The organism is Haloarcula sp. Atlit-47R, assembly GCF_003665985.1.
GTDB classification, from domain to species: domain Archaea; phylum Halobacteriota; class Halobacteria; order Halobacteriales; family Haloarculaceae; genus Haloarcula; species Haloarcula taiwanensis.
This window is the reverse complement of sequence record NZ_QPLQ01000003.1, coordinates 1-57,671: the sequence shown is the minus strand read 5'-3', so window position 1 is coordinate 57,671 and position 57,671 is coordinate 1. Positions and strand designations below refer to the sequence as shown.

The following is a 57,671-nucleotide window of genomic DNA, read 5'->3' as shown; positions in this document are numbered from 1 at the left end:
CCGGGTTTCGTGTATATATGTCGCTCTCGCGGCCTGAACATAAACCAATGCAGCAAGAGAGGTCATGAGTGCACCGATGGCAGAAGAAGAACAAGAGCTCTCGCGCGACCAAATGTTCGATATCCTCAGCAGTTCTAGGCGTCGATACACACTTTATTATCTGCGCCAACAGATGGAACCAGTACAGCTGACCGATTTAGCTGAGGAATTGGCCGCGTGGGAAAACGATACAACCGTTGAAGAACTCTCCTCGCAGGCCCGAAAGCGGGTGTACGTTTCGCTGTATCAGACCCATGCTCCGAAGCTGCAAGAGGCAGGGCTAATAACTTATGACGCCGATACGGGTGAGATAGCTCTTCGAGAGGATGCGCCGGAAGTTGAACCGTTCATCAGCAATGGCGATGACGAGTCAAAGTGGTATCAGTACTATGGCGCTGTAGCTTTCTTGAATGCCGTTTTGGTTATAGCAGCGATCGTCGGTGTGCCTCTGCTCAGTGCCGTTAATCCGTTAGTCATCGGACTAGTCGTCATCAGTTCATTTCTCGTGCTTTCTATTGCTCACGCGGTCTCCATGCGCCGAAGAAAAAACAATAAAACCTTCGACATCGGTGAGCCGTGAACGGAACTGTAGGCTGATCAAAAAGACACCCCCCAAGGGTGTGTTATTCTTCGTCGTCGGCCGCACTGTCCGGCAGTAACTGATCAGGCGACCGTTTGTACATCGGAGTGCTCGCGAATTCCGAGATCCGTTCCATTTCGCTGTCGGAGATATGTTCCGGCATACACCGCTACCTGTAACTGTTACAGTTTAGTAATTGAGTTCATATTTGAGGTAGTCAGCTTCTTCTAGACGGTTGTCAGTTGTCGATGTCCAGAGCATATTTGCATCGGGCTTTCGGGATTTCGTTATAAGTGTCTGAATTTTGTGATACTGTGAGCGCTTGTCCAGACGTTGGCTGGGGGAGTGGTCATACATATATTAGTAAGGCTGTAATATCTGTTCGTCAGTTACGATTTCGGGTGTCAGCCGCGCCTGGTCTGGTAGATATCAGTGACTTTCTCATGACTTGATTTTAATTTGAAGAGGACGGTAGTGACTCAACAATTCTTCGTGGGGTCGGCGAAGCCATAGCAAAGTGTCTGACGCCAGTAGGCATAGCTAAGGAGCTAAGACCGGAGTGAGCCGGAAAGGCGGTGTGAACGAAGCCGCTCCAGCTCACTGTCAAAGTGGAGAGAGCGATCCGAGTCGACAGCGACTATACAGGGCACGAGCGTCCCTGAGGGGGGTGGTAAGGATTGGGCCGGTGTTGTGGGTGTCGGGTAGCTGCCCTCTCCGTTAGACTCTTACACGCAAGGATGTATTGTTATAGTTGTGTTATTCTGGCATAGCTGAGCTTACCACCACGACGTACTAGAGCGACAGTAGCTGCTCAGATTGATTAAGTGCCAAAGCCAACGAAGGCACCCACTGACAGTATTTGAGAGGACGTTGTTGGTTTGGAGATTCAGGCGTAACGATTACAGTTAAAATAGCCCGCATGAGATTGTCAATTAGGACCCGTAGATACAGAACTATTGGTATGGATGTACAGAGAAGTTTGAGTGATCCTGTGGCTAAGTTCAGTATCCACATACGTCACAGAACAGTGTCATCCACAGTCCAAACCTAGCGAATAGCGAAGTAATTTGATCTTACTTCCTGGGATTATGAGTTTTGTTGAGTGCGAAGTCGCAGGATAGGCTGGTAAGTAACTGGGTTGTAATTTACATAAGAATGCTGTGTATATAGACACAATCTTTAATATAGTAATTACACCTTTCCGAGATATGCTCGATGTCAGCGCGGTAGAGAGAGAGTATAAATATCGTCTTAATATGAGATCAGGACTACTGGACCGGAGTCAGGATTCGCGGTTGACACACAAGTGTTTGAGTTTGTCAATATCGGGACATTTGAATGGAGTAGCGACTGAATGATGACCTCAGAGGAGTGGGAGGACGTAGCAACAGACCCGGACTGGGAATCGGACCTAGGTTACGAGATGGAAGAACTCACTGTTGTCAAATCTTCCACAGATTCACAGTTGATATTTTTGCCAGAGCACGAGTCACAACTTGGTGAAGAAGAGTTCATTGTTATTCATTCGGACTCACTTCGAGATCTACGCCGATAGCTGAACGGCGCTGGTGACCGAAAGGATGTGCGGTTTGCTTACATGTGATAAGCCCTGATTAGTAGCAGCATTACAATGTGGCACCTGGGAAAGCGTGTGAGTGATGAAAGCAGTAGTCCTCGCAGCTGGGAGGGGAACACGACTCCAGCCACTGACTGATAACCTTCCAAAAGCGTTAGTCAAGGTAAACGGAGAGCCGCTTTTGACACACTGTCTTGACGAACTCGTTTCACTTGATGCGGACGAGTTTGTTATCGTCGTCGGATATCGCCAAGAGCAGATTATCGACTACTACGGGAACTCGTACGATGGTGTCCCGATAACGTATGTTCATCAGGAGGAGCCTGCTGGGCTAGCACACGCTTTATTACAGGCCGAACAGGAAATTGAGAAGGATTTTATGCTGATGCTGGGAGACAATGTGTTTCGAGGAAACCTCGACACAGTCGTGCAACGACAACGGGAGCAACGCGTCGACTGCGCATTTCTGGTGGAAGAGGTCCCGGAGAACGAGGCGTCTCGGTATGGCGTTTGCGTGACGAATAAATACGGTGAGATAACCGATGTGGTAGAAAAGCCGGACGACCCTCCATCTAATCTGGTCATGACCGGCTTTTACACGTTTTCTCCAGCAATATTCAAAGCATGTCGCCTGGTTCAGCCCTCTGATCGGGGCGAGTACGAGCTCAGCGATGCCATTGATTTGCTGATGGACAGCGGAAGAACCATCGACGCCGTTCGTCTTAACGGATGGCGTATCGACGTTGGATATCCTGAAGACAGAGATGCTGCAGAACAGCGTCTTTCAAAGGAAGCAGCCGCGCCGCCCACTAGCGGCGGGAATATCCAACAATAGTCCGCCTCTAAAGCGCTCCCAAATCACCGTTGTGTTGGTCCCGGTGAGCCGATGGCGAATTGTATGTGATTCGACTCATTGTTTTCGGGCGCCAAATTCAATGATCCAATTTCTGTGGCTTCTCAGTAGTGCCCAAGCTAGAACATCGTACACCACAGCTATTCATACGGGAACTGCTACTGGAAGCACCGTTCAGATTATCGGCCAACAGCACGCGCTAGCAGTAGTATAACAAAACAGGAGGGGTATATTAGCGTAGCTATGTGCGCTAGCTGGGTCCGACAGTTTGTGGGTGTGTTCGTCGTCTGGCTATCGACGACGCTGGGAGGTATGATGTTTATTGGTCGGTGGAACCCGTTATTGTATTACTTGCTCAGCTATGCGGGGTTTCTCTTTGCAGTTGAGCTCAGTAAACCAGACGGCCCTAGGCCGAAGAATCACAGGCGACTGCGCTGGGTTTCCATGAGTGGGTTTGTGGTGTTTGTTTACGGGGTTGTATCGTGGGTACAGGCAGTTATTGCAACCATGCCGGCGTAGGCCAAACTCACGAATGTTGTGCCTAATAGTGACAGGTAGGCTATACTAATATATTGAAGGCGATATCAACTTCATAGAAGGATTACATGGTATCGGTCAGCGTTGTCATCGCGACACTGAAGCCGCGGGATGAGATTGAAGCAATTCAGTGCCTCGAGCAACAGGCATTCGACGACTTCGAGGTTATCGTCTGCGATGAGAGCCCAGTAACCAGAGCACGGAATGAAGGGATCAGACGTGCCTCAAGCGACAAAATCGTGTTTCTCGATGATGATTCACGAGTTCGACCGGGATATCTTCGAAAAGCCAACGAAGTCCTCGAAACAGAGGCGGCCTACGCCGGTCGAACCGTTCACCCAGCAGATGACGTATTTGCCCGACATTTCACCGGTCATTACGATTGGGGAGACGATGCGTGCTACGTCAGACACTTCTGGGGGTGTAACATGGGCGTTCACAGGGACGTATTCAGGACCGTCGGTGGATGGGACGAGCAGATGGGGTGGGGTCACGAAGAAAAAGAACTTGCCAGGCGAGTCAGCAGCAAGTTTGATATTCTCTACGATCCCGAACTCATTGTCGATCATCCGTACGCGTCTTCTATTACCGAATACTGGCGGAAGCAGTATAAACTCGAAACGAAGAGTCCATACTACTGGTCAAAGTGTAACATCTCGCGAGCTGATCAACTAAAGAACATTTCCTGTGAAGCATTTGACCCACTGAATTACATCAGAATAACGCCAACAGCTACCGTGGTAGAGGCGGGGAGTACCGTTGCGAAGACAGCCGGGCGTCTTCGAGGGTTCCTTAGTCACCCCCAGCAAGAAGCGGATAGGGGCGAGGTACCAGAGATTGATCGGCCTTCCCAGTCCGCAGACCCGTCAGAATAATCTTAGACTGATTCCGTCAGTGCTGGATTGGGGCAACCTGACAGCTACTGCAGCGATTCTATCCGTGGACAAAGTCGGAGGAGATTCTGTGTTAGTCACTCGCCGAAGCCATGTTCACCATATCCATCCTCACCGTATCCACGATAGAATAGCTCTCGCTTCACAAGCACTGCAGCGATAAACGAGAGACCAGTCGCGACGAGGGCAAGAACGGTCCGCCGGGTGGCCTGCTCCGACTCCATGGTCTTGGTCTCATCATCTGAAGGCATCAGTACCGTGGAATAGTCCTTCTTGCTCCTGTAGCTACGCTATGTCGGCGGCTATTTTGATCCATCGCTATCAGGAATCCAATGACGGGGCGCGTTTTAGTAAACAGGCCATACTGTCAGTCATGCTGTAGCATATCCTGCTGTTGATCGCCATGTGGTTTGGACATGGGCCTAGCTACCACGTATATAGAGGGCACAGAAAGTAAACGCCGACTTGTGGCTGTCGTCGTATGTGTACTCGAGAAGGGAGAATCAAGTCACGACCGAACATCTACGTAGTTGCTGATATGAGTGTTCTGATTGGGAGTCCGACAAGTCCGAGTTAGTAGTCATATAACCACACCGTGCGTGTTCCAAAACCCCATGAGATGGGTGCGTACTGATACAGAGTTTCAGATATGGACCCAGTCGTATTAAGAGAGCGGCCGGTTGTTGCAGACTGCCAGAGTTAGCAGTACGAGGTTACTACTATTGGGGCTACTGTCCCACTCTCAACCGATGACGTACACTGTCGCAGTCATTGGGACTGGCGCAGATCCGGACGACCCGGATACCGACGGGTTCGCAATGGCATACAGACATGCAGGCGCGTACAGGCGGCTAGGTTCGTGTGAAATTACCGCATGTGCCGACGTCGTCCCGGAAAATGCCAAGAACTTCGGTGAACGATGGAATCTCCCAGACGGAAACATCTACACAGATACTGAAAAGATGCTCGCTGCTGTCGAACCCGACATCGTCAGTGTCTGTGTTCCGCCCCATATCCATGCACCTGTCGTGATGACGTGTGCTGATAGCGGGGTAATGGACGCGATCCACTGCGAAAAGCCGATGGCAACGAGATGGGAGGACTGTCAGACAATGGTGTCGGCCTGTAAGCGGGCCGGCATCCAACTCACGTTCAATCATCAACGGCGATTCGGGAAGCCCTTCCGGAAGGCCAAGTCGCTGCTTGAAAACGGAAAGATAGGCTCATTAGAGCGAATTGAACTTGGTGGAAAAAATCTGTTCGACTACGGGTCACACCTGTTTGACCTCTGTGGGTATTTCACTGATCAAGCAATGTCGAAGTGGGTGATGGCTGGGATCGAATACAGCGAGGAAAACGTACAGTTCGGGGCCCACAACGAGAATCAGGCCATCGCGCAATGGCGGTATACAAACGGTGTCAACGGGCTTGCATCGACAGGGGACGGTGGCATTGTCGACTGTCATATGCGACTGCTTGGTACAGACGGAGTAATAGAAATCGGCGGCGAGGTTCCCCTACGGCTCCGGACCGGGAAAAGCTGGGCAACAATCGACACTGATGGAGAGGATGTGCATGGGCCCAACGAAACAATATTCGACGCTGCAAAACAGAAGCTCAGCGCTCGAATACCGGGAGTCACTGTAGAGAACACAAGACCCGAAACCTATATCGACCGTGCCATTGCGGACACCGTCGACGCACTTGCCACAGGCCGTGAACCCGAGCTTTCAGCAGACAATGCACTGCAGGCAACAGAGCTGATATTCGGGTGCTGGGAATCCGCTCGCCGGTGTGGGCGAGTCGATTTCCCGCTGGAAATCGACGATAACCCGCTGGAGTCGATGGTTGAAAGTGGACAAGTCCTCACCGCTGACAATCAGTAAACCCCAGTACACTCGACCAGTTGCAACCAAGAGGGGGTCGTCAGGAGACGCCCTGATAGTTCAGCGGTGTCGCAGTTATCCCGTTCATAACAAACAGAGGGTATCCAAAGTGTGTAGCAACGGAGAGTCTATGCAGGCACAGCAATATAGAGTATTACGTCGGCAGAACACATTTCAGTTTAGCAGAGTGGCTCGACACAGACGTGACGAGGAGTTTGGACGACGATGCTAGATAAACTAAAACGGCTGATAAAGCGACTGCTCCCTGCCAGTGACGATGTCATGGAACAGGCTGTCAAAAGTGGCGTTTGGGTCGGCGTCATGAACGTCACTGAACGGGGGTTAGAGTTGCTGTTGCTAGTCATCGTCGCTTCACTGTTGTCCCCACGTGCATTCGGGTTGATGGGAATCGCGCTGTTGACGCTATCCTCACTCAAGAAATTCTCGGAGTTGGGCATCAAGTCTGCTCTGATACAGGCCGAGGAGGACAATGTCGACGACGAACTCAACACGGCTTGGACAATTGAGACAGCGAGAGGGACGGTAATTGGCGTAATCCTGTTCCTTGGGGCACCGTTTATAGCTTCGTTATTTAACCAACCTGCGGCGACCGACCTATTTCGGGTCATCGCCCTTTCGCCGTTTATTGTTGGGTTACAAAACCCTGCTGTCGTCTATTTTCAGAAGAGTCTAGATTTCCACAAAGAGTTCGTCTACAGAGTCAGCGGTGCGGTGGCATACTTCGTCGTCACCGTGGGTATAGCTCTGTATGATCCAACCGTCTATGCACTGGCAATCGGATTCATCGCCGGCGATGCCGCCCGGTTTCTCGTCTCGTATATCGCAGACGGATACCGGCCATGGCCGTCGTTTGACCTCGGTGTTGCGAAAAAGCGGTACAGTTTCGGGAAGTGGGTTACAGCCAACTCGATCCTCTATTTCCTGTACAGTAGAGGGGATGATGCATTTGTCGGCTGGGCGCTCATGGCGAGTGCACTAGGGTTTTATCAGCTTGCCTACCGGCTCTCGAACGCACCGGCGACCGAAATCACACAGACAATTTCCAGTGTGACGTTTTCGGCATATTCGAAGGTCCAGAACGATGTCGATAAGCTCCGATCCGGATATCTCCAGACGCTCAGGATGACCACTCTGGCCTCGTTCCCAGCAGCTATGGGTATCGCGGCGGTCGCACCCGCATTCGTCGAAGCATTCTTCACTCCAGAGTGGCGGCCGATGGTCCCCGTAATGCAGTTGCTAGCTATCTATGGGCTACTGCGTTCGATGGGTGCGACGATGGGGCCAGTCTGGAAAGCGGTCGGACGGCCAGACTATATTGCTAAACTCTCCGCTGTACGTGTGACTCTCATTGCGATATTCATCTATCCAGCCACGATGATGTACGGAATCGAGGGGACCGCGGCCCTCATTACGGGCATCTACATCTTCCCGATGATGCCGATAGACACCTATCTTATTTCCCGGACAGTTGAGGCGTCTCCGGTTCGAGTGCTCAGGGAGGTCTCGTATCCACTGGCAGCAAGTCTCGGGATGGCAGCTGCGGTGACCTACGTCTATCAGACAGTGACTCTCAACGCGCCGGTATTGGAGTTTATTCTGATGGTTCTGGTCGGTATCGGAGTCTATGTGGCCCTGGCTCTGGCTCTCATGTTTAGTTTCAATTGGGAAGTCAAGCAGAACCTCGAATCCATATTCGATACGTTGGCGTGATCAAAATGAAACAGGTAATCCAGATCAATTGGCTCGGCGAACGGAAAGGTAAAGCGCGATGAAGCGTCGAACAGTACTTGCTGGTGTCCTCCCGTTCTTACAGGGTGGGCGCTGGTTAGATCAGCTGTTGCTCGTTAATCAAGGTGAGATCGTTCAAAAGCGGTTCGTCGGCATTGCAGAGGGGGAGACGACTGAAATCGCCTCCATTGACAATGACGAGACAACCGTTTCGTCAAAGCACGAGGGCCAACTTGGGCAATCACCCGGGGAGATCTCGACAGCGGTCGCAACTTCGCTGCGGGAAACATACGACTCTGTACAATTCCAAGTCACAGTCGACCACGCTGACGGTACTATCAACATGTTCAGCCGGACCGGATCGGTAGAGTACCGGGCGTCAAGAACGCTGTACAACGGAGTTACAGTGGGCGACCACATTTCGTTTCAAACATCTCTCCTGAACAGAGACACCATCATCTCGTTGTCGTGTCTGGCAAAGGAAGAAGAGTCGCTACAGCGTCGGTGCCGGGTTGACATCGAAGACCCGACCGGGTAATCACAGGAGCGTTCGGCGTCACCCCCGGGTCGTGGACACTGCACAGCGAGGACGAGTCGGGGGCGGCCTATCGCATTCGGATTGGGAGCGGGCCCGGGATTACAGTAGCAAAGTGGGCCGGTTTTAGACGGTATAACAATACGTCCGACAGCGGTCCCACCAGTCAGGGATGTACACGCTGGAGTCTTTGAAACATGGCCTCGATGAACCACACAAGATTTTCCAGGAGGTCAACCGCCTCTACTATCGCCGACTCCGGACGTGGCCGTACAACCGCGACGGCATCGACATCTTTGCTAGGGACTGGGACCACCTCCTCATTCTGGATGCGTGTCGCTACGACATGTTCAAGGAGCAGAGCTCGCTTCCCGGGACACTGGAGTCAGTAGAATCGAGGGCCTCCGACACAAAGGAATTCCTCAAAGCGAACTTTCACGGGCGCAAGTTCCTCGATACGGTGTACGTAACGGGAAGCCCGATGTTGCACAGGCATCGAGACAGGGTAGAGACGCGGTTTCACGACATCGTCGACGTGTGGAGGGAAGACGGCTGGGACGAGGAGTACCGGACGGTCCTCCCAGAAACGATGACCGAAGCCGCGATACAGGCGAAAGAGCGGTACCCCAACAAGCGACTGCTGGTCCACTACCTCCAGCCACACTACCCGTTCCTCGGGCCGACTGGACAGGAAAATTTCGACCTAGACAGGCTTAATTTCGAGTGGTACAAGCTCCTCAGCGGGGAAATAGACGTCTCCGACGAGGTCGTCGAGCGTGCGTTCAGGGAGAACCTCGACGTGGTGTTGCCCGAGGTCGAGCGGCTCTTCGACGAGTTTTCGGGGAAGACGGTCGTCACCGCGGACCACGGGCAGGTCATCGGTGAGCGGAGTTTTCCGGTGCCGATAAGGGAGTATGGACACCCGGGTGGGGTGTACGCCGACGGGCTGGTCACGGTCCCGTGGCTGACATACGAGCGCGGCGATCGCCCAGAAATCACTTCTGAGAATCTCGCCGGTTCCGACACGTCCGAACAGGACGAAGAGACCGCCCGCGAGCGACTCGGGCATCTCGGCTACGTGAACTGACTCGAGACCCAGGTCGCGTCGTCGCCGGACCGGAACCACGCGACTGAGGCCCGGTAAGCGAGTCGGGAACTGAGGTCGCCAGCGTTACACTCTGCCGCATCTTGCTGTTAATACCCTCTTACTTCTGGTCCTGCTCGGCAATATCGGCTGGCGTTCGATAGTTTTACTGTCATTTTCGTTTGTAATTTTCTTTTAATAATGATATGCAAGATAGATTGCATGGGTGGCAAGTACTTCAAAAGCCACCTAACCCGCAACAACGAATAAAATAGTAAATAGGGATTACCGGAGTGTGACCAACGAAGAACAGAATCGCTCGCACGACAGTGAGGAGGTGTCGCGGGAGGACAGGAGTCCGACAGACGCGACCGTCGTAGACCGCCGCACGTGCCTGAAATTAGCAGGTGTTGCCACCGCGGCCCTGGCGGGATGTACCGGTAAAGGTGGTCCTACCACGGGCAGTTCGGCGGCACAGTTCGGCTACGGCGGCGAGCCCGCAGTGACGTCCCAGCTCGCCGCGGTCGACGTTTCGGAGGTGGCCGGGGACGCCAGCGTGGCGAAGTCGGTCAGCAGCCTCGACGTGGGTTCTCGGCTCTCGACGACGCTGTCTCCGGGCTCGTCCGATCTCTTCGCGTTTCGGCCCGACACCGAGGACGTGACTGTCACGTTCACGCCCGGCCCCGACACGGGGCCCGCGGCCCTCGGGGTGTTCAACCCCGATGGTGAACTGGTGTCACAGGCGTACGCGAGTTCGGCGGCCCCGGTGTATCTCCCGGAATCACTCTCTACCAGCGCGACACATTATCTGCAAGTCATGGACGTCGGTCGGGGCGGTGGCGATTACTCGCTGGCCCTCTCGACCGGCACCACGACGCAGTCCCAGTCCCCGTACGAGGGGACGGTCCGGTCGATTCCGGGCCGTATCCAGGCCCAGAACTTCGACATCGGCGGCGAAGGCGAGGCGTATCACGACACGTCCGCCGGGAACATCTACGGGTCCGCCAGCCGGGACACCGACGTGGACATCCGACCGACCGGGGACGAGTCCGGGACGTACAACGTCGGCTACTTCCAGGCCGGGGAGTGGCTCGAATACACGACCGACGTCTCGCCGGGGACGTACGACATCAGCCTGCGAGTGGCGTCGGCGCTCTCGGACGGCCAACTCGAACTGTCCCTCGGCGACCGGACCCTCGCGACCGTCACCGTGCCCAACACGGGCGACTGGACCTCGTGGGAGACCGTCACGGTCGAGGACGTCGGGATAACGGCCGAACAGCAATCGACGCTGCGGGTCGAGGCGCTGGATTCCGGCGTGGAGTTCAACTGGGTCGAATTCGAGAAAGTCGACGTACAAGACCCGTACAACGGGACGGCCGCGACGATTCCCGGCCGTATCCAGGCCCAGAACTACGACACGGGCGGCGAGGGTGTGGCGTACCACGACACCACCGCCGGGAGCGAGTACGACACCGGGTACCGCGACACCGACGTCGACATCCGGGAGACCCAGGACAGCACCGGTGAGTACAACGTCGGCTACTTCGAGGACGGCGAGTGGCTCGAATACTCCGCCGACGTCTCGCCGGGCCAGTACGACATCAGGGTCCGCGTGGCGACGACCCGGGACGACAGACAGCTCCGGTTCACGCTCGGCGAGCGGACGCTCGGAACAGTCGACGTCCCCAACACGGGCGACTGGACGGCGTGGACGACCGCGACCCTGGAGGACGTGACCATCGACGCCGACGGACAGCAGGTCCTCCGGGTCGAGGCCGTCGGCTCCGGCATCGACTTCAACTGGGCCGAGTTCGTCGTCGCCGGCAACCAGCCGTACGACGGCGTCCCGGTTCTGCCGGGCCGAGTGCAGGCCCAGAACTACGACCTCGGCGGCGAGGGCGTGGCGTACCACGACACCACCGCCGGGAGCGAGTACGACCTCGACTACCGCGACTCCGACGTGGACATCCGGCAGACACAGGACGTCTCCGGCGAGTACAACGTCGGCTACTTCGAGGACGGCGAGTGGCTCGAATACACCGTGGAGGTGCCGGCCGGAACCTACGACGTCGACGTCCGCGTGGCGACGACCCGCGACGACAGGCAACTGCGGGTGTCGCTCGACGGCGAACGGGTTGGCACGGTGGCCGTCCCGAACACGGGCGACTGGACCGCCTGGGAGACGGCGACGCTGCCGGACGTGACGGTCGATTCCGGTGGCGAACACGTCATCCAGGTCAAGGCGGTCGGGTCCGGTATCGACTTCAACTGGTTCGAGTTCCGGGAGGCGACCGAAACGGAGACCGAGACCGCGACGCCGACGGAGACCGAGACGGCCACACCGACTGAAACGGCCACGCCGACAGAGACGGAAACGGCGACGCCGACACCGACGGAGACCGAAACCGCGACCGACGACTTCGGCAGCGAAGGCTACGGGATGGGTGGGTACGGGGGTACCCAATAAGACAATGGCAGAACGATACAACACGCCCGCGGAGGGCACGCTAGATTGGCACGTACCGCTCAACGAGAACTTCAAGAAGCTCGACAACCACGTCGAACTCCGGGACGCCGAATCCAACATGGACCAGTATTCGCCCAGCGCCGGTGCGAAGTTCCTGGCGACGGATACGGGGACAGTGTATCTCGGAGACGGCGACACGTGGAACCCCATCGGGGACATCACACCCTCGTCTACGGGGTCGAAGACCGCCGACGACGGGACGATAATTGCCCCGCCCGGCGACCTCCAGTCCGCAATCGACGACGCGTCGAACGGCGCCGAATGGGGCAAGCGGCCGACCCAGACCGTCCGGTTGGTCTCGGGCGAGAACTACACCGTGTCGGACACGATTAAGCTCCGGCGCGGCGTCCGACTGGAGTGCAACGGCGCCAGAATCGTCCCCTCCGGCGACTTCGACGTCATCGAGATGTACCGGGAGAGCCAGCTCATAGAGCCACATATCGACTCCCGGAACCAGGGCTGGAGTTCGACCCAAATCGTCGTCGGTGCCGACGACGCTGCGAAACTCGAAGCCGCGAACCGGGCCTGGGTCCGGGACGCCTACCTCATGGGCGACAAGGGAGAAGGAACGGGTCTCCAGTTCCGCGGCGGAAGCGGTGGCCCCTGCTCGATGCAGTGGGCGACCGGGACTATCAACGGGTTCAAGCGTGCGATAGACCTGTATGCGGCGGGTGGCGACACCAGTGGTCAGGGCGACTGGTCGAACGGCAACCACTTCGAGGGGCTCATCCGGAACTACGAAATCGGGGTCTCGATGCGGTCGGAAGGTGCAGCCGTCACAGGCAACTCCTTCCGCCTGCAGGCCCAGCCGAACCCGCGAGTCAGTAAATGGCTCTGGTACATGGAAGACGACCCCCGCTCCAGCTCTCAGCGCGGCGACTCCTCCTACGTGAAGAAGGGCAACGCCATGCTGGTGAAGTCCTGGGACAACATCAATTACGAAAAGAACCCGTACTACGACAGCAGTGACCGCAAGCCCCCGGTGTGGTACATCGGGAAGGGCAAGCAGTACGCGAACTCGCTGTACGACTTCGGTGGCCTGATGGGCAACCAGTACATCGTCAACAACGCCGACACCCCCGACAGAAACGGTATTCTCACCGGTCACGGCGGGCACGTAACGGGGACGACGGAGTGGAGCCAGCCGCCGAACTACCAGCGCAACGACAGCCGGAACTGGCACCACGAGTCACGGAACGCGTAACGCGTAACTCGTAATTCGTACCGACCGCTGTCCAGAAGCCCCCGGTTTCAGCTGTTCTCGGACTCCGGGTGCCATCTGCGACTATCGTTTCGGTCGTATGCGGGGTTGAACCGGAGCTGTGTCGTTCCAGTGACCTCGCCGCCGTGTGCGGTGAAGATTCCGTTTCGGTCGGGATTGTCGGAGTTGTTCACGATGAACTCGTTTCCCAGCAGACCGCTGAAATCGTAGATGGAGTTCCCGTAGCGGGTCCCTCGACCGAGATACCATATCGGCGCCCGTCGGTCCGCATCAGAGCTATAGGGGTTATTCGCGTTGTAGTTGTTCACGTCCCACGGGTACACGAAGAGGGTGTTGCCCTTCATCAGGTAGTTCTCGCTGTCTCGGTCGCTTCGGGGGTCGTCAGCCATCCACAGGAGCCATTCGCTCCGCTTGCTGTTTGCCTGTACTTGCGCCCTGACCGTGTTCCCGCTGACCGCCGCACCGTCCGACCGCATGCTAATCGCGACACGGTAGTTCCGAATAGTGCCCTCGAAATGGTTGCCGTTCGACCAGTCGCCCTGACCGCTGGTGTCGCCGCCCGCCGCGTAGAACTCCAGTGCGGTGTCGAATCCGTTGAGTATCCCGCTGGCTGCCTGCATCGAACACGGTCCGTCCTGTCCGCGAAACTGCAAGCCGGTGCCCCGTCCCGGCTCACCGAGCAGATAGGCGTCCTGTACCCAGGCTCGGTTCGACGGTTCTAGCTTGTCGGACTCCCTGGTTCCGACAAGGACTTGAATCGACTGCCAGTCCATGTTCCGCGTGTCGATGTGGGGACGGACTAGCTGTGTCTCACGGTGGAGTTCGAAAACGTTGAAATCGCCGGAGGGGACGATTCTGGCGCCGTTGCAATCCAGCCGGACACCGGATTTGAGGGTGATTGTATCGGATATTTCGTACGTTCGCCCGGAAACGAGACTGATAGTCTGTGTGGGTTGCTGACCGAAGTTGGAGTTCGTCGCGGTCGCATCTATTGCCGCCTGAAGCTCGCCCGGCGGAGCAATCACCGTTCCGTCGGCCGTCCGAGTGAAACCGTTCCGAACGACGTTGACCGATGCGCGTCGCTGCCACTCGTTCCCGTCGCCGATGTACACCTGTCCGGTGTCCGTCGCGAGGTACTTCGCACCGGTCTTCGGCGTGTACTGACTGCGGTTCTCCTCTGTGTCCCGGATTTCGACATCGCCGTCTATCCGCGAAAAGTTCTCGTTGAGCAGTACGTCCCAATCCTGTGCACCCCGGGGCGGTCGGTTGTACGCGTGGTTCGCTGTGTTATCGGCCACAATATCTGTGTGCAGGACTCCCCGGGTGAAAATTATAATACGGCTACCGAAACGCTGTCCCCGCTATAGATATCCCATCTCTTCGAGATGCTCCGCAGTGGCTGCATCTATGTCGTGTTCGCTGCCGGCTGTCTCGCCCTCGAGAATCGAGTCGATTTTCGACCGGGCCTCGGACGTGTCGAATCCGGGGAGCCCGTACGACGCGTGTCCGGGCGTGAACATCTTGTACGATTCGAAGACACGATTGCCGTGTCGGACCTGTTTCCCGAACGGCTTCTGTAGCAACAGGACGAGGTAGATGAGCGAGGCAGTGACCTGTGACCCCTCCACGAATACGTGACCACCGTTCGCATCCCAGAGACTCTGGATGGTCCGCTCAAATCCGCCGGTCAGCTGGAGCAGCCGTTCGAGCGGGTCGGCAAGGGTCCCGTACCGGATGTGCCGGAGGTGATTGTATCCAGTTTCGCGGTCAGCGCCATCGATAACCCCGTCCGTCTGTCCGATGTCGACGGGGCGTGCCATCGCGTCGGCGACGGTCGGCACCAAGTCGACGTGGTGGAAGAGCCCATCGGCCCGTCCGGGTTCGAGGTCGGGATGGATGAACGTCGTCGGGACGTAGACGACTTCGGGCGTGGCAGCGTGTGTGTGGCCGAAGAACCCGTACTCGCCGAGGAGTTCACCGTGATCGCTCGTGTAGACCACTAACGTGTCGTCGGCGAGCCCGCGCTCTTTCAGGACACCGAGGACACGCTGGAATTCCTCGAACGAGCGTTCCACGCCCTGCTCGTAATCGATTCGTGCCTGTTCGGGTTGATTCGAAATCCTGTCGAAGTATTCGGCGGCAGTCTCGTCCGCGTACTCGTACTGGTCCCACTCGAACCCGTTGTACGGCGCATGTCCGCCGGGACGGCGGACGACGTGGACGAACGGCGGCTTCGCTTCCTCGATAGTCGTCCGCGCCGGAGAGCCGAAGATATCTGCGATGCCGTCGTTCATCCCTCCCTCGGACCCCATCGACGTCTCGTGTGTCTCGATGTCGAAGACGGACCGTACGTCAGGGGGTACTGTGTGTTTGAAACTGTGGATTCCGCTCCGCGGCGGTAACAATCCGGTCAGTAGGCTCCCGAACGACGTCGGGGTATGAGTCGACGCTGCGATGGTCTTGTGCGTCGGCCCGAAATCAGACAGCGTGTCCGCAATCGAATCGTATCTAACAGCGTCGTCGACGTAAATGAGGACGTTTTCGACATCCAAGTGCATTCTATCTGTCCCCAAGACTATCGGGAGCAAAGTAAGAGAGGTGTTAATCAACTGTACGGACGGCGCGCGCGAGGGTTCGAGTTCAAGCCACGATTGCAACTGTAGCGAGCCGACCGGCAGTATTACTAGTCAGTTCCTACTTGTGGATGGTATCCGTCCTGACCCGGTGGAGCAGACTGGCTAGCGTGTGTGCCGCCCTGTAGGTGTACTTCCCGCCGTATGCGACGAGAGCGTACACGAGCCGCGATCTATCAAGTGGATGGTATCGGAGCGCTTTGAGGAGGTATTTTTTTGCATCAGCGTAGTAGCCGTTTTTCAGCGCCTCCTGCCCGAGTGATTCGGTCGTCGCGGCCATGAACGCCCGCTCACATCGCCACCCGTACTCCGCGGCGAGGTCCCTATGTTTTTCAATGAACAGCGGGTACGAGATGTCGCGTTTCTCCTCGAAGTTGTCGCTGATGCTGTCTTCTCCGGTCTTGCGGCGCCGAGTGGTGAGCGCCTCGGGGACGGTTTTGAACTCGCAGTGACGGGACAGGCGCAGCAGCCAGTCGCGGTCCTGCCAGCTCGGGAAGTCTGTATCGGGGAGCCCAGCGGCCCGAACGACATCCCGACGTACCATTAGGGTGGTAAATTCACCGAGGGAGCGACCGCGGAGCATCGCTTCGGTGACGTCCCCTTCCAGCGAGAAGGTGACGGTGCGCACGTAATCGTCGTACACGTACTCGGACCCCGTATAGACGACACCGACCTCCGGGCCGGCCTCGCGGAACGCCGCCACTTGCTTTTCGATTTTTGACGGGGCCCAGTCGTCATCGTCGTCGAGGAAAGCGATGTACTCGCCCGTCGATTCGCGTATCCCCGTGTTTCGGGCCTCGTTTGCACCTCTGTTTTCCTCGTGTCTGATTATCTCGACGGTCAGTTCGTCGAACGAGAGCGGACTGAGCGTGTCCGCCGCCGGGGTCGGTGAGTGGTCGTCGACAACGACGAGTTCGATGTGGCTGTACGTCTGCTCCTGAACGCTCTGGACGGCGTTGCGAAGGTTTTCTGGACGGTCGTACGTCGGGAGGACAACACTGACGAGCGGGTCGTTCATACCTGTTGGACGTGTTCTGCTGTGTCAGGAGACTCGGTCGAGTGTGCCGTCCGGTGCCACGTCGTGGGCCGGCGTCGCTGTGGTTCTCGTAGTATCTTGACGGTGCAGTGGGCGAGTGTCACTGTAGGTACCCTAGGTCTTCGAGGCGCTCTTTCTTGGTCGCGCTGATGGTGGTTTCGTCCGACGTGCCGCGAGCGAGGCGACCGAGTTCGTCTCGGAGGTCTGTCCCGAGGCGCTCACAGATGTCCGGGTGCATCGACGCGATGTCAATCCGTTCGGTAGGGTCCTCATCGCGGTCGTACAGTTCGGTGTCGCCCGGTGCCTCGATGAATTTCCAGTCAGTGGTTTTAATCGCTCGAAGCGGGCGGTCGAACCGCGTCGCGGTCTCATCGAACGACTCCACGGCCTCCCGGAGCGCATCCATCGACGGCTGCGGGACGAGATACTCGGCGATTGCGCTGTCCCGTACGGGGACGGTTCCGTCTCGGGGAACCAAACTGTGCGTCGAAACGTCCGTATCGGCCGGCGGCTCAGCGCCCGCGAGGTCTGTAACGGTTGGATACAGGTCCCGGAGTTCGACGGGTCCCGAAACTTCTCTATCGTTGAATAGTTCCGGGTATCGGATGATGAGCGGGACGTGAATCAGCGTCTCGTAGAGGCAGTACTGGTGGTCCATCAGCCCGTGTTCGCCGATGTTCTCCCCGTGGTCCCCGACCAGAATGATGGCGGTCTCGTCGAGAATACCCTGTTCGGCGAGTGTATCGTACAGCCGTCCGAGTTGCGTGTCAAGATACGCCAGTTCTGCCTCGTACAGGCTTTTGAATAGTTCTATATCCGCGTCAGTTAGCTCCCGGTCGCCGGCGACGTACTGCCAGGGGTCCTGGTCGAGGTTCGAGACGCGTGACGGGTCGGCACCGTCAGGCAGGTACTCGTCGAGAAAGGGTTCGGGCGGCTCGTAAGGAAGGTGGGGTTCGACGTAGTTCAGGAAGTAGAAGAACGGGTCGTCCGCCGTGCCGTTCTGCTCCAGCCATTTGACCGTCCGTGAGGTAGTGTGGCGTGCCCCATCGTCGTTGCGCTCCGCGAGGAACTTCGCGTAGCCGGTAGTAAGCGCGCCTTTGAGGAGGTCGACCGGGCCTTGCCCCCGAAACACGTCCAGAATGGTGTCGCCGGTCGCCGTCGTGTTCCGGTTGCTGATAACGCTCGAAAGCTCGGGGGCGTCCCAGAACAGGTCCCACTTCATCGAGAACTCGTCGAAGCCGGCATCGAAGCCGAACTCCGGACTTATCCAGACGTTGCCCGAGATGCCCGCCGTTCGGTAGCCTGCGTCGGAGAGTCGGGACGCGAGCGGCGCGGAGTCCGGGTCGAAGATGTGGTTCCCGGCGTGGACGCCGTGTGATGACGCGTACTTTCCAGTGAACATCCCGGCATGGGAAGGGAGCGTCCACGGTGCAGTGGCCGTCGCGTCAGTGAACGTCGTTCCGTCATTCGCAATACGCGACAGCGTCGGCATCAGTCCGGATTCGAGACCCGGAAGCACCGTGCGCGCACGTGCTGTATCGAGAACTATCAACAGCACGTTCGGCCGTTGCTTCGGTGACATTGGCACCCAGTTTTTCACCGACGGGTATAGTTATACGAGGTAAAACCGACCAATCTCCTGCTACTTCGCGTACAGTGTTTCAGCGACCGATAGAGTCTGCCGGCCACCGGCGGGAGAATCGCTGGACTTCACAGACGTGCGATGCACAGTCGGTGTACGTAGTCATTAACAATCAGCCAACGCCGAATCTAACGCAGTAATGAGCGAGTCAACTGCTCCGCCTAATATCATCTGGATTACTCTCGACAGTATTCGCTACGACCGCACCACGTTGGACGGGCACACGCGAGCGACGACGCCGAACATGGAGCGTATCGCCAATCAGCCGGACGGAGTCAGTTTCAGTAGTTGCATTGCCGCCGCGAACTGGTCGCTGCCGTCGGCAGCATCGATACTCACCGGAACCTTTCCCGAACACCACCGGACGGGCTACGGTACGAACAAGCTTCCAGAGGGCGTCAGCACCGTCGCCGAGCGACTTCGGGAGGTCGGGTATCAGACGGTCGGTGTCTCTGCGAACCATTACTTCAGCGAATCGACCGGCCTTTGCCGTGGGTTCGAGACGTTCAAACACATCAATCCGAGCGACCTGTTCAGAGAGGTCAGCCCGCTTACGCTGCTCCGGTTCCTCGGCAACGTGCGGTCCCATTCGGGCGGTCTCAGTACGGAGAAGACGAAACACCGACCCGACTTCTTCGTCAACGAAGTCGTAAAGAAGCAGGTCTCGTCCCGAGCCGGGACGGATGACCCGTTCTTCATATCCGCACACTACCACGGCGCACACCTCCCGTACTATCCGCCGCCGGCGTGGCAGGACCAGTTCGCGTCGGACCTCATCGAATCGCCACGAGCAGCGAGCGAGCGGGCCTTCGAACACACCGCCGACCTGCACCGAGGAATCGCCAACGTCAGCGAGTTCGGCGACGCGGACTGGAGCGCTTTGAACGTGATGTACGACACACTCGTCGCGTACTCTGATTCGCTGATTGGAGAGCTCTTCGACCATCTGAAGGCGCTTGACTTCGAAAACACCGTGTTCGTCGTGACCGCCGACCACGGTGACCTCCTCGGGGAGTGTGGCCTGCTCGGTCACAAATTCGTCCTTCACGACGGGTTGGTTCACGTCCCGGCCGTCGTACACGGGCTCGATTCAGTGGCCGGTAAACAGGACGAACTCGTCCAGCATGTCGACATCGTCCGAACGCTCGTCGAGTGTGCTGGCGGCGATACGACCGGTTTCGATGGCATCGACCTCCGGAACGAACGACGGACAGCGGCACTCAGCCAGCGGGCCGCCGACATCCAGGGCCCACTCTCGGCGATACAGGAGCACGACCCGTCGTTCGATACCGAGTACTTCCACGACGCGGCGCTCAGTTCGCTCCGGACCCACGAGTTCAAATATCAGCAGAGTTCGGAAGGTGACGTGCTGTTCGAACTCCCCGATGAACAGTCAGACGTCTCTATGTCGTACCCCGACCGCAGGGACGAACTCAAGGCGGACCTCCAGCGGCGACTGAGCGAAATCGACAGTCAGAAAGTCGACGGGGAAGCGGCCGAGTTCAGCGACGACATCAGAGACCAACTGTCCGACCTGGGATACTTAGTCGAGTAAGACCGCTCCGAGAGCAGCGTGCCGAGCCGGATTATTCGGCGGTCCCCTCATCTACTTGTGGCGATACTCTCCAAGCTGTGTACCCGCCGTTCACGTATATTTTGTTCGCCGTCGAGTCCCGTTTTAACTCATTCAGATGGGACTCGCCATACCGGAAGAGGAACTCCTGCTGTTCCGGGGTGTAGTGGGAAGCAGTGTGTCGTTTGCGGTCGTACGTCTTCGTCACGAGATACGCACTGCCGTACGTATCCGCCGCCCTCACATCCGGTCCGGTGTATCCCAACGCATCCGGAACGTCGTTTTCCGTAGTGATGCCTCTCGGCCACAGGCGGTCGTGATTGCTCGACAGCACGAACTCCTTCATTTTGTGTGACGTATCCATCGAGTATACGGGCTCTCCGAGGTCGTAGTTCGTCGACAGATACTGCGTCCCGTCGTACTCAGCGTGGGTGAGATGCCGGTTCGGCTCGTATGCCGCCTGGGCACCTAATCCAGCCGCAAGAAGCACGACGAGTGCGGACAAGACTATCAGAGATGACCGCTGTCGCTCGAAGAGATGGAGAATGAACATCCCGATAGCCACTGCGGCAAAGAGGATGGCGTAGCGTGACAGACGGATGTGGCCCTTGACGACGAGGTCACGGAGCAAGAAGAGCACTGCCAGCGTTACACCGGCCATGAAATGGGTCGCGCCGAGGCCCCAGTCGTAGCGGTTGTTTCTGCGGAGGAAGGCCACGAGAACGAGTAGGAGAAAGAGGCCCGCGATCAGGAAGTAGAGGAACACGCTGCCGTAGAGGTCGACGAACTTCCAAGCTAACTGCACCGGAGTGAACGAAACCGACGTGGCTTTCGCCAGTTCCTGGGCCGCCGGGCTCGGACCTTTGTCCGGTCCGAACATGTTGTACATGGACACCTTCGTTTGTCGGAAGCCCTGTAACCAGATGAACTGAAGCGGCAGGAAGAGGGCACCCAGACGGAGACTGAGCGTCTCGATTGAGCTATCGAAGAGGCCTCGGTACAGAATTGAATACGCCGCCGTCACCGTAATCATCCCAATCATGAACAGCGTCGTCATCGGGTGCATGTAGATGACCGCGAGACCCAGCGTAACGAGAAGTATGAGGTACGTCTTCTCGTTCGTCTGGCGGTACCGTTCGAGTACGAACAAAACGACCGGGAGTAGCATGAAGGACAAGATGGCAGGATGTGCCGAGAGGTGGAACGTGGTGTACAGGAGCGGCGCACCGACTGCTAGTCCGACTGCGATGCTCTCCCGCCGCTGACTGAACAGACGGATGACAGCCCCGATAGCCACGATATGTAGTAGAGTAAACGCGAAATTGATGCCGTACTGGGTGCTCGTCAGCGGAAGGCCCAGCATGTTTAGTTCCGCCATCAGAACGTGTTCGCCGGGATACCAGATGCCGGGGAGGCTCCCGGTTTCGACGATACCCTGGACGTCCCCGAGATGCCGAAGTTTGTCAGCCTCACCGCGTCCATAGAGCTTGTACCCTCGGGCAACTGGCAGGAACGTGTATATGAGGTAATTCGCCAGCAAGAGGGCCAGTCCGTGTCGCCAGAACGTGGTGCCAGTCGTAGCGGCGACAAACAGCAGTACGATGCTGCCGGCTAGTATCGCATAGAAGAGGAGCCAGTACGCCGACGGGAGCGACTCGACAATTGACGTTTCGTATCCCGTCGCCAGTTGGGTGCGAAGAAACAGCGCACCCTCTGCGAGGAGGAGGCCCGAGAGAACGACGGCGAGAGTCGCTTGCAGATGGCTATCGGTAAACCCGACCCAGTTGTCGAGACGGCGTTCGAGATTATTTACGATACTCATCGCTGGTGGAGAGAGATGAAGTCACTACCAGTGACACGGTTCACGTCCGCTTGTTCGGGTTTGTAACAATAAGTAAACGCAGCATAACGGGCCGTCGGCGCGGGTCGGCCAGGGTCGGCAGTGCCGCGGACGACAGTGTCGTGCATATCGGTGTCAGGCATCGTTTTCGTATTCTCCGGCGTTGTTCTCCCGTCCCTGTTGGCCGTCGAGAGAGCGATACAGCCGAGTGTAGCGGGAGACCATCTGTTCGACGGTGAACACGTTTCGGACACGGTCGCACCCCTGCTCCCCGTAGCGCTCCCGGGTCGCGTGGTCCGCGAGCTCTCGCATCGCCGCTGCCATCTGTGTTGGCTCATCAGGAGGAACCAACCGTCCGGTCTCACCGTCGAGGACGACTTCCCTCACGCCGTCGATGTCCGTGGCGACCACTGGGCACTCCGCGGTCATGGCTTCGAGGATAGTCACCGGCAGTCCCTCGAAGGCCGATGCAGAGACGAAGGCATCGGCAGCCGCGTAATACCCGTGAATCTCCGGGACGCGTCCGGTGACCGTCACAGCCTCGGACAAGCCCGCGCTCTGGACCTTCTCTCGGAGCGATGCTTCGAGCGACCCCCACCCGACGATGAGAAGGTGTGCCGACGGCACGCTGTCGATGACCTCCCCCATCGCCTCGATGAGCGTCGGCTGTCGCTTCTGGGGTTCGTATCGGGCCACGTTGAGATAGAGCGGGTCAGAGTCCGAAAGGCCCCACTCTTGGCGGACGGCACGTCCGTCAGCGGCGTCCACGGAGCCGGCGAAGGCGTCCACGTCAATCCCGTTGGGAATCGTGCTCCACTGCCGACCAGTATCGTGGTGAAAGACCTCGCTCTCACCGGTGAAGGCCGTCTGAACGCCCTCCGAGACGGCAACGGTCCGGGAGTCGAGCGGTCGGGTGAGACGTTCCGCCACCCGCTCGATTGGATGGTAGTTCGCCGGGACGTTGTGCTGTGTGCTCACGATGTGGTCGACGTCGGCCACGGAGCCGACGAGTCGTCCGAGCGATTGTGAGTACGGCAAGTGGCAGTGGAGGATATCGAACGATGTCCGGCGGAAGAACCGGAGCATACGCGGGAGCGAGCGTGGGTCGAACTGCGGGAACTCCCCGACCGCTCCGAAGTCGACCACGCGCGCGCCTGCGTCTTCGAAGTCCGTCCGGAGCGTGTCGTCACCGCCGAAGAAACAGACCGTGAAATCGAACGGTTGGTCTCGCGCTTGCTCGACGAGGTTCAGGACGATAGTCGGTGCGCCGTCAGGCGCGAGTTTGTTGATGAGAAAGCAGACGCGAACAGTCTCGTCCGGGGATTGGTGGGAGGCGTCGTCGTAGCTGTCGGTGCCCGCGGTGGGAGCTTCGTGTGTCGTGTCCGAGCGGCTCATTGCTCGTGCTCCGTGTTCGAGCCGGCGGGTATCACCTGCTCTTCGGCCTGGTCGCTGTCGACCTGCTGTTGGAAGGGCGTCGACGTGGAAATAGTACCGAGGGCCTGTGTCGTCTGCTCGACCGTTTCGGACCAGTCGTATTCTCGCATCACAATCTCCCTGCCGGCCTGGCCGAGCTTTCGTAGCGCATCTCTATCGTCGAGCATCGAAGACATGGCCTCGGCTAGTGCCGTCGTGTCCCCAACCGGTACCGTCTGGCCAGCCTGCTCGATTACCTGTTCCGTCTGTTCCAGTCGGGTGCTGAGAACGGGCGTGGCACACGCCATAGATTCCATGACGCTTCGCGGGAATCCTTCTGTTCTACTGGCAAGTACAAACAGATCCGCGGCGCGGTAGACCGCCGGCATCTCCTGATACGGAACCCGCTCCAGAAACCGTATCGACTCGCGCATATTCTCTCGCTCGACAATCTGTTCTAGCTTGTCCCGAAGCGGTCCGTCACCGCACAAAAACAGTTTGGCCTCGGGGATGTTGTCTTGGACTATCTGAAACGCTTTCAGAACGTCCCGAGGCCGTTTCCCTTCGACCAGACGACCGACGAAAACGACTGCCGGACCAGTCGCATCGGTTATCCGGTCGTACGTTTTGCCGACTGGCGTGAATCGGTCGACGTCAATCCCGTTGTGGATGACGCGGATATCGGACGAGACACCGAGGTCCCGGAGGCGCTCGCGTTCGAGTGCAGTGTAAGAGAAGAGTACGTCCGCCGCGTTGTATGTGAACCGTCCGACAGTGTTGAGGTGGAACCGCGAAAACCATTCGGGGACTCGTTGCGACATGAGTCCGTGACACGTGACGGCGAGCGGGATGTCGGTCACCCGGCTGTAAGCCGCCGTGAGGTTGCTCGAAGAAAACAGGTGTGAGTGAGCGTGTACCACGTCGTACTCCCGAGCGTTGCGGAGGTACTTCACCGTCCCGGCGAACAGCGCGTTACCGAACAGTTCGATACGCGGCGACAGACGGACGAGGGTGTACCCGGCTCTCTGTTCGGTCTGTGGCAGAGACTGGTCGTTCGAGACGGTCAGGACCGTCACATCGTGGCCCATCTCGGCCTGGTCGCGGCTTAGAGCGTGTATGTGATAAGGTGCTCCCCCAACTTTGTCCGGAAAGATATCTTGGGCGACACGTAGGATGCGCATTCTGTGCAGGACGCTTGCTGTCCGATACTTATTGTTAAGCCTGTGCTTTCCAGGGTATCACAGTCCTAACCGCGTAACTGCTCCGGAGCGGAATTCGCGCGTTGACGAGTTTGTCGCCAAATTCCGTCGTAGTCTCCCGACCAGTTTGCGGACCATCCCACAGCGTGCGGTACGGCAAAGATACGAGAGATGCCTCGGGGTAGGAAGATAGTAAAAAAGCCTACTGACCGAGACGATGTCGATATGACAGGGCAGAGGCCGCTGGCGTTCTACGTTCCGTCCCTGACGGTTGGGGGGGCTGAACGGGTGACGGTGACAATCGCAAACGGGTTGGCCGAGCAAGGGTACGACGTCGATCTCCTCGTCTCGTTTTGTGAAGGCGAGTTCAAGAAAGAAGTGCGAAGCGACGTTCGCCTCATCGACCTAGAGACTCCGTCTATCTCGGGAATCGGTATCGGTGCCGCTGTCCCGGCGCTCCGAAGGTATCTCAGGACCGAAACGCCGAGCATGATTTTCTCGCAGATGACATACGCCAACGATGTCTGTCTCGTCGCACACGGATTGGCCGGCTCCGATGCGGTCGCGGTTCCGACGGTCCACAATACCCTCGGCGTGCAGGACTCGCCGAAAGAGAAGTTCGTCGAGTGGCTCGCGGGCCGACTTGCCGACCGAGCGGACCAGTTCGTCGCCGTTTCCGAAGGTGCCGCCGAAAGCATCGTCGAACACGTGGGGGTCAGTCGTGAGGACGTGACCGTACTGCACAACCCGATTCCCGTCGAGGAGGTCCGCATGCGGTCCCGGGACCCGGCCGACCACGAATGGGTCGGCGTTCCGGAGTACGAGGTCGTACTCGGCGTCGGCCGCCTCGAGCCACAGAAGAACTTCGGCTCATTCCTCAAAGCGTTCAAACGGGTACACAAAGCGCGCCCACAAACGCGAGCAATCATCGTCGGTCGAGGGTCTGAGCGTGGCGAACTCGGGCAGTTGGCCCGGGATCTCGGAATCAGCGAGAAAGTCTCGTTTCCGGGCTACGTCGACAACCCCTACGGCTACATGGCCGGTGCATCCGTGCTAGCTATGTCGTCGGTACACGAGGGGCTCCCGACAGTGCTCATCGAAGCGCTAGCGTGTGGCTGCCCGGTCGTCTCGACTGACTGTCCTAGCGGTCCCTACGAAATTTTAGAAGGTGGCGAAATCGGACCACTAGTCCCGGTCGGGGACGATAGCGCCCTCGCAGATGGGATACGTACCACTCTGGCCGACCCACCGGACAAAGAGAGATTAGTCCAGCGGGCGCGCGATTTCGCCCCCGAGGCCGTGCTTCGGGATTACGAGGCGTTCATTCGAGCGCACCTGCCTACCGCAGCCCCGGCTCACAGAACGGCCTGACTCAAGCGGTATAGCGCCTCACCAGAGCTTCGTTACGACACGTCGAGCCAGACGTGGAGTTCCCGGTAGCTGTTCTGGGCCGTGGGCTGTTCGGGGACAGGCCCGTCGTAAAGCAGATACGTCAGTCGTAACCGCTCACCGCTCAGCAGGGGTTCGACCGTGTGTTCCTGCCGCCACGTCTCTTCGGCAGCGACTTCGTTTCTGAACGAATCCAGTTGCGCACGCTGGATTGCCTCTCCGTCCTCGTTCGTAGCGACGAGCGTAATCACGACGGTGTACTGTTTGGGTTGCATCTCACGGTTCGTGACCGTGAAATACAGTGTCTCCTGGTCGCCAACCGACATCTCGGACGGATAGTTGTCAGCGACGAGCGTCCCGTTGTCCGCCTCGGTGAGGAGCCCGAACTCCGTGTACCGCTCACCGCGGGGCGGGTCCAGTGCGACAGCACCGACGCTGAGTACCGCGACGAGCACAGCGACGGCAACAACGACTGAGCTGAGCTGTATCGAGTCGCCGATATTCGGGGTCTTGGCCCGGTACGAGGAGCCACCAAACGTAGTAGGGGAGGTCTCGTTGAGAGTCGATAGTCGGCGATACATCCCGATACTGGCCGCCAAAAGCGCTATCGACGACAGGGCGACCATCACTGGGGCCGCGGCGATATCCCAGACCGTGTACTCGAGATTCACCCCGACGATAATCGCGAGGGCGATGCTGGTAGCGATTCCCAGCAGAAGCGCCTCGGAGCCGAATAACTGCTCGCCGTCGAGTGACGAGCGCCGGTGTGGGAACATCGCCACCACCACCGAGTACCCCGGTGCGAAGAACAGAAACGGTATCGTCACCACGGTTCGGAGCAGTGACTCTGACAGGAAAGTTGCCGCGAGCGCCAGCACGGTAAGCAGAATGACGGCCACCAGATCAGCCACTCGCAACAGAGATGCGGACCACCTAGCCATGCGATACTGTCACCACTGGTCCGATATAAGTAGGAACTACATAACCGGGCGACGTATCATCTGAAGAACTTCTTACCGATTCGCCAGAAGAATCCTCGCAGGAGCAGCATAGACAGCTTCGGAACGAACGAACTGTATCTGATCCCACTTGATTCGTCGCCGTAAAACGCCTCCATCGGTACGTCCCGTACAGTCAGTCCATTGGCGTCTAACTGAATGAGCATATCGTTCAGGAACCCGTAGTCGTCAAACAAATCGTTCAGCGAGAGTTGTTCGAGCGCCGTTGCGGAAATCGCAGTGTATCCGTTCTGTGGGTCGCGCATCTTCCAGTGTCCGCTCGCGACCTTTGTCAATATCGTGAGGAGTGCGTTTCCGAAAAACCGCCAGTTGGACATCTGGGCACAGTGGCGTCGTGATATCAAGCGGTTGCCCTTCGCATAATCCGCTTCTCCTTCAACGACTGGGTCGAGAATCTCATCGAGGATGTTCGGATCCATTTGACCGTCGCCATCGAGGACTGCAATCGCATCCATGCCGCTCATAAGCGCGAGCTCGTAGCCAGTTTGTATAGCGGCTCCGCGACCGCCGTTTGTCTGATGACGGACCGGGACGATCCGCTTGTCGAGAAACGTCTGGCTTTCAGATATCGTTGTTCCTGCCCCGTCGGCAACAACTATTTGTTCGGCAGAATCACCGGTCACACCTGCCTGTGTCACTTCGGTATCCACGTATTCCTTGATCTCGGTCCACGTGCCATCTGTCGAGCAGTCGTCGATAACGAACACTTGGTCAACGTACTCCGGAAGTGAGTCGATGACATCACTAATAAATCCCTCCTCATTGTATGCGGGAACAACAACACCGATTGTCGAACCGTTATACACGCTATGTCCCCCCCGAGAATGAGCCGTGTCGCTTCGCTTCTGTCAGTTGCACAGCACAGTCGCATTGCTGGAGGGACTCCGCTACGGTTGACACAGAGTTATCGACAGGTGAACTACTCATCTGGGGTCGGCGTGCATGCCAGACCCACGCGCCAACAGCAACCTCTGGTTCAGTGGTAATCATGGTAGGTCGTAGGGCCGGTCACCGGCCACCAATGGGGCCCTCTCTGACGCCATGTTGGAGAAATCGATCTATTGTTATTCCTTACTTTCCAGGGTTAGCAGTCATATACAGTGACGCATCAAATCGATAAATATCTCATTAGGTCAATCCAAAAAGTGCCTGTGTACGTCGATTACTCGGTAACAGCGAGAGGGAGTTATTCGAATTGATCCTGATACGTCGTTCTGATGTCCGCCTGGCGACTAGCGGTCAGGTTCTCGTACGACGCTCCGTAGGTGTCGTTTGCCAGTTCGTCCCACGACTCGATTCGGTCACCGGAATCAGTCTGGAACTGTGAATCGAAGTCCGCTTCGACCCTCTGTTGTGTTTCAATATCTAATCCAGTGAAATTAAACTTATCGCCAGCTTTCACATCAGCTCCATACTCTTGCCGGGCGATCTCCTCACGCGTCCGCACCTCTGCAGCCGCAAGACCGTCCGCGAACGGCTGCCGTTCATGAATCTCTTCGATCTGGCGCTTCGTTTCGCCGCTAACCTCGTTATAGTAGAGTCCGTACTTATCCTGGGTTATTTCGTCAAGCGAGGCGCGATCGCCCTCAGAGACACTGGTACTGCTGCCGGAACTGCTGGACCCGCTACCGTCCTTTGCCCACGACGGTTTGACCGACATGGCAGTTGACGCACGCGCGTCCTCTGAGTAGATACCATAAACGTACGTCTGCAGACTTAATGGTTCTACTGGATAATCTGTCGAGTCAGTTACTGTGTATTCAATCTCGAAGCGAACACGGGTCGACTCACCAGGTGCAAGCGTAACGTTTCTATTGACTCCATAGGTCTCTGGTCGGTCGTCGTCATCGCTGTCGATGCGATGCTGGATCGATTGGGTCGCAGTTACGTTGCCAGTGTTCGTTACGCTCGCGGAGAACACAGCCGTATCACCGACGTACAGGACGTTCGGTCCGTCCAGATCCGACACCTCGAAATGGCTGTCCTCCACCGTCATCGAAACGGTCTCCTTGTCAGCAGCAGTCCCGAGCGAATGGTTGTGTATCCCGCGGCTCAAATTCGCCGTGTGCACCCCAATAGACACCGACGCCGACTCATTAGCAGCGAGTGAAACGGAGCGTGAGTAGGTGGTGTTCGTGGAATCACTGCGGAGCGTGACGTTGTCGGTACCACCCACATCGCCGACGTTCTCGACGACTACAGAGACATTGGCAGTTTCACCTTTCGTTACGTTAGCCGGTGCGGTCATGTTCTGTAGCCGGAACGTCGCCGGTTGCTGAACACTGAGGGTCCCGGTCGTTGTTGCGTTCTCCGTGGCGATCTTGTATTGATACTCATCTGGGGCCAAATCAGCAGTGTTGACCGTGGCAGTGCTCACCTGACTCTGGCCGCCCGCAAGCGAGTGTACGCTCTCGTTCAAGATTTCGGTATCGGAGTATTGGCCGTTTCGGTCAGTATCGACAGCGAATCGGACGGTCTGGACGCCGCGATATGCACCGACATTGGTCAGGTTTGCCCGGATAGAGGCGTTCGTGCCACGGACGATAGTAGCGTTTGCAGTGGTGTCGGCGAGTACAAATGTGGGGGGAGTGAGTACAACCACATTTCCAGTTGTCTCCGGGGACGACGAGTCACCGACAGCAACGGCGTACGTGTACTCTCCGGAACTGAGTTGCTCAGGCTCGACAGCCAGGGTCACTTCTGTCGGTTCAGCTGCCGAAAGCTCGACTTGTTTTGTTGTTACTGTTTCGGGAGACTGTTGCTCCCCGTCGCCGCTCAGCCGTAGCGCTACCTGTTTCGTTGTCGTTTCCGACCCTGCGTTCGTAATTCGAAGGCGTACACGCAACGGCTCGTCCGGCCGAATCTCGGCTGAAGACTGCACAGCGGTGATCTCCAGTTCGTCCTCGCCGGCAGTGGTCTCCGGATCTGCGGGCATATCAGCGAAGCCACCGATTCCGAGCCCTAACGTAGCACCTCCAAGGACCACCAGTCCAGCAACGCATCCAATCAGTAATTTTCCATAGCCTATTGACAACATGCGTACACAGGTATGTTACAAATCATTATTGTTACGGCTGTTATACCCGCTGGTAGACACTCTTTGTATTCAACATCGAAGAGCGGATTCCCGCAGTATAGACCTCAGAACAGGTAGCGTTCGTTTACCACCAGACACGTCCGTCAAAGTGACAGCGTCCAGCATAGTCGTAGTGAGTTGATACCGATCGTTGCTGTCTCAATTAAACGACTGCCGCATCTGGCTCCGCGGAAAACACACCACTCGTGATACAATCCCAGATCTAGTGTAACAAAGTATCACATACGCAAGAGCGTTATATTTGTTGTACATTCCTTCGATGGAAGAGAAGCACGGAGAAAGTTCTAAGCTGATGCGCTCGCACATCCTTGCTGACGCAAGTCCAAGACGTGACGGTTATGCCATGTTCTTCCGTTCGATTGTTTCCCAAATATCGACACCTTTCTCCGTGATATCGTACACGCGCCCTTTTTTTCGATCTTCCGAGACTAGTAAATCAACAAGTTCCGACTCACGGAGCTCTTGTAACGCACGTGAGACATGTGCAATACTCATGTCTCGATCGTCCGCGATCAACGACGGTGTCGCGGGGCCTTCTGACAATCGACGGAGAGTCTCGACTCGATACCGTGAACTGATCACGTAGCTCACTTCATCCCACTGATCAAAGTCTGCCATCGTATCTATTCGTATGCACGAGTGTCCCAGCTACCGTCTTTGGATACAGACTCGTGTACAGGGATATTCCATGTGCCTGTGGTTAATTGTTTCGCTCGTGTCGCTTGGTGTCGCTTCGTAACCATACACCATTCCGGTTGATTACCCTGCATACTGAGTATATGGTGAGTAATACCGTTCTTCAATCTAATTTGCGGATGGTGCGTTTCAACCATTCATTCGACCGTCGGAAGGTTCCTGATCAAATATGGTTACTTCAAAACCGGTAAGGTTGCAATTCCTGAGGACTTTCCATAGAAGGAGTTCGCCAGAGGCTTCGTATATCGAGGAGGATTTCAGCGATATACCTCGCCGCTCAATTGGGGGTCATAAGATTCCGTTACTTGTACAGCCCACAGGAACACTAGATATACGCTACGATTTATCTCAGACAATGTGAGGAAGAGAATTGCGGATAACCGCGATGTTATCGCGTTTCAGCGATTGTTACGGTCGTCCTGTTTATTCATCACATCTCACCGCCCACCGAAGCTCTAGCTTACCGAGGATCGTCAAAAATTGACTCAGAGAGCACCGTTACCCCTAGGATACCAATGCAACTACTGACTACCCTTATCGGTAACCAGCAAAAAATTATCTAATATATTACATAACAAAGTATTAAGTGGCAAGGTGATGTTGATTTGAAATGCTGGCTGACAGCGTAACGATCCGTCGATACAGCCGGGGGGCTGTGTGAGCGCGATTCCAGACGGGTGGACGATGTCGCAGCACACAGGAAGTGGGTAAATATGGGAGTCAAAGACACCGCACAAACGGAAGCAGAACCGGAGAGTAAACTAAGCGACGAGTCCGTCCCAGCGCCGAAGGGGAAGGAAAGCAGTGCCGACCAAGCGGCGACGCAGGAGCAGGACGATCCCGATATATCTCTGGATGTCATCTTTGAAATACTGAAAAACAGTCGGCGCAGAGAGGTCCTCCACTTTCTTCGGGAACGAGACGAACAGGTCTCTCTTGGGGAGCTTGCAGAACACGTCGCGGCTATCGAGAACGAGACCACGACTGATGCGTTGACGTCAAGTGAGCGCAAGCGCGTGTATGTCGGTCTTTACCAGTGCCATCTCCCAAAAATGGACGATATCGGCGTCGTTGATTTTAACCAAGACCGTGGGCATATCACCCTTACGCAAAAGGCCGACGACTTCGAAACGTACCTCGACCGCTCTGAGGATGGCGAGAGCGATCGACAGTGGCATCAGTATTACGCAGCCGTTTCGATGCTGGGCGCAATGGTCCTGGCTGCCTCTGTCGCCTTCTCACTCCCCGGGAACATGGTATTGGGACTGTTCTCCATAGTCGTAGGTGTTGCAGGCGCGTGTTCCGTGTATCACTGGTCCGTAGAGCGGGAAATGCCGGAAAGCGAGTAGCCGGATCAGAAGCGTTTGGTTCCGCGGCGAATTTTTACGCAGTACGCGTGGTGAGTCGGCTATGCAGAACGGTACACCTCATCGCCGGCAACATACGTTCGTACTATGGATGGTTCCGGGTTAGGATCAACAATAATAATATCTGCTCTTGCCCCACACTCCAGCCGCCCACGGTCGTATAACCCGGCAGCAGCAGCTGGTGCAGTAGAAACACGTAACATCCGGTCTATCAGAGAGTCATTGTTTTCAATGAAAACAGAGCTAAGCAATGATTGCGGCCGAAAGTCGCTGCAAAGGATGTCTACGACGCCGTCTTTGATTGCCTGAGACGCGTCGGGTCCGTCCCACAGACTCCCACCGCGAACCACATTCGGCGCGCCCATCGCCACGGTCAGGTTTAGCTTGGTCGCACGCTGTGCAACACGGTGAGAGAGCGGATACTCGCTGATGTCCACCCCGATGGCAGCAGCGTTATTTACACTCGCAACAGTTTCATCGTCGTGTGAGGCAACCGGTATATTTCTACTGCTCGCTAAATCTGTGATCTCTCGTGCGCGCGCCACTATTTCTGTGTCTGAAACATTGCTGCGGCGTGTCTCGAGGGTCTGAATGCCTGCCTCAAATTCCTTATCGGGGCAGTCATAGCGTTGTGCGATTGTATTTTCGCCAGCGAACTGACCCTGTCCGGGGATGTGTGAGACAAGAGAGACGAGGTCCCCCCCTGATCGGATTCCCTGCGAGACAGCGTCGACTGCCGCTTCATTTGTTAGCTCACACCGCAAATGTAGCCTGTTGTCGACACGAGCACCGGTTTTGCGGTCAAAATCCCGTATCTGTTCGGCGAGGCGACGGGCTAATTCGATACTCCGGTTATCATCTGGAACATCTTCGAACGAGATAGCATGATATTTTGTCGTAATACCTGCACTAGCGTTGGCAATATCACAGCGATCCAGAGCGATAGTCGTGTCGACACGCTCCCCGGCTCTCGGAAAGAGATGCCGTTCAATGTCATCACCGTGAAGGTCAATCAGTCCAGGCAGGACATAGTTACCCGTCGCATCAATATCGGGGGTGTCGTGAGGTTCTGCGTCCACTGAGACAATTTTACCGTCAGAAAACGTCACCGTCCCGTTCTCTATTTTCGCCGTAGGCGTAACAACAGTTCCTCCTGATATCAATGTCTGATTTGCATTATTACTCATGTTCTATGACTCCCTGTATGATAATCAATGTGGTAACACTTCACTGTCTAAAAGCATGAATATATGCTCACTACGGCTACGCTCTGGCCAGATATAGAGTCTATATTTATATAGAATAGGTCGCTGTAGCTGTAGTTTTACCAGATGGGATACTCGGAGACAAGCCAGTCAGTTGCACTCTTGAATCGTAAAAACGAGGCAGACCACTCCAGCAATCGATCATGACTTGAGTTGAGACCCCGCCCGCAAGATTCGAGACCAAATGGTATTCTGGACAGTTGCCCACATGTCAAGAGTTTATAGTTTGCAAGTCAGATTTATATAATATCATAATAGAGTTCACAAAATGCACGTAATTCTGTCGAATTCATATCCATTAGGTTACACCTACTCGCATAATACCGTATTAACTGGCCGGAAAAGAGCATTTGACCGGTGATTTCTCACTATTTTTCCGATGATAGGAGAGAGTATAATAACACCTATGTAAAGAACAAGGTCGGTTGTACCAATATCGCGGTTCCACAATGACCGATTCCGGCGATCCACCCACTCGCCACGATATCAGACGCTATCAAGCAACGTCGTCGAGGACTCATCGAAGTTATTGTGAGGTCCCCTGTGTTGCTACCACTGACATGGCGGTTGCATGTTCAGAACCCGAAGGTTTTAGCGAACAGCGTTTGGAATAAGTTCCTATGAAAGACTGGATTGATACATACAACGAGCGTGACTGGCAAACCACCACAGATGGGACCATTCGGTATGCACTACTCGGCCTCGGCTGGTGGACAATCGACTTGGCGCTCCCCGCGATTCAGGACTCTGAGTTAGGTGAGGCCACAACATTCGTCAGTAGCTCGGCGGAAAAAGCTGAACGGCTCGCCGATGAGAACGGCGTCAACCACGGGATTAGTTACGAAGAGTTCCACAACGGGGCAGCTGCCAACGCATTTGATGCGGTCTACATTGGAACACCGAACGCCCTACATCTGGAATACGCCGAGACAGCCGCAGAGTTAGACAAAGCGATCCTGTGTGAGAAACCAATGGAAGCGACGGTCGGACGGGCAGAGGAAATGGTCGAGGTCTGTGAAGACGCCGCTGTGCCGCTGATGATTGCCTATCGGATGCAGACTGACCCCGCTGTCAGGCGCGCAAAGGAGCTCATCGAAGACGGATTTATCGGGGAACCAGTATCCGTATACGGAAACAACAGCCAGCCACTGCTTGAGATGAATCCGGACAAAGACCAGTGGCGTCTCGATCCGGATCTGTCAGGATATGGCACCTCAGTGATGGACTTGGGGATTTACTCGATTAACACGACTCGGTTCTTGCTTGACCGGGAACCACTGGCGGTGCAATCGCAGATGGATTCGTATGAGGAGGCGTTTGAAGACGTGCCCGATGAACGCTCTGGGGCCTTGCTTGCGCTGGAGGACGGTGTCAAGATGGTCACGACCGACAGCCAGAACGCCCACAGTGATACACAGCTGAAAATAACTGGCACCGACGGACAAATCGACATCCGTCCAGCGTTCCACGGGAAGGCAAAACTCCATCTGTCTCGAAACGAGACCACAATAACTGTCGAACACGAGAGTTTTGACGCGGAGGACGAAATGCGTGAAGAGTTCGATTACTTCGCTGACCGCGTTCTGACCGAAGCCGACATTGGTCCGGACGGCCGCCATGGTCTCCAAGATATGCGAGTCATCCGGGCAATTCACGAAGCTGCAGAGAGCGGTGACGTTGTCGAGTTGTAACTAAGTCGTTCGAGTTTTCTACTCCTACCGCTTGTTCATTGGCTCGTGACCCGTTCCCGTGTCAATAACGGCTCGTCTAATTCCAGTCCGGAGTAGATATAGCGCTATCGCAGTATGGTATTTCGAATAAACTTCCGGCTGAAAGGTTTTATATTACCCACTGATCCGGAATTGAATATCAATTTTTGGAGACCCAGTCAACTGAGAGCTGTAGCGAAGGTTGACAAGATATCGGACTCCCCGTCGGGTAAAAAGCTATCACCTAGTGATGGGATAATAATATAATAACATCTGTACAGGCGTTATATTTCGCCAGCGACCCGACACGCTATCGGCGGATAGTGGTCTGGGGAAGTTTTGCTCTTGGTGATAGCCTACTGAATGGACAGGGCAGCTTCTATACAGATTTAAAATTGGTTATATTTTCAGCTGCAGATATCTCGTTTGAATCTGATAATATATGGAAGTATAAGCACGATATTTCATCATTGAAACCGAATCTACAGATTAAACTGGGCCGATTTACCCCACATTCTCCAGATACATATATGAACAACGTGTTTGTAATTTTAACACAGGGAATATTGACTTATACTCATTGCAGTGATGGCACGATCAGTCGCTTGCACTGCAAGCAAGTCAGAAGCCATTCTTGGTTAGGCCATTACCTTTCGTGAACTAACTGGCACTGACAGTCCGAACTGACTGTCCGGGAGTCATTGGGAACTTCTCTGGTGGGACCGTTCAGTGACTAACTGCGTTATTGAGAGGAGTTGCTCAGAGGACTGCTGTGACAAGCACTAATCAAGAGTTGCAATCGGATCTGCTATTACATCTCCGCCATAGACAGCTATGTAATGCGAAAGTCATATAGGGAGTATTAGGCCAACCTAAATCATGGGCAAAACAGGAGATACTGGGAGCTTCACCCGGCGCCACTACCTCTCCGGCAGTGGGTTGCTCCTCGGCACTTCGATCGTTGCTGGCTGTTCCGGCAACGGTGCTGAATCAGCGAGGACAGCTACATCAAGCAATACCGGCACGGACGGAGCAGCGCCATCAGATAGCGGCTCATACACTGCGTCGGTTTCCCCTGTCGGAGAAGTCGAGTTCGACTCCGTTCCGGAGAATGTCTTCACGATGTACAATCAGTACGCAGACATGCTAGTGGCACTTGATTGCGATGACGCGATCAATTCGATGTTCGTTCCAGATATGGCCGGTCCATCGATGAACCACTACTACGAGCGACTTTCGGGTGTCTCTTTTGACTGGGAAGACCTTCCAGATCCTTACGATAATTTCAGTAAGGAGTTTTTTTACAGCCTCGATAGCGACATTCACTTCCTTGACCCCGCATGGGCGATTACCCAGGAGAACTGGGATATGGGCGATATCGAAGAGGTTATCCACAACATCGGACCCCTTTTCGGAAATTTCTATAGCGGAACACACGGTGATCCGCAGGAACCATACAGTGAGGACTACCAGTATTACACGCTGTGGGAGATCTTCGGTCGTGTCGCCACCGTGTTTCGAGAGCGAGAGCGTTACGAACAGCTCAGATCCGTTCACGAAGGACTCATACAAACCATCCAGACGAACCTTCCACCGCAGGAAGAACGGCCGACAGCAGTTCGGGTTACACTTGGCGACGGCCAGTTTTGGACGTATCACCTCAACCGTCCGGGATTCTGGCTCGCCGACACGCGTCCGCTCGCAGCCAACGACGCTTTCGAGGATGAGACGTGGGACGGTCTCTGGGGTTCGGTTGGCTACGAAACGATGCTGGAGGCAGACCCTGACGTAATCCTCCATCTCTGGGGAATGACACCGCGCTACGACATGGACGACGTCCGGAGGAGACTTGCCACACACAGCGTTGGCAAAGATCTCACGGCAGTCAAAGACAACCGCGTGTACGCGCACGGGATGAGATACCAGGGTCCGATCATGAATCTCTTCCAGATCGAAATGACTGCCAAACAACTGTATCCGGATGTCTTTGGCGAGTGGCCTACCTACGAAAATGAGGACCACTATCCGGAGATTCCACCGGATGAACAGCTTTTCAGCCGCGACCGCGTTGCTATGATCATTACAGACGAATAATGAAGTCGAGGCGCCTCTGAAAGCTATGGCGCATTCCAATCGTATCGCATGACGAGGTCGTCCTCGTCGATTTCGCTGGCGAGTTTGTCCACGAGCTCGTCCTGTTCGAGATCGCCGAACTGCTCCAGTTCGTATGGCTTGACCGTCACTGGCGAGGACTCACCCTCGGCGATGCGCTCCTGTAGCTTGGCGACGCCGTAGATGAGTGCCTCGGGGCGTGGTGGGCAGCCCGGGACATGGATATCGACCGGAATGACTTGCTCTGCACCCTTGATCACGTTGTATCCCTCCTGGAACGGGCCACCGGATATGGTACACGACCCCATCGAGACGACGAACTTCGGTTCGGGCATCTGGTCATAGACGCGCTTCATCCGCGGTGCGAACTTCGAAACGATGGTCCCCGGGACGATAATCAGGTCTGCCTGTCTCGGCGATGCCCGGGGGACTCCAGCAGCAAATCGGTCGAGGTCGTGTTTTGTAGCGAGAGTGCCCATCATTTCGATGGTGCAACAGGCAATTCCGAACTGCAGCACAAACATCGAAGAGCCTCGAACCCAGTTCATGAACGCGTCGAATTTCGTGAGAATGAACGGAGACGAGCCAAGGACCTCCCGAAGTGTAGAATTAAATCGGTTCTTCGTGGTTCTGCCGCGGGATATTCGCTGGTCAGACTGTGCGTCGTCCATATTTCGCCGATCACTGCTCATGAACAGAGAGAAATAGCCACTGAGAATGAATACGCAAACTGTCGTATGCACTAGTGTGTTTATACGGGAGCCGTCTCAGAACTCGCCTATGAGATATCTCCGCTTGGAGATCAAGTATGCATCGGAGTATCAGCGTCCGATGCACCGTTTCATGACTGAAAGCGAGGCAATCAAGCGCGAATGGCTCGTTACATGGAAAGTGGGCGTCGAGGACAAGATCGCCTATACATTGTTCTATGTCGTTGGGGACCAGGAGGCCTACGAATCGGCGCTTTCTACGGTTGAAACCATGGAAAGCTACGATATTACACCCGTTCGGGACGAGGCGTTCTACGCGTTCGTCCGTGGCAGAGAGACTGACCAATCACGGCAGTTCTACACGGCGTTCGAGCAACCGACGCTAATGGTCGTTCCACCGGTTGCCTACCGACCGAACGGGACTGTGTTGTTTGATGTCGTTGGGGAACCTGCTGTTCTCGAAGACGTCAGGAGCGAACTCCCCAACGGAATTACCGTAAATGTCCGAAAAGTCGGTGAATACGATGCCAGTCCCGGAACATTCGAAACCGACCTTACTGCACGCCAGCGCGAGGCTCTCGCTACAGCACGGGAAGCCGGTTACTACGATGTCCCACGAAATGGGAGCGTTGAGGACGTCGCCGAGGAGCTCGGTTGTGCGCCCAGTACCGCGTCGAACCATCTCAGGAAAGCGGAGGCACAGCTTGTCGAACGTGTGTTCCGATGACAACTGTAACAGAGACAGGAAGATATCGGTACTCCAACTTGTAACTGAATTGTTCGACTGTGGAGGCAGCAGAATCCATCAGTTGGGTATCGTGATGACGGGCAAACAGTCTATTACCGAACGGTAAAGCAAGGTAGTATTCAGTGACGATTTGGGTCCAGTAGTGGGCAGGGTGGATGTTCGAGAGCGCTGCACCGGCCACTACGAGTTGCCAAGCAAACAGCAGGACACAGAGTACACCACAGTGTCTGCAGTAATGCTGTGTTAGAAGTTCTATACCGCCACATTACTGCGGACATTGTGGTGTAATTCCGGTGTAGCCACACCACGATGTCCGCTGTTCTGGCGGCCGGACGGGAGAACAGCGGACACAATGGTGTGTCCCAGAACTACGTTACCGCTATGAGGTGTGCAGAGAGGGGCTAACAAGTATGAATTCGACAAATGGCCGGAGCGAAGACTCCCACCCCACTTTGTCCGCTGTTCTTCGAAAAGAACGGGGAGGGGGAAGCAGAGACGGCAATTTTTGAGTTGGAATGTAGTTTGTCTAGTCTAGACAGCCTACCACATAACACTGTAGTGGTTTGTAATACGACTGTAAAATTGCAGTACGGTCTAGCTCTACGCAAGAGGATATAAACTTTTCCTCTAGTAATGGTCAGGTTCTACCCCCTCTCCCCTTCTCTCCTAGTTACTGCGGACATAGTGGGGTGGGAGGGTACCCCGGATTACTTATAAAGAAAAGAACAGCGGACACTCCGGACACTCCGGACAGGGGTGGTTTTATATGACTTCCTTACAATACATCAAGCAACGACTATGGGGATGTTCGAACGCGACACCGAAATTTACCTAGATCGGGATGCCCTTCGAGAGGACTATCAGCCTGAGAACCTTGTTGGGCGTGACACTGAACTAAACCGGTATCGAGCGGCTCTCCAGCCCGTAATCAACGGTGAACAGCCAAACAACATCTTTTTGTACGGTAAAACGGGGGTTGGAAAGACCGCTGGCACGCGGTATCTAATCGACCATCTCGAAGAGGACGCGGCGAAATACGAGGATATCGACCTCACGGTGAAGATGCTAAACTGTGATGGCCTTTCCAGCAGCTATCAGATCGCTACCCGACTCGTCAACGAATTCAGGGACGAAACGAGTCAGATCAGTACGACTGGATATCCTCGTGCGACGGTGTATGATATGCTGTGGACCGAACTCGACTCCTGTGGCGGTACTATCTACATCGTTCTCGACGAAGTCGATCACATTGAAGATGATAGTATTCTCTATCAACTCCCGCGTGCGCGAGCGAATGATAATCTAAGCTCTGCGAAGATCGGTATCATCGGTATCTCGAACGACTTTTCTTTTCGCGATGATCTCTCCCCAAAAGTCAAGAGTTCGCTCTGTGAAGAGGAGATCCAGTTTCCCGCATACGACGCAAAGGAGTTGATCCAGATCCTGCGACAACGCGCTGACGTAGCGTTTCACGATGGCGTTCTCGAAGATGGTGTCATCGAACTGTGTGCTGCATACGGCGCGAAAGATGCGGGTGACGCGCGACAGTCACTCGACTTGTTGATGAAAACGGGTGATCTGGCCCGCGACAAAGCCACCGACACGATCTCGGAAGACCTTGTTCGAGAGGCACGCGACGTTCTGGAACGCGGTCGGATCCAGGAAGGGATCTCGGGACTGACCCAACACGGTCATCTGGTCGTGTACGCAATGGTTACGCTCGACCAGGAGGGGAAGACGCCGGCCCGGACACGGGACATCAGACCTCGATACACGAACTTCGCCGAAAAGGCGGGAATCGACCCACTCGTTCCACGCCGAATGCGTGACCATCTCGGTGAACTGTCGATGTTAGGCATTATCTCAGCAATCGAGCGAAACGAGGGACGACGTGGGGGAACGTATCGCGAGTACTCTCTCGAGATGGACCCGGAAATGATCCTCGCAGCACTTGAGAAGACCGTCGACGACGTTGGAATTCACAAATCCGTCACTAACCTCGTCGACAGTGAAGCGACGCTCTCGGATTTCCAGTCCACTTAGGAACGGCGGACATTGTGGTGTCGAACCCAACCGATACGGGGCCATTTTCAGGATATAGAACAGCGGACAGAGTGGTGTTGTCACCGACGACCGGGAGTTTCTATACTTTAACATATAAGTCGTAGAACTCCGGACACGGTGGTGTCTATTAGCGACACCACTGCTTTTGCTGCGATAACTCCTCATGTGTAGCCTATCGGTACTACATTTGAGAATTACACGTGAGTAATATGTATAACCAAACTATCTTTCACTATGGACTGGCCGAACGTTGTTTTCGCGTCAAATGATTGTTTATTTGAAGAAACTAGAGATAATTTCGTCTATCTCTTGGCTCGTCACTCACACCTGCCAGGGGCTTTTGACACACCCCAACTCATACGTCTTGTCAGGTCCTCCGATTCCTCCTAATGTGACAGCCTCCGCGTCGTGAACGACGCGGCTTCCCTGCATGGGAATACCAGCTAATCGCTGGTAGTGGGTTCTGACCCGAACTCACCGAGCGTCATCTACTCTGATTGGCTCTGTTCGGTGTGGATCGTGGTGCTGTCACAGCCACTCCCGTCCTGTGGCGAGTCATTGTTTGCCGGTTTCAGTAGCACACTCTCTCCCCACGGGTCTGCCCGTTGTGCGATATTGATAGCGCCGTTTATATCGCCTTCAAACGTTGTGACGCGACGGTTGATGCGAAGTGGTATCCAGAAATTCGGCCCGTGTCCGGGTTGGGGTACTTCCCCACGTAGCTGTGGTTCCGGTCCGCCGAATAGTCGAACCGGGCGGCACGGTTGACCATCCGTGTCGGGTGGTCGTCGTCCAGCTCCGAAGCGTTGTACGTGTCCCGCAGTTTCGGCACGTAGCTCTTGAGCGCGTCTTTGACCTGATACGGCAGGTCGTAGGACGTCACAATGTCGTTGACTGCCGACTTCGTATCAGCGCCAGCGCCGAACGCCTCGTGTAGCCCCTTGTGATACAGGTCGTGGATTTGTTGTAGCTTTCGCTCTTTGTGGGCTGTCGGTGGTGCGAGTGATGCTTTGAGCGTCTTAGTCGGCATCAGCTGCCTCTAATCCCTTTTCGATTAGCTCGCGGTATGCTCGTGGGTGACGGACACCGTTCTCACGGACATACTCTTTGACCCGTTCGTGGAGGTTGCCGTCCCGCTCCATGTCTACATCTGTTCGCACAGAGCTGTGTAAGTGACTGTGTAACTAAACGCTGACATCTGGTATTCAGTCAGGCGACAGTCCCGGCGGTTGTCGCCCGGAGCTTACGCGATTCCCACCCGCCCTGTTCGCTCCTCGGTTCCGACCAATCGGAACACTCGTCACTCACGGGAAGGGCGGGATTCTCTCGCTGTATCAAGATGTTGTTTCCTACCGAGTGGCGGTCCGACGTTTGGTCCGCAGTTCTGGTGTCGATCAACCGGCTTAAATATCTATCGAGGTACACAAGCGACAATCTACTGAGCCGGACGGACCCGTATCATTGCGATTAGTCCTGCTTTCCGCTGCTATTGTCAGCGGCTGACAGCTGTATCAGTCCGTCAGCGCGAACTGTCACCAGAACACCCTGATATTGGAAACTGATGGTCTGCGTTGCTGGCCCGGTCGACCGGTTCGGTGGTGAACCAAATAGTAGTGTCTCAATGGCTCCGATATCGATGTAGTCGTGCAACGGCGACTCATGATACGTGTTTATTTCTCGCCCCGTCAGATCAGCGATAGCCTGAACAATGACCCAAGCAAGCTCCTGCTCGCTGGTTGGGTCGTACCGAACCTCAGTTAGAGTGCCCCCTGGTGGTTCAAATAGGCCCGTATCCCTCCCAGCCTCGTCGGTTTGGCTCTCGTCAGTCATTTATCTAGTAAACAACTGGAACGTACATATAATACGTGTATGAATATTCGGGCATAGCGAGCAGTTTATTGCTCCACTATTTCCTAACAGAATAGTCAGACTGTTTGACTATTCTATATAGCTATACTCAAATTCTGCCGTCTGAGTCTACACACAACACGTGAATCTACTGGCGAATATATCGAAATACTTGATAACAATAGTCATGCACTGTCGGGTAGAATCAGACTGTTGAGGTGTCCGTCTCCATGCACCAACTATCCAGACGCCAGTTACTCGGAGGCGTGTGCTCGGGAGTAATTGCACTTGCCGGTTGTAGCGGCGACCAGAACAGCGGCTCAGACGCGACAGAGAGTGGCGGTGGTGCCGAATCAACGCCAGAACCCGCTGCGACAACCGCTACGGATAAATCGACCGTCAGCGGAACCGACGACAGACCGACACAATTCGGTCAGATCGCACGGTTCCCGGAATCGTATGCGATGACAGCCACGATGCAGTCTGCGGGACGGACTGTTGAGATGACTGGTCGGTTCTATCAGGGGGATATGTACTGGTCGTTCGACCAGCAAGGTCAACAGATGGAGCTGTATCACATTGGAAACAGCACGTATACCGTTGCTGGCGGGCAGTGTTTCCGAGGAACGATGCAACAGGGGATGGACCGTGACGAGGTTGATCCAAGCCGGTTCTCCAACCGGCCAGAGGAAAATCCAGACGTCACGCCGGCCGGCCGTGACACCATCGATGGTGAAGCGGTGTTGGTGTACGAAATCTCTCAGAGTCGCTCCCGACGGCCGGTTACATACTATATCCTCGCGGACTCCGGATATCCGCGCCGTATTGAAGCTGGGTCAATGCAGTGGGACTTCCACTCCTGGGAGTCAGTCGAACCGATCCAGAAACCCGAAGGAAACTGCCAGTCGATGCCCGGTGGCGGCACGATGGCTGACGGTGGCAGTTAATCGTTCAGTTAGACGTGACTTGATGGAGCTATTCGGAGAGCAAATGCTCTTAACAAACTCTTTAGGATTCTTACTGGGAGTCGGCCCCAACTGTCGACCTGTGCCAGTGTACAGGAACTTCCTTTGATAATATACGAAGGTCGGCAACGGAAAGCGACGCGACTGAGTATCACCGTCTGTCCGCTCGATGTGCTACAGTCAGTAGCCGAGGTGATCCCGGATGAGGACCACGGTCGTACGGCCCTCTTCGAGTTCTTGACGGAGGATGAGTTGCTTGGCGATTGCGGAGTCGACGCCGTACGCCTCCTTCGCACGCTCGTTTTCAAGTGGGTACGCGACGCTCTCCAGTCGGTCGAGCGCGTCTTCGAGCGTCGGCACGATTTTGTTCACGCCACTGACGATGACGACGTTACTGGCCGCGAACGGATACGCTCCGATGCGGCTCCCCGAACGGTCCGCCGCGACGAGTTCGCCGGTCTTGGAAATACCGTTGATGCCACCGAGGAAGTAATCGGCCGTCTGTGACTCTCGGCGGGCAGCCTGGCGCTTCGCGTCGTCATCGATACTCCAGATCTGGTCCGGCAGACTTTCCCACTCGTGGTCCCCCTCGGTCAGGTAGTCGACAAAGCCAATCTCTTCGAGCGTCGTTGAGTGGCCGTTCATTACAGACGCCTCTGCCGGGATGAGCGACTGCAGTTCCGTGAGCGCCTCGTCGGCTGAGTCAACAACGATGACATCGAACCCGTTTGCCTCTAGGTTCTCGACAGTCTCTTCGATGGTCTCTTCGGAGGCCAGCTCGTCCAGCGATTCGTCGATGTCCGCATCGTCCGCGTAATCAGATTTCTGTTGAGACATATTGTGTTATGTGAGTGTAGCAGCATCAACATGGAAGTGTAGCTACCACAAAAGTGCTCGCGGACACCGGTGTCAGGTAGTTACATTGGTGATACTCCATTCTCAGGTATGATGTACTGCGTCGATAGACTCTCCGTGAACACCACTGTCTAAGGTGCAGATTTTCAATCCCAGCGTGATCAGACGCGCCTCTGTCCGAAAACAGCAGGAGGTCTCTGATTGCCCACTCCGATATCAACTGCTGAAAACCGGGGGGTAGCATATATTGCCCCGCATTCCTCATGTTGTGCTATCAATGCAAATGGCTCGTAAGGAACCTACAGACACTTTCGGGACACCATCGAAGATGGTACTGTTCTGCCCGGACTGTGACTTTGAGAGCGGGATGGTCGGGGGAGACTGGAACGTTTCGAGCACCGGATATACGACTACTTATCACTGCCCGCAATGTCGGCACTCGTTCAGCGTTGGCAACCGCCGGTGACACACAGGCAGAGTCTGTCGGACGCAGAGAGATAGTGGTCATGCAACACCGAAAACCGGGTAGCTCCGACAATCGAGTACGGCGGAAACCCGTGGTTTAGTCGTCGCTCGGCACAGCTGAAAGGGAATTCTGATTCTCGCCCTGCCAGCTAAAGAAACTCGCCAGCGCCGGTCCCGTGATGTTGTGCCAGACGCTGAACAGCGCGGGGATGAGCGCGGCTGCAGGCTCGAACAGGGTCGTCGCCAGCGCAACCGCCAGTCCGCTGTTCTGTAGGCCCACCTCAAACGCACAGGTCCGAACCCGGTCTTTTGACATCCCAGTTGCCCGACCGACACCGTATCCCGAGCCAAGCCCGATAGCGTTGTGAGCAACGACTGCCACCAGCACGAGCAGACCAGCCGTGAGAATGTTGTCCACGTTCGCCCCGACGACGCCGGCGACAATCGCGACGATGGCAGCGACACTGATAACGGGGAACACGTCGGTCCCGATTTCAGCGGCTTTCGGCGAATAGCGGTCCAGCAGATATCGGAGCGTGAACCCGAGCAGCACTGGAATAATGACGATCTGGATGATGCTCTGGAACATCTCTGCAAAGGTAACGCTGATCTGCTCACCGAGAGTGAACACTACCCAGGCCGGCATCACGATCGGTGCTGCAATAGTCGTGAGGGTCGTGATGGCGACAGACAGGGCCACGTCGCCTCGACCGAGATACGTCATCACGTTCGATGCGGTCCCACCGGGGGCGGCACCAACTAGAATGAGACCGATACCGACAGCATCTGGAAGATTGAGCAGAACGTAGAGCCCGTACGCAGCGGCAGGCATCACCAACCACTGCGTGACCGCGCCGATGCCAATGTCCACCGGGTCCTCGATCAACCGCCGAAAGTCTGCCGGCTGAAGCGTCAACCCCATTCCAAGCATGATTAGCCCGAGCAGCGGGGTCACGTAATTCAAAACTGGGACGAACGGATCTGGCCTGATGAGAGCAAAGCCTGCCAGAATAATAACCCAGACGACAAAGTATTTGCTCGCAGCACGACTCACCGCTCGAAGCGTCGATATCGAAGTCACATATCTGGATGATGAACAACGTAAAAAAAGTTTACTCCGGATCGTCGTAACGCCGACTCACGAACTCGCGGCTGGAGGCGAGTACTGCTCCGTCGGCATCCCGGTTGATGGCTAATTTCAAAACTAATCCGGATATTTGATACAACGCTTGAGAGTGAAACCACTCCTGTGGCTGAACTGCTAAACTCTGATTCTCTTTTTAGAGATACTCTGATTCACCCACCTCTGGCTGTCTAAAGACTTCTACTAGCTGAATAGACTGGAAGGCACCGAACCAATCAGCAACGTACAGCTGATGTGATATACTGCTAATAGATACGATATAATCGACTGGTTCGGCCATGCTCTACACTGTTACTTATCACCGATTGATGAGTCACTGCTGTCCAAGCGTAACCAACTAGAAACTACAATTAGTAGTATATACCAACCAGGCTGGGGCATGACCAATCAACCCTCGCTACTGCTACACTGGGAGCGGCACCAGTACAGTGCCACAGTTACAGCGGAGGTGAGCCGCCGGTGAGCACCCTTGCACGCAATATCAGCTCCTGGCTCCTCATCGCCACTGTGGTTGCCACCAGCGGGATAGTCGGAACAACAGTTGCACTCCAGGATTCTGCACAGGACGTACAGACAACGAACGAAGCCCTTCGCGCTGAAAACGAGGAACTGCGCGAACAGTTGAACGAGACCCGTGAAGACCGACAGGCCGCGCAAGCCCGTGCTGAAGAACTCAACAATCAGTTAGAAACACGCAACCAGGACGTAGAAAGACTCGTTTCGGAACTAGAGAGGAAAGAAAAAATACTCAATGCCAGCCAGGCCCGGCTTGCGGAGTCCCGAGAAAGTCAAACGGGTATGTCGCGATCTGAAATGGAAAAACGGCTTGATTACCTCTGTGCCCAACCAGAGAACAGGGAGAGATTCGGCTGTCAAGAGTTCGGTCACGATGAGTGACAACTACGGGCCGGCTTCAAAACTGCTGAGCGTTGTTCCACACTGTTGCGGGACGTGCTGGCTATCGAACTCTCGCGCCATCAGCACGTTATCGACGTCGACGCGCCTTTCAGCTGAATCAAGCACATCTTCGATGATTTCCAGTCGTGACTCGCTTTTCCGTACCGGGCGGGCATCGAGGACGAGTGGAACAGCGTTATCGACCAGCTGGACTGTTGCCCACTGGTAAGCGTACTCGTCTGTCTTCTCTTTCGTCCCGATAATCTCATCCTCGTGGCCGGTGTGGTTGCTGGCGAAGGGGTCCGTTCGCGAGGCACTGTGGCAGTTGGTAATCGAAGCAGATTCGAACGGTGTCGACGTTTGGGGCGGCTGGCCGGCCGAAAGAAGCGATGCCGAGCGTGCGTGGGAACTCGAGAGTACGGAGATTTCAAGACAATCTATTGTAACGACAGAAAACTCGGAGTGCCCCGCATCAGCGCTCCGCAACGCAGGTGCGGCGAACCGCGAAGGCGATTCAGGAGGAAGCGGCGACCAAGGCCGTCGATGTGCTTGCGCCGAACGCGAGTCAGTACGGTGAACGAACGCTCGGTGCCGTGTTTCGGGATGTTGATGGGATTCCGTCAGAGGTGCTTCGAGAGCTGGCGCTCACTAGGGTGGCGTTACAGCCGACGCTGTCGCAAGCTGACTATCAGCATGTTGCGGCGACGGGTAGAGCGCTACCAAACAATCGCTGGCTGGCCAGGCCTCACGACTGTTGGGTCGCCAACGACCGATTGGTTTCTGGCCATCGTTTGTTGCCCAAGTAGTTCCTGAAACCACCGCTCAGTAGGCGTGCAAAGGGACACTGCTCTGGAGAAGGGCGAGTAACAGGGACTCAGCGCGGGTAGTGGTAACTCACTACAAGAACGAGCCCAAACACGAGGTGCGTGAGCAGGCCCATCGCTCCGAGGTTCGGCAGCGGCGGAGGGCTGGGGAAGCCGACGGCCGACAGCCACAACGGCATAACGACGCCGGCGGCGACGATCCAGAGGACCGCGGCGCACCCGAGACCAAAACCGACAACGCCGCCGACCGACTCCCCGACGGCTGCCAGTCGCGGCTGCGGTAGCGCCGCCGCGAAGACGACGCCGAACACCGCGCTGATCCTCGCCGGTTCACGTCCGGAGATCGCCTCCAACAGCTCCGGATTTTTGGCCTGAGGAGACGACTGCATTCTGCGCACGAGCCAGCGTTCAGCACTGGCTGGCCCCCGTCGAGGCCTGCACCTTTTCGTGCGGCCTTGATTCGGTTATGAGTGTGCGAGGTGCTTGCTAACACACCCTGACTGCTCTCACTGTCTTTTTTAGCCCGACCAGGTAATTACTGCTGGGACTCACCGCCGTCTACCGGTATCGTCTGTCCGGTAATGAACGACGCCTCGTCCGAGCAGAGCCAGAGGATAGCGTTTGCCACTTCTTCTGGCTGTGCAGGTCGCTGCATCGGTACTTTCGATATGATCTGGTCCTGCTCTGATTCAGACAGTGACCGTAAGGCCGGCGTGTCGACGATTGTTGGGCAGACTGCGTTCACACGAACGTCCTGATCTGCAAATTCAAGTGCAGCCGATTTCGTCAACCCCACGATACCGTGCTTACTTGCACCGTACGGTGTTCGGCCAGGGCTGCCACGTATTCCGGCCAGTGAGGCGACATTGACTATTGCACCGCCACCAGAGTCCTGCAGCGCTGGAATCTGGTGTTTCATCCCTCCCCAGACTCCCTTCTGATTGACTGTATTGATGCGATCCCATTCATCCTCCTCAATGTCAGTTATGGGGGCAGGCTCGTTCCCCGTCGCTGCGTTGTTTACGACGTAATCGAGCTGTCCGTACCGGTCGATAGTTACCTCAACTGTCGACTGAATTGACTCTAAGCGGCCAACATTTGTTTCGAGAAAGGTTGCGGTCCCGCCCCGGTCCTCGATCTGTGTGACTGTTTCAGAACCCCCGTTCGTATCGATGTCAGCGACAACGACAGACGCCCCCTCTTCAGCGAAACGCGTTGCCGTTTCTCGACCGATACCGGATGCAGCGCCGGTAACAAGTGCGACAGCCTCTTCCATCTCGTACATACTTTTATATATTGAATATTTTGTCAAAAAGGTTCTGATCGATCCCAGCAACAGACAATCTGGGCGCTTAGAGCGAACGCAGCGACTCTAACGGAAATACAGATACTGCACGCCGGTATCGCAACCGAACTCAGTTGCTGGCGGTATCTCAAGAACTGATGTACCTATTCCGGCGAAGAACAACGTATCCAGAGTTAGTTCGAATCCGTCGTGATTCGCTCAATCTGCGTATTAATTGCAGTCCGCAATTCAGCGATGGATTGCTCGGGCTTGTATACGGTGAGACGGCGGGTACGAGTGCCTGTCAAGATGGACAAGAACAGCTCTGCTTCAACAGCTGGATCAATGTCGGTAAACTTGCCAGAGTCGACGCCACGCTGAAAAATCGACTCAAGCGTGTCCTTGATCTCTCTATCGACCTGTAGATACTGCTCACGTGCCGCTTCGTTGTGTGGTCCGTTTACGCGAAGTTCAAACATGGCTAGTTGGACTTGATACACGTCTTCATCCAGTGTTGGCGGGAGAAGCGTCTCGACAAGTGTTTCAAGCTCTTTTTGTGCTGACCCTTCGCCATCCGGTAGTTGCTCAAGAAAGTCATGGAGGACGTACTCAAGGAAGTCAACCAGTAGATCATCACGACCGTCGTAGTGATAGTAGAGCAGTGTCCGACTCCGTTCAAACTCGTCGGCGATATCCTGAATAGTGAGGTTGTCGTACCCGTGCTCACTCAGCGCTTGATACGTCGCCTGCATGATTGCTGTCTTGGTCGACCCGAGTTCATCAGGACCAGTGTACTGAGTCACTACCCGAGTAATACTCTCACTATGAAGTGGTCTTTTCGGAGTCTCGGTCAATCACACTGAGTTAGAGAAGTGCTTGGTTTGAGAGTGTGTGCAGCCTGCTGAATTGATTGCAACGAATGCAGAAACACTGTATTCGTCGCAGGCACAAGGCGGAACAACAGTACTGGAGTGAGTATGCCACAGCGGGATATCTCGAAGACGCGATAGGATTTGACCTACCCGCCGAACGGACGGCACTTCCCGACGTGCGGTCTGGTGCTGGTGGCTTCGACGAAGCTCGGCAGAATCCAGACTAACTGACACCAAGTTCACGATGTTTCTCCCTCTACTACTCACATGCTCACTGATACATCCGGAATCCACCACATCATAGGCATCGTTCGTGACGCCCAGAAGAACGTTAACTTCTACAGCGACGTGCTCGGTCTCCGACTCGTCAAGTAAACGGTGAACTTCAACGACAAGTTCACACGCCATCTCTTCCACGGTGACGAAACTGGCTCACCGGGCACTGCTCTTACCTTCTTTCCGTATCCCACCGAAGACGATGGTCGTCCCGGCAAGCCACAAATCAGCACCGCTGCGCTGACCATCCCGTCGAACTCGGTGTCCTACTGGCAGGACAGACTAGCCGAACACGATGTCATCGTCGAGGGACCACTCGATCGGTTCGATGAGACAGTCCTTCGGTTTTCCGACCCGGACGGCACGCAACTCGAACTCGTCACTGGCGAGTCGGCTGTAGAACCGTGGGCGAAGGGTCCGGTTCCAGATCAGCACGCGATTCGTGGCATCCACGGCGTAACGCTACTATCGACGAGCATCTTTGTCACTGCGAGTGTACTGGTGACACTGGGATTCGAACTTCGCGATCAGGCGGGCGACCGAGTTCGATATCAGACACAGGGAGAGCGTGCGTCCGTCGTCGGTCTCCTCGACCGGGACGCCGAGTCTGGGCGAGAGGGTGCTGGATCTATTCATCACGTTGCTGTGCGGATCGCTGAAAAAGCCCAACTCTACGAGTGGCACGTCGCTCCTCGAACGTGAGCCGATGGTAGAACTCGTCAACGAGTGGCAACTGTGGTAGCGCCCCAATATGTTCCATCGAGACGTTACACCCAGCCATCCGGCAATCGTTCTCCATGGCGCTGGACTAACTCGAGGAACGGTTCGATCTCAGCGAACCGAGGCCCTTGACTAATCTCATAGGTCTGCTCATCCAACACGATGTAGCCAGCGTCGGCCAATTTTGGGAGGTGGAGATGGATATATTCGGCGTGGATCGGCGTCCCAGTGTTTGACTCATCGGTTCGGACTTCTGTGAAGTGGACTGTCTCCGTCGGTTCCGTGGCAGCTAAGCCTGTCAAGACCCGCCGACGAGGTTTCGCTTTGAGACACTCACAGAGTGTGTCCCAGGGATTGTGTCCAGTCATAGCCACGCCTCCTCCAGCGTCGCGGCCACGATTATAGTGACAACCTGTCTTGCGAGAACCGTGGCTGACAGCCACGAGAAGCCAGCTAGTGCGGACAGATGATGCTGCATCTTAACTGCCGCTGTCGCCAGTGGGCTGGCGGGGATGACCGCAACGAACGCCCCGAGTCCGTATTTCTCATCAATCTGCCCGCGCTGCCGGTTCTGGTTAGTATACGATACCCTCTCCATCGGTGTACAGCGGTCCGCACTATTTTCGGTCGCTTCCATCGACACCTTTGCCGACGATGGTAGGGGACAAAAACCGGGACGACCGTTTTAGATCTTCTACCGAGGGTTTATGACTATCAAGAGGCCCCTGTATCAGCGTCAACCCATACTTCTTGCCTTTATTACCCAGGTTGTCTAACCAAATCGTATGGCTCGAGTCCCGTCGGCGTTCGCTGATGAATTCGACGCCAAAGGAGACCGGTTTTTCGCGATTGCCGAGCTGTTGTACGCCAACCCCGACCGGCAATACACCCAGCAGGAACTCGCCGAGCGATTCGACTGCTCAACGACGACAATCAGTAATCACACCGGCGAGATGAGTGAGTGGCTCGACCGTCGCGACAGCCAGACCACCTACGCCTGGGACGTCGACGTCCACGATCCAGGCCACACGGAGACCACTATGGCTGTCCAACGGTTCTATGCCGACCTCTGGAATCTCCTGAAAAAACACTCTCGGACTGGCCCGGGGGCGTTCGCCCTTTTTGGGTTCATAATGCTTCTCACCGGGAGCGTCGTGTTCTCGTTCTACGTGGGGTTCACGTTCAATCTTTTTGCCGAGTCAGCACTCCCGGTCAGTGTCTATCTGGGTATTGCCATTGGGTGTGTACTCACTGGCATCATTGTGACACTCTGCTCACCGTATATGGCCTGGGTGAGCGGATTCCTGTGGCCACGGCTGCCTGAGGGCCCGTTTGGCAAGGACAAATGACGATGGTCATTACGGACTGTCAAAACCCAGTCACTCTGTTTGATTAGTCCTGGCCGGGCTCGTCGGTATCAGACTCTCATACGAATGGAAAAGCAGTATATAAGACTTCAGTGACATCCTCTATTACGTCGTCGAGTTCAGAGAGAGTATCCAAGACTGACAACGATATACTCAACCTGTTTCTTTCCCGTCGTATATAATCGGTTCAACGCAGACTACCCTTTAGGACGGTGTGAGAAGATCATCCATCTTTGCGAGATTCCATAGCGACCAGTGCTCGTCGAGTTGATCTTCGAGTCCTTCAACGAACCCACTCTTTGAGAACAGTGCGAAGCACTCTTCCCGATCATCTGGCCCCCATCTAACTGTCCCTGCTTTTGCCTGCAGGTCATTGACGAGCTCCGTCCCGACTGGCTCCGATGTCCACTTGCACTCGGCGAACAGGATTCGGTTATCGTTCGGTGCGAGCCCCACAATATCGACCTCGTCTTCCCCGTACCACCACCGCCCGACCTCCGAGTACGGTTCGAACTCACCGCGTCGAATCCCCTCCCACACGGCTTCCTGACATATGTCCTCGAATGCGGTGGCGACGTGCATTGGAAGATCAGGGGCGATCGTACCGTCGTAGACGATATCCGGTGCTTCTTCGATACTGGAGCGGTTCGGCTCAACGTACCGGAACCAGAACCGAAGGAACTCGTCAGCGACGCGGTACCGCGACCGCTTCGACTTCTTTCCGGATGCTGTCACAGGGATTTCCCGATCGATCAGTCGGAGTTGCCGCAACGTCTGTAGATACTTCGATAACGGACCGGCATCGATTCCCGTCGCTCCTGAGATCTCGTTCGGCGTCGTGTGCCCTAGCGCCACCGCTTCGAGAATACTCATGTACCGCGCGGGATTCCGGAGCTCCGTCCGAAGCAAAAACTCCGGCTCGTTGTACAGTACTGCTGACGGCGATAGCACCTGTGACCGGACGTTCTCCGCGAGCGATCGTCCGTAATCGAACAGCGTGAGATACATCGGCGTCCCACCGGTAATCGCGTACGATCGAATCGCGTCCGCGATCTCGTAGTCGATGACCTCACGAGCCTGCTGAAATGAGAACGGTTGCACGTCGAGTTGTCCCGTACGACGACCATACAATGGGCTCTCGTGGCCGAGTACCTCAGATTCCATCGTACTCACACTAGACCCACAGAGAATCAGCATCGAATCGGTCTCTTGGAGTTGTTCGTCGACAAATCCCTGTACGTAGGATGGGACTGAGTCGTTCTCCGAGACAAGATACGGGAACTCGTCGATCACAACCACTACCTCCTCAGAACGGAGTTTCTCCCCGAGGTAGTCGAAGGCCTCGTCCCACCCGTCGATCCGTGGAGTACGATCGTCGAAGAACGCTGCAACTTGGTCGATGAACTTCTCGCGCTGCCGATGCTCGGCTTCCTGCGCCGCGAGAAAGTAAATATGCGGCCGATCAGTACAGAACTCCTTCAGCAACTCCGTCTTGCCGACACGCCGACGCCCGTAGACGACGAATACGTCCGAGCCAGGCGACTCAAACGCAGTTGAAAGCGCATCAATCTCTTCTCTCCGGTCATAAAAAGTCATACTTTGAATAATGATTACTACGATAATGACTTATGCATTTTGGCGTGATCCTCCAACGCGTTGTGCAGTGCTTCAAGACCCTGCTCAAGCTCTTGGGCAACGTCGGATTGGTCCACTTCTTCCTTCGCAAGTGAAATCTGTTTCAGTGCTTCTTGTAGCTTGTTTTTCACTTCCATCAGTGAACCGCTCACTCTCTTACCATGAGTAGTACGGGGTGAATTCACACGGGTTCTGGTCAATCGATTATTCCAGAGTAGCTGACGTAGTAAAACGCTTGTCAGTATTTTTCACGACGGCAGCAAGCACGGCCTGGCCCATGTTGGGGGACGCACTCAGTCTAGTGATCGGAGGAGGAGTTTGAGTGCCTGGTGAGGGTGCCCCGAGTCATGTAGTTTCTCAACCTCCTCAGCGATTTCGGGTGGTATTTCGTCTGTGGAGATGAACTCTTCAACAAGTTTGGCAATCTCTTGTTCATCTGAAGTCCATCCAGATCGGGCTTCTTCATCATCTGAATACTGGTCGTCCCCTCCCATGCTACTGATTCACATGAAACTGTCACCCAGATCTTCATAAATCTATGCCATAATATGAGTGGTTGTATCACATGTGTAGGCCCAGTGGAGAAGAGAGTACCTGCTACGTTCAAATAGCAAAATAGCGTATAACATGTTTTTAATATATATCTAGCAAATAACCAACAAATATATGAGATTACAATAAAACACAGGAATGTGCCCTCAGAAAACGTCGAAACTGAAACCGACAACCCCGTAGAAAAGCACATTCGGCACGCTCACCAGCAGACGGATGATGACGAAGTGCGCTATCACCTCCGTGAAGCCCTGCAGCTCGTCTACGCCAACGAAGAATAGATCCGAGACAGCTCACTCGTAGGAACTACCCCGTGCAACAATCTCAGCGAAGGCGACGTTTTCTCTAACATCAGTAATCTCTACAGTAACACGCTCCCCAATCTCGGTGTCGGGCACAATCACTACGAACCCTCGCTCAACACGCGCGAGTCCGTCGCCCTGGTCGCCGAGATCTTCGATGTCGACGGTGCGTTGTTCACCTTCCACGACCGGCGGGGTCTGTGGCCTGCGGTCTCTCTGTAGCTCTGTCTCACTCTGTGTGGGTTCACTATCTGTCGGAGGCGAAAGCAGTGCAACGCGGTACATTGCACCGGCCTGCAGAGACCCAGTCTGTAGTTCCTGTTTGGGCACTTCAATCACATAGGAGTCGTTGCGTTCTTCGACAGTACCAGCAAACAAACAGCGTAGTTGAGGCGGAATATCCATCGTCATATCGTACGCAGTGTACGTCTTCAGCAGCATTTGAGTCTATGGTCTATGACTACGCTGGTCCAGCGATTTCGTTGGATCCTCCGGGCGATGGTCTCCGTATCGGTTGCTCCGTTCCATCAGTCCTGCTTCCACTTCGCGCTTTCGCGACTGTCGTCGTCGCGCTACAGTCACCGAACTGCCTCTCCCAGAACGGCCCACTGCCTCTGAGAGGGGTTACAAGAGCCACAATAGCGACACACAAACTCACCAGCAACTGACTGTCCCGCAGCTGGGCTCATAGGGGCAGGTGTGGTACATAGTATTCCATAGGGCTATACACTAATGTCTCGATTAGTGGGTTTATACGCCTTGAGAACGGTGTTCTAGATATGATTCAGCGGGTGTGGGAAACGGTCAAACAGTACCTTGAGTCGGGTGCAGACAACCACGCCGCAGTTGATGCGTGCATAGAATGTGGGGACCCATCGTTCCCGGGCGCTGGCCGGTGTGCTGATTGTTTGGACAACTAACGAGACCAGTCCTGAAGGGCACTGTTCCTCACTTGTGACAGCAGCGCCAGCACCCAAGAGATGCAGTGAGACGTCCGGTTCCAGTATACATTCATGCTGCAGTCTGGCAAACACTTATCCTCGACGCCGGTCGAGTTCTGCACGGAAAGAACACTGTCACACGCTTCTTCCTCCCCGTTCCATGCCTGATGACACGCGAAGTCTCGGCCGCTGCCCTAACTGTGACGAGCGTATCACGAGTCCGTGGATTCTGGTCGAATATGAGCGAGACGATGGTACGGAGGACATCTGGGCGGAGTGTCTGACGTGTGAAGATGTCGTTGCGCCGGAGTAATCACAAGTTCAGTCTGCGTACTCTCCGGGAGAAGTGGCCGATAATGGTGTTTCAGCTATCCGCGTTGAGGATTCGACGCAGCGGTCTTCGTACCGAGTTTTTCGTATCTCCGATTTGGTCAGTACAACTCAAGCAGTAAATGAGCTTGAAAATTGGTCGGACTGGACGACTCAATATGGGTGGGAAATCTACTGTATTTACGGGAATATTTTTATTCTTTCCCACACTAAGGCTGAATACGTCATGTCGAAGACAACAGACGAACGAGGACGGATCTACCTCCCGAAGGATGTCCGCGACCGGTTCGGTGACCAGTATCGTATCGTTGAACTCCCGAGCCACGTTGCACTCTTCCCAGTTGACGAGGACCCGCTAGAGGGCCTCCGAGCGGCCGTTGGCGATGCCTTTGCAGAGACAGAGGCCGACAAGCTGAAAACTGAATCGCGGAAGGCGATCTCACGAGAGATTCAAGAGGAAGCGAAAGACCGGCCACAAGATGGCGAGGCGTAAGTCGTGTACGTTGACACTGACTTTCTCACCGCACTGTTGAAGAACGACGATTGGCTTCAGGACGCCGCAATCCGCGCCCTCGAAGAGCATGATGACATACATACCTCGATACTCGCGTACGCTGAGGTTCTGGTGCTGTTCTACGACCGTGAGGCGGCCGAGTACGAGATCGATGCACCGCGGGCAATTACCAACCTGCTCGAACTGGTTCCAATCGTGCCGGAAGAGCACGAGGACGCGGTTCTGGCCGCCGCAGCGTTCCTCGACGAGTACGATCTCTCCCCGTTCGATGCACTCCACGCTGGACTCGTCACAACCGGCGAAGAGCGAGTCCTTTCGACCGAGCAGGACTACGACACTGTCGGCCTCGACCGCACATCGTTGGAACCTGCGCCCTCTGAGTGAAGATGGTAGATACGCACATCTACTGACTGGGTATTTCTGGTGAGTTTGTGAGAAACAAATGGCAGGCGGAAATCACTCGGTTCTTGGCTAACCAACAGTCGTGGGAGGTCTCCTTTTTGTTGGTTAGCGACCTTCACTATACTGTCGCGGCCACATGCTGATACTCGGCCTGGGACGGCGTCGGCTGCAACGTCAACCAAGCCAACGCTAACTCCCTAAGCACTTCCGGCGGCACACCCTCCGCGTCCCGAAGCACGGCGTCGAGCGTCCATGCACCATACTAACTCGCGCTCGGCGCAAGCATGTCCACGGACTCAGTAGCCACCTTCTCACGAATCGCCCGTGCAGCACGCCGCACCCGCCGCCGTTCCTCGACGGTGCAGCTCATGCCTCAACACCTCGCACGAGATCGCCGACAAGCGATCCACCGACGTGCGGCCCAGCGTCCCAGCCGCGCTCACCACGCGCGTGTTCACACCACTCTCCGAGCGTCTCGAAT

The 57,671-nt window shown here is 55.6% G+C and carries 50 protein-coding genes and 4 pseudogenes; 25 read left to right on the top strand and 29 right to left on the bottom strand.

Annotation, left to right across the window (positions count from 1 at the left end):
* Positions 1–76 precede the first annotated feature (76 nt).
* The 4 genes from DVK00_RS12530 (at position 77) to DVK00_RS12510 (ending at position 4,460) form a co-directional block, all read left to right on the top strand.
* A complete protein-coding gene (locus DVK00_RS12530; RefSeq protein ID WP_121536935.1) occupies positions 77–619 on the top strand; it encodes a hypothetical protein in 543 nt (180 codons plus the stop codon).
* A gap of 1,354 nt (positions 620–1,973) precedes the next feature.
* Positions 1,974–2,174 carry a hypothetical protein gene (locus DVK00_RS12525; RefSeq protein WP_053968816.1) on the top strand — a complete coding sequence of 67 codons (201 nt, stop codon included), beginning with the start codon at positions 1,974–1,976 and terminating at the stop codon, positions 2,172–2,174.
* A 103-nt stretch (positions 2,175–2,277) separates the two neighbouring features.
* Positions 2,278–3,030, top strand: coding sequence for a UTP--glucose-1-phosphate uridylyltransferase AglF (gene aglF, locus DVK00_RS12520; RefSeq protein WP_121536933.1), 753 nt, complete (start codon positions 2,278–2,280; stop codon positions 3,028–3,030).
* Positions 3,031–3,653: 623 nt separating this feature from the next.
* Entirely contained in the window at positions 3,654–4,460 is an 807-nt protein-coding gene (locus tag DVK00_RS12510; RefSeq protein ID WP_101351672.1) for a glycosyltransferase family 2 protein, read from the top strand.
* A gap of 95 nt (positions 4,461–4,555) precedes the next feature.
* Here the strand turns inward: DVK00_RS12510 and DVK00_RS21760 are convergent, their stop codons facing one another.
* Positions 4,556–4,729: a hypothetical protein gene (locus tag DVK00_RS21760; RefSeq protein WP_198560270.1), complete on the bottom strand. Its 174-nt coding sequence runs from the start codon at positions 4,727–4,729 to the stop codon at positions 4,556–4,558.
* A 498-nt stretch (positions 4,730–5,227) separates the two neighbouring features.
* On the opposite strand from DVK00_RS21760, the gene DVK00_RS12505 reads away from it, so the two are divergent.
* From DVK00_RS12505 to DVK00_RS12480, 6 genes are all read left to right on the top strand, one after another.
* Positions 5,228–6,364, top strand: coding sequence for a Gfo/Idh/MocA family protein (locus DVK00_RS12505; RefSeq protein ID WP_101351671.1), 1,137 nt, complete (start codon positions 5,228–5,230; stop codon positions 6,362–6,364).
* Positions 6,365–6,589: 225 nt separating this feature from the next.
* On the top strand, positions 6,590–8,095 hold the full coding sequence (locus DVK00_RS12500; RefSeq protein ID WP_121536931.1) for a lipopolysaccharide biosynthesis protein: 1,506 nt from the start codon (positions 6,590–6,592) through the stop codon (positions 8,093–8,095).
* Between the two features lie 58 nt (positions 8,096–8,153).
* The gene (locus tag DVK00_RS12495; RefSeq protein WP_101351669.1) at positions 8,154–8,651 is read left to right on the top strand and encodes a hypothetical protein; all 498 of its coding nucleotides are present in this window, start codon (positions 8,154–8,156) and stop codon (positions 8,649–8,651) included.
* Positions 8,652–8,820: 169 nt separating this feature from the next.
* Positions 8,821–9,735: a hypothetical protein gene (locus DVK00_RS12490; protein ID WP_121577797.1), complete on the top strand. Its 915-nt coding sequence runs from the start codon at positions 8,821–8,823 to the stop codon at positions 9,733–9,735.
* A gap of 292 nt (positions 9,736–10,027) precedes the next feature.
* Positions 10,028–12,202, top strand: coding sequence for a carbohydrate-binding domain-containing protein (locus DVK00_RS12485; RefSeq protein ID WP_121577796.1), 2,175 nt, complete (start codon positions 10,028–10,030; stop codon positions 12,200–12,202).
* Between the two features lie 4 nt (positions 12,203–12,206).
* Complete coding sequence (locus DVK00_RS12480) at positions 12,207–13,466, top strand: hypothetical protein (protein WP_101351666.1); 1,260 nt, start codon at positions 12,207–12,209, stop codon at positions 13,464–13,466.
* 47 nt (positions 13,467–13,513) lie between these two features.
* Here DVK00_RS12480 and DVK00_RS12475 read toward each other — a convergent pair whose 3' ends face one another.
* The 4 genes from DVK00_RS12475 to DVK00_RS12460 all read right to left on the bottom strand — a co-directional run bounded on the left by DVK00_RS12475 (position 13,514) and on the right by DVK00_RS12460 (position 18,735).
* The gene (locus tag DVK00_RS12475) at positions 13,514–14,782 is read right to left on the bottom strand and encodes a hypothetical protein (RefSeq protein ID WP_121577795.1); all 1,269 of its coding nucleotides are present in this window, start codon (positions 14,780–14,782) and stop codon (positions 13,514–13,516) included.
* A gap of 63 nt (positions 14,783–14,845) precedes the next feature.
* Positions 14,846–16,042 (bottom strand): sulfatase-like hydrolase/transferase, encoded by a 1,197-nt coding sequence (locus DVK00_RS12470; protein ID WP_121536929.1) that lies wholly within the window; start codon positions 16,040–16,042, stop codon positions 14,846–14,848.
* A gap of 136 nt (positions 16,043–16,178) precedes the next feature.
* A complete protein-coding gene (locus tag DVK00_RS12465) occupies positions 16,179–17,135 on the bottom strand; it encodes a glycosyltransferase family A protein (RefSeq protein WP_121577794.1) in 957 nt (318 codons plus the stop codon).
* Positions 17,136–17,253: 118 nt separating this feature from the next.
* Entirely contained in the window at positions 17,254–18,735 is a 1,482-nt protein-coding gene (locus tag DVK00_RS12460) for a sulfatase-like hydrolase/transferase (RefSeq protein ID WP_121577793.1), read from the bottom strand.
* A 199-nt stretch (positions 18,736–18,934) separates the two neighbouring features.
* Here DVK00_RS12460 and DVK00_RS12455 point away from each other — a divergent pair, with 199 nt between their 5' ends.
* Positions 18,935–20,350, top strand: coding sequence for a sulfatase (locus tag DVK00_RS12455; RefSeq protein WP_121577792.1), 1,416 nt, complete (start codon positions 18,935–18,937; stop codon positions 20,348–20,350).
* A gap of 31 nt (positions 20,351–20,381) precedes the next feature.
* Here the strand turns inward: DVK00_RS12455 and DVK00_RS12450 are convergent, their stop codons facing one another.
* The 3 genes from DVK00_RS12450 to DVK00_RS12440 form a co-directional block, all read right to left on the bottom strand.
* A complete protein-coding gene (locus tag DVK00_RS12450; RefSeq protein ID WP_121577791.1) occupies positions 20,382–22,190 on the bottom strand; it encodes a hypothetical protein in 1,809 nt (602 codons plus the stop codon).
* A gap of 153 nt (positions 22,191–22,343) precedes the next feature.
* A complete protein-coding gene (locus tag DVK00_RS12445; protein WP_121577790.1) occupies positions 22,344–23,603 on the bottom strand; it encodes a glycosyltransferase in 1,260 nt (419 codons plus the stop codon).
* Entirely contained in the window at positions 23,600–24,802 is a 1,203-nt protein-coding gene (locus DVK00_RS12440; protein WP_121577789.1) for a glycosyltransferase family 4 protein, read from the bottom strand. The genes DVK00_RS12445 and DVK00_RS12440 overlap by 4 nt, the downstream gene beginning before the upstream one ends.
* 243 nt (positions 24,803–25,045) lie before the next feature.
* On the opposite strand from DVK00_RS12440, the gene DVK00_RS12435 reads away from it, so the two are divergent.
* A complete protein-coding gene (locus tag DVK00_RS12435; RefSeq protein WP_121536919.1) occupies positions 25,046–26,191 on the top strand; it encodes a glycosyltransferase in 1,146 nt (381 codons plus the stop codon).
* A 32-nt stretch (positions 26,192–26,223) separates the two neighbouring features.
* Here DVK00_RS12435 and DVK00_RS12430 read toward each other — a convergent pair whose 3' ends face one another.
* From DVK00_RS12430 to DVK00_RS12415, 4 genes are all read right to left on the bottom strand, one after another.
* Positions 26,224–27,150: a DUF1616 domain-containing protein gene (locus DVK00_RS12430; RefSeq protein ID WP_121577788.1), complete on the bottom strand. Its 927-nt coding sequence runs from the start codon at positions 27,148–27,150 to the stop codon at positions 26,224–26,226.
* Between the two features lie 56 nt (positions 27,151–27,206).
* Positions 27,207–28,034, bottom strand: coding sequence for a glycosyltransferase family 2 protein (locus DVK00_RS12425; RefSeq protein ID WP_121577787.1), 828 nt, complete (start codon positions 28,032–28,034; stop codon positions 27,207–27,209).
* A gap of 380 nt (positions 28,035–28,414) precedes the next feature.
* Positions 28,415–30,163: a hypothetical protein gene (locus DVK00_RS12420; RefSeq protein WP_121577786.1), complete on the bottom strand. Its 1,749-nt coding sequence runs from the start codon at positions 30,161–30,163 to the stop codon at positions 28,415–28,417.
* Positions 30,164–30,661: 498 nt separating this feature from the next.
* Positions 30,662–30,943 carry a winged helix-turn-helix domain-containing protein gene (locus tag DVK00_RS12415; RefSeq protein ID WP_053968835.1) on the bottom strand — a complete coding sequence of 94 codons (282 nt, stop codon included), beginning with the start codon at positions 30,941–30,943 and terminating at the stop codon, positions 30,662–30,664.
* 791 nt (positions 30,944–31,734) lie between these two features.
* Between DVK00_RS12415 and DVK00_RS12410 the strand changes: the two genes are divergently transcribed.
* Complete coding sequence (locus tag DVK00_RS12410) at positions 31,735–32,370, top strand: hypothetical protein (RefSeq protein ID WP_101351653.1); 636 nt, start codon at positions 31,735–31,737, stop codon at positions 32,368–32,370.
* Positions 32,371–32,429: 59 nt separating this feature from the next.
* On the opposite strand, the gene DVK00_RS12405 is transcribed toward DVK00_RS12410, so the two are convergent.
* The gene (locus DVK00_RS12405; RefSeq protein ID WP_121577785.1) at positions 32,430–33,575 is read right to left on the bottom strand and encodes an alpha-D-ribose 1-methylphosphonate 5-triphosphate diphosphatase; all 1,146 of its coding nucleotides are present in this window, start codon (positions 33,573–33,575) and stop codon (positions 32,430–32,432) included.
* Between the two features lie 698 nt (positions 33,576–34,273).
* Between DVK00_RS12405 and gfo6 the strand changes: the two genes are divergently transcribed.
* Both gfo6 and DVK00_RS12395 read left to right on the top strand, forming a co-directional pair.
* On the top strand, positions 34,274–35,344 hold the full coding sequence (gene gfo6 / locus DVK00_RS12400; protein ID WP_101351651.1) for a D-xylose 1-dehydrogenase Gfo6: 1,071 nt from the start codon (positions 34,274–34,276) through the stop codon (positions 35,342–35,344).
* 897 nt (positions 35,345–36,241) lie between these two features.
* A complete protein-coding gene (locus DVK00_RS12395; protein WP_121577784.1) occupies positions 36,242–37,456 on the top strand; it encodes an ABC transporter substrate-binding protein in 1,215 nt (404 codons plus the stop codon).
* Positions 37,457–37,479: 23 nt separating this feature from the next.
* Here DVK00_RS12395 and DVK00_RS12390 read toward each other — a convergent pair whose 3' ends face one another.
* Positions 37,480–38,166 carry an NADH-quinone oxidoreductase subunit B gene (locus tag DVK00_RS12390; protein WP_101351649.1) on the bottom strand — a complete coding sequence of 229 codons (687 nt, stop codon included), beginning with the start codon at positions 38,164–38,166 and terminating at the stop codon, positions 37,480–37,482.
* An 88-nt stretch (positions 38,167–38,254) separates the two neighbouring features.
* Between DVK00_RS12390 and DVK00_RS12385 the strand changes: the two genes are divergently transcribed.
* Both DVK00_RS12385 and DVK00_RS12380 read left to right on the top strand, forming a co-directional pair.
* Positions 38,255–38,911 (top strand): helix-turn-helix domain-containing protein, encoded by a 657-nt coding sequence (locus DVK00_RS12385; protein WP_232794587.1) that lies wholly within the window; start codon positions 38,255–38,257, stop codon positions 38,909–38,911.
* Between the two features lie 819 nt (positions 38,912–39,730).
* A complete protein-coding gene (locus tag DVK00_RS12380) occupies positions 39,731–40,975 on the top strand; it encodes a Cdc6/Cdc18 family protein (protein ID WP_101351648.1) in 1,245 nt (414 codons plus the stop codon).
* A 649-nt stretch (positions 40,976–41,624) separates the two neighbouring features.
* On the opposite strand, the gene DVK00_RS12375 is transcribed toward DVK00_RS12380, so the two are convergent.
* The 3 genes from DVK00_RS12375 to DVK00_RS12370 all read right to left on the bottom strand — a co-directional run bounded on the left by DVK00_RS12375 (position 41,625) and on the right by DVK00_RS12370 (position 42,826).
* Positions 41,625–42,026 carry a hypothetical protein gene (locus tag DVK00_RS12375; protein ID WP_233560793.1) on the bottom strand — a complete coding sequence of 134 codons (402 nt, stop codon included), beginning with the start codon at positions 42,024–42,026 and terminating at the stop codon, positions 41,625–41,627.
* Positions 42,016–42,156 (bottom strand): hypothetical protein, encoded by a 141-nt coding sequence (locus DVK00_RS21755; RefSeq protein ID WP_198560269.1) that lies wholly within the window; start codon positions 42,154–42,156, stop codon positions 42,016–42,018. The genes DVK00_RS12375 and DVK00_RS21755 overlap by 11 nt, the downstream gene beginning before the upstream one ends.
* Before the next feature lie 307 nt (positions 42,157–42,463).
* Positions 42,464–42,826, bottom strand: a complete 363-nt coding sequence (locus tag DVK00_RS12370; RefSeq protein WP_121577783.1) for a HalOD1 output domain-containing protein — start codon at positions 42,824–42,826, stop codon at positions 42,464–42,466.
* Positions 42,827–43,347: 521 nt separating this feature from the next.
* On the opposite strand from DVK00_RS12370, the gene DVK00_RS12365 reads away from it, so the two are divergent.
* The gene (locus DVK00_RS12365) at positions 43,348–43,791 is read left to right on the top strand and encodes a hypothetical protein (RefSeq protein WP_233560792.1); all 444 of its coding nucleotides are present in this window, start codon (positions 43,348–43,350) and stop codon (positions 43,789–43,791) included.
* A gap of 198 nt (positions 43,792–43,989) precedes the next feature.
* Here the strand turns inward: DVK00_RS12365 and DVK00_RS12360 are convergent, their stop codons facing one another.
* The gene (locus DVK00_RS12360; protein WP_101351645.1) at positions 43,990–44,646 is read right to left on the bottom strand and encodes a lactate utilization protein; all 657 of its coding nucleotides are present in this window, start codon (positions 44,644–44,646) and stop codon (positions 43,990–43,992) included.
* Between the two features lie 580 nt (positions 44,647–45,226).
* A complete protein-coding gene (locus DVK00_RS12355; protein ID WP_121577930.1) occupies positions 45,227–46,183 on the bottom strand; it encodes a bile acid:sodium symporter family protein in 957 nt (318 codons plus the stop codon).
* A gap of 549 nt (positions 46,184–46,732) precedes the next feature.
* On the opposite strand from DVK00_RS12355, the gene DVK00_RS12350 reads away from it, so the two are divergent.
* Complete coding sequence (locus DVK00_RS12350; RefSeq protein ID WP_199722463.1) at positions 46,733–47,170, top strand: hypothetical protein; 438 nt, start codon at positions 46,733–46,735, stop codon at positions 47,168–47,170.
* A 51-nt stretch (positions 47,171–47,221) separates the two neighbouring features.
* Here the strand turns inward: DVK00_RS12350 and DVK00_RS12345 are convergent.
* Positions 47,222–47,473 (bottom strand): annotated as a pseudogene (locus DVK00_RS12345) (transposase); the annotation flags it as partial.
* Positions 47,474–47,661: 188 nt separating this feature from the next.
* Here DVK00_RS12345 and DVK00_RS22000 point away from each other — a divergent pair.
* Positions 47,662–47,877, top strand: a pseudogene (locus tag DVK00_RS22000) (hypothetical protein); the annotation flags it as partial.
* Between the two features lie 167 nt (positions 47,878–48,044).
* On the opposite strand, the gene DVK00_RS12335 reads toward DVK00_RS22000, so the two are convergent.
* The 3 genes from DVK00_RS12335 to DVK00_RS12325 form a co-directional block, all read right to left on the bottom strand.
* Positions 48,045–48,383 (bottom strand): hypothetical protein, encoded by a 339-nt coding sequence (locus DVK00_RS12335; protein WP_147435885.1) that lies wholly within the window; start codon positions 48,381–48,383, stop codon positions 48,045–48,047.
* 146 nt (positions 48,384–48,529) lie between these two features.
* On the bottom strand, positions 48,530–49,279 hold the full coding sequence (locus DVK00_RS12330; RefSeq protein WP_121577782.1) for an SDR family NAD(P)-dependent oxidoreductase: 750 nt from the start codon (positions 49,277–49,279) through the stop codon (positions 48,530–48,532).
* A 194-nt stretch (positions 49,280–49,473) separates the two neighbouring features.
* Complete coding sequence (locus DVK00_RS12325) at positions 49,474–50,031, bottom strand: TetR/AcrR family transcriptional regulator (protein ID WP_101351642.1); 558 nt, start codon at positions 50,029–50,031, stop codon at positions 49,474–49,476.
* 387 nt (positions 50,032–50,418) lie between these two features.
* On the opposite strand from DVK00_RS12325, the pseudogene DVK00_RS12320 reads away from it, so the two are divergent.
* Positions 50,419–51,111: pseudogene (locus DVK00_RS12320) on the top strand (VOC family protein); the annotation flags it as partial.
* A gap of 400 nt (positions 51,112–51,511) precedes the next feature.
* On the opposite strand, the gene DVK00_RS12310 reads toward DVK00_RS12320, so the two are convergent.
* On the bottom strand, positions 51,512–51,784 hold the full coding sequence (locus DVK00_RS12310; protein ID WP_101351640.1) for a hypothetical protein: 273 nt from the start codon (positions 51,782–51,784) through the stop codon (positions 51,512–51,514).
* 148 nt (positions 51,785–51,932) lie between these two features.
* Here DVK00_RS12310 and DVK00_RS12305 point away from each other — a divergent pair, with 148 nt between their 5' ends.
* On the top strand, positions 51,933–52,496 hold the full coding sequence (locus tag DVK00_RS12305) for an HTH domain-containing protein (protein ID WP_101351639.1): 564 nt from the start codon (positions 51,933–51,935) through the stop codon (positions 52,494–52,496).
* 222 nt (positions 52,497–52,718) lie between these two features.
* Here DVK00_RS12305 and DVK00_RS12300 read toward each other — a convergent pair whose 3' ends face one another.
* From DVK00_RS12300 to DVK00_RS12295, 3 genes are all read right to left on the bottom strand, one after another.
* Entirely contained in the window at positions 52,719–54,110 is a 1,392-nt protein-coding gene (locus DVK00_RS12300; protein ID WP_121577781.1) for an ATP-binding protein, read from the bottom strand.
* A 17-nt stretch (positions 54,111–54,127) separates the two neighbouring features.
* The gene (locus tag DVK00_RS21365) at positions 54,128–54,286 is read right to left on the bottom strand and encodes a hypothetical protein (RefSeq protein ID WP_158598815.1); all 159 of its coding nucleotides are present in this window, start codon (positions 54,284–54,286) and stop codon (positions 54,128–54,130) included.
* Between the two features lie 156 nt (positions 54,287–54,442).
* The gene (locus tag DVK00_RS12295) at positions 54,443–54,643 is read right to left on the bottom strand and encodes a hypothetical protein (protein ID WP_121536907.1); all 201 of its coding nucleotides are present in this window, start codon (positions 54,641–54,643) and stop codon (positions 54,443–54,445) included.
* Between the two features lie 198 nt (positions 54,644–54,841).
* On the opposite strand from DVK00_RS12295, the gene DVK00_RS21360 reads away from it, so the two are divergent.
* Entirely contained in the window at positions 54,842–54,982 is a 141-nt protein-coding gene (locus DVK00_RS21360) for a hypothetical protein (RefSeq protein ID WP_157829449.1), read from the top strand.
* 12 nt (positions 54,983–54,994) lie between these two features.
* On the opposite strand, the gene DVK00_RS12290 is transcribed toward DVK00_RS21360, so the two are convergent.
* Positions 54,995–55,408, bottom strand: coding sequence for a TRAM domain-containing protein (locus tag DVK00_RS12290; protein ID WP_101351924.1), 414 nt, complete (start codon positions 55,406–55,408; stop codon positions 54,995–54,997).
* 1,092 nt (positions 55,409–56,500) lie between these two features.
* Here DVK00_RS12290 and DVK00_RS12285 point away from each other — a divergent pair.
* Both DVK00_RS12285 and DVK00_RS12280 read left to right on the top strand, forming a co-directional pair.
* Positions 56,501–56,767 carry a hypothetical protein gene (locus DVK00_RS12285; protein ID WP_101351637.1) on the top strand — a complete coding sequence of 89 codons (267 nt, stop codon included), beginning with the start codon at positions 56,501–56,503 and terminating at the stop codon, positions 56,765–56,767.
* 3 nt (positions 56,768–56,770) lie between these two features.
* A complete protein-coding gene (locus DVK00_RS12280) occupies positions 56,771–57,172 on the top strand; it encodes a PIN domain-containing protein (RefSeq protein WP_121577780.1) in 402 nt (133 codons plus the stop codon).
* A gap of 136 nt (positions 57,173–57,308) precedes the next feature.
* Here DVK00_RS12280 and DVK00_RS12275 read toward each other — a convergent pair.
* Positions 57,309–57,560, bottom strand: a pseudogene (locus DVK00_RS12275) (hypothetical protein).
* Positions 57,561–57,671: the final 111 nt, after the last annotated feature.

Excerpts from the sequence above, each read along its gene's own strand:
- DVK00_RS12285 (WP_101351637.1), top strand. The coding sequence starts at position 56,501 with ATGTCGAAGACAACAGACGAACGAGGACGGATCTACCTCCCGAAGGAT.
- DVK00_RS12525 (WP_053968816.1), top strand. The coding sequence starts at position 1,974 with ATGATGACCTCAGAGGAGTGGGAGGACGTAGCAACAGACCCGGACTGG.
- DVK00_RS12420 (WP_121577786.1), bottom strand. The coding sequence starts at position 30,163 with ATGCCCGCAGATCCGGAGACCACTGCCGGCGAGGACGAACTGGAGATC.
- DVK00_RS12295 (WP_121536907.1), bottom strand. The coding sequence starts at position 54,643 with ATGGGAGGGGACGACCAGTATTCAGATGATGAAGAAGCCCGATCTGGA.
- DVK00_RS12465 (WP_121577794.1), bottom strand. The coding sequence starts at position 17,135 with ATGAACGACCCGCTCGTCAGTGTTGTCCTCCCGACGTACGACCGTCCA.
- DVK00_RS21365 (WP_158598815.1), bottom strand. The coding sequence starts at position 54,286 with ATGGAAGTGAAAAACAAGCTACAAGAAGCACTGAAACAGATTTCACTT.
- DVK00_RS12430 (WP_121577788.1), bottom strand. The coding sequence starts at position 27,150 with ATGGCTAGGTGGTCCGCATCTCTGTTGCGAGTGGCTGATCTGGTGGCC.
- DVK00_RS21760 (WP_198560270.1), bottom strand. The coding sequence starts at position 4,729 with ATGCCTTCAGATGATGAGACCAAGACCATGGAGTCGGAGCAGGCCACC.
- DVK00_RS12305 (WP_101351639.1), top strand. The coding sequence starts at position 51,933 with ATGGCTCGAGTCCCGTCGGCGTTCGCTGATGAATTCGACGCCAAAGGA.
- DVK00_RS12440 (WP_121577789.1), bottom strand. The coding sequence starts at position 24,802 with ATGCGCATCCTACGTGTCGCCCAAGATATCTTTCCGGACAAAGTTGGG.
- DVK00_RS12405 (WP_121577785.1), bottom strand. The coding sequence starts at position 33,575 with ATGAGTAATAATGCAAATCAGACATTGATATCAGGAGGAACTGTTGTT.
- aglF (WP_121536933.1), top strand. The coding sequence starts at position 2,278 with ATGAAAGCAGTAGTCCTCGCAGCTGGGAGGGGAACACGACTCCAGCCA.
- DVK00_RS12395 (WP_121577784.1), top strand. The coding sequence starts at position 36,242 with ATGGGCAAAACAGGAGATACTGGGAGCTTCACCCGGCGCCACTACCTC.
- DVK00_RS12505 (WP_101351671.1), top strand. The coding sequence starts at position 5,228 with ATGACGTACACTGTCGCAGTCATTGGGACTGGCGCAGATCCGGACGAC.
- gfo6 (WP_101351651.1), top strand. The coding sequence starts at position 34,274 with ATGAAAGACTGGATTGATACATACAACGAGCGTGACTGGCAAACCACC.
- DVK00_RS12490 (WP_121577797.1), top strand. The coding sequence starts at position 8,821 with ATGTACACGCTGGAGTCTTTGAAACATGGCCTCGATGAACCACACAAG.
- DVK00_RS12410 (WP_101351653.1), top strand. The coding sequence starts at position 31,735 with ATGGGAGTCAAAGACACCGCACAAACGGAAGCAGAACCGGAGAGTAAA.
- DVK00_RS12510 (WP_101351672.1), top strand. The coding sequence starts at position 3,654 with ATGGTATCGGTCAGCGTTGTCATCGCGACACTGAAGCCGCGGGATGAG.
- DVK00_RS12380 (WP_101351648.1), top strand. The coding sequence starts at position 39,731 with ATGGGGATGTTCGAACGCGACACCGAAATTTACCTAGATCGGGATGCC.
- DVK00_RS12455 (WP_121577792.1), top strand. The coding sequence starts at position 18,935 with ATGAGCGAGTCAACTGCTCCGCCTAATATCATCTGGATTACTCTCGAC.
- DVK00_RS12385 (WP_232794587.1), top strand. The coding sequence starts at position 38,255 with ATGAGATATCTCCGCTTGGAGATCAAGTATGCATCGGAGTATCAGCGT.
- DVK00_RS12500 (WP_121536931.1), top strand. The coding sequence starts at position 6,590 with ATGCTAGATAAACTAAAACGGCTGATAAAGCGACTGCTCCCTGCCAGT.
- DVK00_RS12415 (WP_053968835.1), bottom strand. The coding sequence starts at position 30,943 with ATGGCAGACTTTGATCAGTGGGATGAAGTGAGCTACGTGATCAGTTCA.
- DVK00_RS12445 (WP_121577790.1), bottom strand. The coding sequence starts at position 23,603 with ATGAGCCGCTCGGACACGACACACGAAGCTCCCACCGCGGGCACCGAC.
- DVK00_RS12310 (WP_101351640.1), bottom strand. The coding sequence starts at position 51,784 with ATGGAAGCGACCGAAAATAGTGCGGACCGCTGTACACCGATGGAGAGG.
- DVK00_RS12330 (WP_121577782.1), bottom strand. The coding sequence starts at position 49,279 with ATGTACGAGATGGAAGAGGCTGTCGCACTTGTTACCGGCGCTGCATCC.
- DVK00_RS12480 (WP_101351666.1), top strand. The coding sequence starts at position 12,207 with ATGGCAGAACGATACAACACGCCCGCGGAGGGCACGCTAGATTGGCAC.
- DVK00_RS12375 (WP_233560793.1), bottom strand. The coding sequence starts at position 42,026 with ATGCCGACTAAGACGCTCAAAGCATCACTCGCACCACCGACAGCCCAC.
- DVK00_RS12450 (WP_121577791.1), bottom strand. The coding sequence starts at position 22,190 with ATGAGTATCGTAAATAATCTCGAACGCCGTCTCGACAACTGGGTCGGG.
- DVK00_RS12460 (WP_121577793.1), bottom strand. The coding sequence starts at position 18,735 with ATGTCACCGAAGCAACGGCCGAACGTGCTGTTGATAGTTCTCGATACA.
- DVK00_RS12390 (WP_101351649.1), bottom strand. The coding sequence starts at position 38,166 with ATGAGCAGTGATCGGCGAAATATGGACGACGCACAGTCTGACCAGCGA.
- DVK00_RS12360 (WP_101351645.1), bottom strand. The coding sequence starts at position 44,646 with ATGTCTCAACAGAAATCTGATTACGCGGACGATGCGGACATCGACGAA.
- DVK00_RS12365 (WP_233560792.1), top strand. The coding sequence starts at position 43,348 with ATGACTGGTCGGTTCTATCAGGGGGATATGTACTGGTCGTTCGACCAG.
- DVK00_RS12530 (WP_121536935.1), top strand. The coding sequence starts at position 77 with ATGGCAGAAGAAGAACAAGAGCTCTCGCGCGACCAAATGTTCGATATC.
- DVK00_RS12435 (WP_121536919.1), top strand. The coding sequence starts at position 25,046 with ATGACAGGGCAGAGGCCGCTGGCGTTCTACGTTCCGTCCCTGACGGTT.
- DVK00_RS12370 (WP_121577783.1), bottom strand. The coding sequence starts at position 42,826 with ATGACTGACGAGAGCCAAACCGACGAGGCTGGGAGGGATACGGGCCTA.
- DVK00_RS12325 (WP_101351642.1), bottom strand. The coding sequence starts at position 50,031 with ATGCAGGCGACGTATCAAGCGCTGAGTGAGCACGGGTACGACAACCTC.
- DVK00_RS12495 (WP_101351669.1), top strand. The coding sequence starts at position 8,154 with ATGAAGCGTCGAACAGTACTTGCTGGTGTCCTCCCGTTCTTACAGGGT.
- DVK00_RS12290 (WP_101351924.1), bottom strand. The coding sequence starts at position 55,408 with ATGGATATTCCGCCTCAACTACGCTGTTTGTTTGCTGGTACTGTCGAA.
- DVK00_RS12300 (WP_121577781.1), bottom strand. The coding sequence starts at position 54,110 with ATGACTTTTTATGACCGGAGAGAAGAGATTGATGCGCTTTCAACTGCG.
- DVK00_RS12335 (WP_147435885.1), bottom strand. The coding sequence starts at position 48,383 with ATGCAGTCGTCTCCTCAGGCCAAAAATCCGGAGCTGTTGGAGGCGATC.
- DVK00_RS12470 (WP_121536929.1), bottom strand. The coding sequence starts at position 16,042 with ATGCACTTGGATGTCGAAAACGTCCTCATTTACGTCGACGACGCTGTT.